This window comes from Kitasatospora griseola (assembly GCF_014648555.1).
GTDB lineage: Bacteria > Actinomycetota > Actinomycetes > Streptomycetales > Streptomycetaceae > Kitasatospora > Kitasatospora griseola.
Window position 1 is genome coordinate 1 of sequence record NZ_BMRI01000017.1, and the last position, 45,569, is coordinate 45,569.

Annotated in this window: 35 protein-coding genes; 22 read left to right on the forward strand and 13 right to left on the reverse strand. The window is 72.8% G+C overall.

What is annotated here, in order from left to right; genetic code table 11:
* Positions 1-141 precede the first annotated feature (141 nt).
* Positions 142-1,011, forward strand: coding sequence for a phosphatase PAP2 family protein (locus IEZ12_RS21590; protein WP_189273769.1), 870 nt, complete (start codon positions 142-144; stop codon positions 1,009-1,011).
* A gap of 31 nt (positions 1,012-1,042) precedes the next feature.
* On the opposite strand, the gene IEZ12_RS21595 is transcribed toward IEZ12_RS21590, so the two are convergent.
* The 6 genes from IEZ12_RS21595 to IEZ12_RS21620 all read right to left on the reverse strand — a co-directional run bounded on the left by IEZ12_RS21595 (position 1,043) and on the right by IEZ12_RS21620 (position 7,870).
* Positions 1,043-1,906, reverse strand: a complete 864-nt coding sequence (locus tag IEZ12_RS21595; protein WP_189273771.1) for an ArsR family transcriptional regulator — start codon at positions 1,904-1,906, stop codon at positions 1,043-1,045.
* Positions 1,907-2,058: 152 nt separating this feature from the next.
* Positions 2,059-3,060, reverse strand: a complete 1,002-nt coding sequence (locus IEZ12_RS21600; protein ID WP_189273773.1) for an ABC-2 membrane transporter-related protein — start codon at positions 3,058-3,060, stop codon at positions 2,059-2,061.
* Positions 3,057-3,947, reverse strand: coding sequence for an ABC transporter ATP-binding protein (locus IEZ12_RS21605; protein ID WP_189273775.1), 891 nt, complete (start codon positions 3,945-3,947; stop codon positions 3,057-3,059). The genes IEZ12_RS21600 and IEZ12_RS21605 overlap by 4 nt, the downstream gene beginning before the upstream one ends.
* Positions 3,944-4,333, reverse strand: coding sequence for a GntR family transcriptional regulator (locus IEZ12_RS21610; RefSeq protein WP_043909742.1), 390 nt, complete (start codon positions 4,331-4,333; stop codon positions 3,944-3,946). Before IEZ12_RS21610 ends, IEZ12_RS21605 begins: the two co-directional genes overlap by 4 nt.
* Before the next feature lie 167 nt (positions 4,334-4,500).
* Positions 4,501-5,055 carry a GPR1/FUN34/YaaH family transporter gene (locus IEZ12_RS21615; RefSeq protein WP_189273777.1) on the reverse strand — a complete coding sequence of 185 codons (555 nt, stop codon included), beginning with the start codon at positions 5,053-5,055 and terminating at the stop codon, positions 4,501-4,503.
* Between the two features lie 256 nt (positions 5,056-5,311).
* Positions 5,312-7,870, reverse strand: a complete 2,559-nt coding sequence (locus IEZ12_RS21620) for a SpoIIE family protein phosphatase (RefSeq protein ID WP_189273779.1) — start codon at positions 7,868-7,870, stop codon at positions 5,312-5,314.
* 512 nt (positions 7,871-8,382) lie between these two features.
* Between IEZ12_RS21620 and IEZ12_RS21625 the strand changes: the two genes are divergently transcribed.
* From IEZ12_RS21625 to IEZ12_RS21665, 9 genes are all read left to right on the forward strand, one after another.
* Positions 8,383-12,858 carry a HAMP domain-containing hybrid sensor histidine kinase/response regulator gene (locus IEZ12_RS21625; RefSeq protein ID WP_043912220.1) on the forward strand — a complete coding sequence of 1,492 codons (4,476 nt, stop codon included), beginning with the start codon at positions 8,383-8,385 and terminating at the stop codon, positions 12,856-12,858.
* Between the two features lie 201 nt (positions 12,859-13,059).
* Positions 13,060-13,698: a response regulator gene (locus IEZ12_RS21630; protein ID WP_043912221.1), complete on the forward strand. Its 639-nt coding sequence runs from the start codon at positions 13,060-13,062 to the stop codon at positions 13,696-13,698.
* Between the two features lie 121 nt (positions 13,699-13,819).
* The gene (locus tag IEZ12_RS21635; protein ID WP_189273781.1) at positions 13,820-16,489 is read left to right on the forward strand and encodes a DNA translocase FtsK; all 2,670 of its coding nucleotides are present in this window, start codon (positions 13,820-13,822) and stop codon (positions 16,487-16,489) included.
* Positions 16,490-16,647: 158 nt separating this feature from the next.
* Complete coding sequence (locus tag IEZ12_RS21640) at positions 16,648-17,517, forward strand: helix-turn-helix domain-containing protein (RefSeq protein WP_229847752.1); 870 nt, start codon at positions 16,648-16,650, stop codon at positions 17,515-17,517.
* 72 nt (positions 17,518-17,589) lie between these two features.
* Positions 17,590-19,044 (forward strand): 30S ribosomal protein S12 methylthiotransferase RimO, encoded by a 1,455-nt coding sequence (rimO, locus tag IEZ12_RS21645; protein ID WP_043909747.1) that lies wholly within the window; start codon positions 17,590-17,592, stop codon positions 19,042-19,044.
* A complete protein-coding gene (pgsA, locus tag IEZ12_RS21650; RefSeq protein WP_100589761.1) occupies positions 19,041-19,673 on the forward strand; it encodes a CDP-diacylglycerol--glycerol-3-phosphate 3-phosphatidyltransferase in 633 nt (210 codons plus the stop codon). The genes rimO and pgsA overlap by 4 nt, the downstream gene beginning before the upstream one ends.
* Positions 19,666-20,151 (forward strand): CinA family protein, encoded by a 486-nt coding sequence (locus tag IEZ12_RS21655; RefSeq protein ID WP_189273785.1) that lies wholly within the window; start codon positions 19,666-19,668, stop codon positions 20,149-20,151. The genes pgsA and IEZ12_RS21655 overlap by 8 nt, the downstream gene beginning before the upstream one ends.
* 315 nt (positions 20,152-20,466) lie before the next feature.
* A complete protein-coding gene (locus IEZ12_RS21660; protein ID WP_030457965.1) occupies positions 20,467-20,835 on the forward strand; it encodes a helix-turn-helix domain-containing protein in 369 nt (122 codons plus the stop codon).
* A gap of 55 nt (positions 20,836-20,890) precedes the next feature.
* Complete coding sequence (locus tag IEZ12_RS21665; RefSeq protein ID WP_189273787.1) at positions 20,891-21,166, forward strand: hypothetical protein; 276 nt, start codon at positions 20,891-20,893, stop codon at positions 21,164-21,166.
* A gap of 120 nt (positions 21,167-21,286) precedes the next feature.
* Here the strand turns inward: IEZ12_RS21665 and IEZ12_RS21670 are convergent, their stop codons facing one another.
* On the reverse strand, positions 21,287-25,903 hold the full coding sequence (locus IEZ12_RS21670) for an ATP-dependent helicase (RefSeq protein WP_189273788.1): 4,617 nt from the start codon (positions 25,901-25,903) through the stop codon (positions 21,287-21,289).
* A gap of 151 nt (positions 25,904-26,054) precedes the next feature.
* On the opposite strand from IEZ12_RS21670, the gene IEZ12_RS21675 reads away from it, so the two are divergent.
* From IEZ12_RS21675 to rny, 8 genes are all read left to right on the forward strand, one after another.
* Positions 26,055-27,590, forward strand: a complete 1,536-nt coding sequence (locus IEZ12_RS21675) for a S8 family peptidase (RefSeq protein ID WP_189273791.1) — start codon at positions 26,055-26,057, stop codon at positions 27,588-27,590.
* A 25-nt stretch (positions 27,591-27,615) separates the two neighbouring features.
* Positions 27,616-27,810, forward strand: a complete 195-nt coding sequence (locus tag IEZ12_RS21680) for a DUF3046 domain-containing protein (RefSeq protein WP_189273793.1) — start codon at positions 27,616-27,618, stop codon at positions 27,808-27,810.
* Positions 27,811-27,844: 34 nt separating this feature from the next.
* Positions 27,845-29,158 carry an AI-2E family transporter gene (locus IEZ12_RS21685; RefSeq protein WP_083462144.1) on the forward strand — a complete coding sequence of 438 codons (1,314 nt, stop codon included), beginning with the start codon at positions 27,845-27,847 and terminating at the stop codon, positions 29,156-29,158.
* 86 nt (positions 29,159-29,244) lie between these two features.
* Entirely contained in the window at positions 29,245-29,778 is a 534-nt protein-coding gene (locus tag IEZ12_RS21690) for a SigE family RNA polymerase sigma factor (RefSeq protein ID WP_189273795.1), read from the forward strand.
* On the forward strand, positions 29,775-30,719 hold the full coding sequence (locus IEZ12_RS21695; RefSeq protein WP_189273797.1) for a hypothetical protein: 945 nt from the start codon (positions 29,775-29,777) through the stop codon (positions 30,717-30,719). The genes IEZ12_RS21690 and IEZ12_RS21695 overlap by 4 nt, the downstream gene beginning before the upstream one ends.
* 214 nt (positions 30,720-30,933) lie before the next feature.
* A complete protein-coding gene (gene recA / locus IEZ12_RS21700) occupies positions 30,934-32,031 on the forward strand; it encodes a recombinase RecA (RefSeq protein ID WP_189273798.1) in 1,098 nt (365 codons plus the stop codon).
* Between the two features lie 4 nt (positions 32,032-32,035).
* A complete protein-coding gene (locus IEZ12_RS21705) occupies positions 32,036-32,941 on the forward strand; it encodes a regulatory protein RecX (protein ID WP_229847753.1) in 906 nt (301 codons plus the stop codon).
* A gap of 159 nt (positions 32,942-33,100) precedes the next feature.
* Positions 33,101-34,504 (forward strand): ribonuclease Y, encoded by a 1,404-nt coding sequence (rny, locus tag IEZ12_RS21710; protein WP_189273801.1) that lies wholly within the window; start codon positions 33,101-33,103, stop codon positions 34,502-34,504.
* A 74-nt stretch (positions 34,505-34,578) separates the two neighbouring features.
* On the opposite strand, the gene IEZ12_RS21715 is transcribed toward rny, so the two are convergent.
* From IEZ12_RS21715 to IEZ12_RS21735, 5 genes are all read right to left on the reverse strand, one after another.
* The gene (locus IEZ12_RS21715; RefSeq protein ID WP_189273803.1) at positions 34,579-36,249 is read right to left on the reverse strand and encodes an FAD-dependent monooxygenase; all 1,671 of its coding nucleotides are present in this window, start codon (positions 36,247-36,249) and stop codon (positions 34,579-34,581) included.
* A gap of 104 nt (positions 36,250-36,353) precedes the next feature.
* On the reverse strand, positions 36,354-37,181 hold the full coding sequence (locus tag IEZ12_RS21720) for an amino acid ABC transporter permease (RefSeq protein WP_189273805.1): 828 nt from the start codon (positions 37,179-37,181) through the stop codon (positions 36,354-36,356).
* Entirely contained in the window at positions 37,178-37,828 is a 651-nt protein-coding gene (locus IEZ12_RS21725) for an amino acid ABC transporter permease (protein ID WP_043909777.1), read from the reverse strand. The genes IEZ12_RS21720 and IEZ12_RS21725 overlap by 4 nt, the downstream gene beginning before the upstream one ends.
* 41 nt (positions 37,829-37,869) lie before the next feature.
* Positions 37,870-38,784 carry a glutamate ABC transporter substrate-binding protein gene (locus IEZ12_RS21730; protein ID WP_043909779.1) on the reverse strand — a complete coding sequence of 305 codons (915 nt, stop codon included), beginning with the start codon at positions 38,782-38,784 and terminating at the stop codon, positions 37,870-37,872.
* A gap of 85 nt (positions 38,785-38,869) precedes the next feature.
* On the reverse strand, positions 38,870-39,598 hold the full coding sequence (locus tag IEZ12_RS21735) for an amino acid ABC transporter ATP-binding protein (protein WP_200895399.1): 729 nt from the start codon (positions 39,596-39,598) through the stop codon (positions 38,870-38,872).
* Positions 39,599-40,020: 422 nt separating this feature from the next.
* Here IEZ12_RS21735 and IEZ12_RS21740 point away from each other — a divergent pair, with 422 nt between their 5' ends.
* The gene (locus IEZ12_RS21740) at positions 40,021-40,746 is read left to right on the forward strand and encodes a response regulator transcription factor (protein WP_043909782.1); all 726 of its coding nucleotides are present in this window, start codon (positions 40,021-40,023) and stop codon (positions 40,744-40,746) included.
* Positions 40,747-40,752: 6 nt separating this feature from the next.
* Positions 40,753-42,183, forward strand: a complete 1,431-nt coding sequence (locus tag IEZ12_RS21745) for a sensor histidine kinase (protein WP_189273807.1) — start codon at positions 40,753-40,755, stop codon at positions 42,181-42,183.
* Between the two features lie 2 nt (positions 42,184-42,185).
* On the opposite strand, the gene IEZ12_RS21750 is transcribed toward IEZ12_RS21745, so the two are convergent.
* Positions 42,186-43,211 carry a TAXI family TRAP transporter solute-binding subunit gene (locus IEZ12_RS21750; protein WP_189273809.1) on the reverse strand — a complete coding sequence of 342 codons (1,026 nt, stop codon included), beginning with the start codon at positions 43,209-43,211 and terminating at the stop codon, positions 42,186-42,188.
* 74 nt (positions 43,212-43,285) lie between these two features.
* Here IEZ12_RS21750 and miaB point away from each other — a divergent pair, with 74 nt between their 5' ends.
* Positions 43,286-44,794, forward strand: coding sequence for a tRNA (N6-isopentenyl adenosine(37)-C2)-methylthiotransferase MiaB (gene miaB, locus IEZ12_RS21755; protein ID WP_189273811.1), 1,509 nt, complete (start codon positions 43,286-43,288; stop codon positions 44,792-44,794).
* Between the two features lie 122 nt (positions 44,795-44,916).
* A partial coding sequence (locus IEZ12_RS21760; protein ID WP_229847754.1) for a class III extradiol ring-cleavage dioxygenase family protein occupies positions 44,917-45,569 on the forward strand: 653 nt, incomplete at its 3' end.

Genomic DNA, 45,569 nt, shown 5'->3' on the forward strand with positions numbered 1-45,569 from the left:
CACAGCGCCGATGGTACTGCAGGGGGGACCCTGTGGGAGAGTAGGACGCCGCCGAACAATTCTTCAGAAGAAGCCCCCTGACGGGATGTCAGGGGGCTTCTTCGCTTTTCCGGACCGGAAATTTCCGGATACCCTTCGCCAATGCAGAACCTGACCTTGACCTGGCAAACCTCGGCCGCTGCCTCCGCGGCACTGTACGGGGCGGCGTTCGCCGCCGGGCGGGTTGCTGCGAGCCGGGCCGGCAGTGGGCAGCGGAGGGGGCGGGTCGCGGCGGACGTGCTGCGGGAGGCGGGGACGCTGCTGGCGCTGTTCGCGCTGTGGCAGGTGGTCGGGCACGTGTCGTTGATGGGGACGGACAACGCGTTGGACCGGGCGGCGTGGATCCACCGGACGGAGCTGGATCTGGGGTTGCCGGACGAGGCGTCCTGGCAGCAAGCCGTGGTGGGGCACCCGTGGCTGGTGCAGGCGGCGAACTACTACTACGCGACGATGCACTTCGGCGTGATGCTGGTCGTGCTGCTGTGGCTGTTCCTGCGGCACCGTGAGCGGTACGCGTGGGTGCGGACGACGGTGGTGGCGACCACGGCGGTGTGTCTGCTGGTCCAGTTCATTCCGGTGGCGCCGCCGCGGATGCTGCCGGGGAACGGGTTCGTGGATCTGGCGGCACAGTACGGGCAGTCGGTGTACGGCAACGCGGTCGCGGGGGTGGTGGCGGACCAGCTGTCGGCGATGCCCTCGGTGCACGTGGCGTGGTGCGTGATCACGGCGGTGGCGGTGATCGTCGTCGCACGCGGGCCGTGGCGGTGGCTGATGGTGCTGCATCCGCTGGTGACGGTGTGGGTGGTGGTGGTGACGGCCAACCACTTCTGGGCGGACGGGGTGGTGGCGCTGGCGATACTGCTGACGGTGTACCTGCTGCAGGCGGTGCTGACGGGGTGGCGTCGGCCGGAGCCTGGGGATGCCGCGGCAGCGCGTCCGGAGGAGCGGGAGCCCAGCGCCGTGCAGAGCTGAGGGCGGCGGGTTCCGGCGGGTTCCGGCGGGTTCAGCCGGGCTGGGCGGAGAGCAGGGCTTCGGCGAGGGCGGTGCGGTAGTAGCGGCCGGCGGCGCCGGAGCGGGCGTGGGAGACCAGGCGGGCGTCGAGCAGGACGGCGAGGTGGTCGCCGACGGCGGCGGGGCTGAGGCCGGTGAGGGTGGCGAGCTGGACGGTGTCGCGCGGGCGGTCCAGGCCGGCGAGCAGTTCGGCCCGGGCGCTGCCGAGCAGGCGGCCGAGGCTGGCGGGCGGGGTGCCCGGGGTGGGGACGGGCGCGGCGGAGATCGGGTAGATCACGGCGACGCGGGTGGTGTCCTGGGCGATCCAGCCGTGGCGGGCGCCGGTGGGGACGAAGAGCAGTTCGGCGTCCGCGGGCTCGTCGGGGACGGTGAGCTGGAGCCGGCCGGTGGACAGCCAGCGGTGCCGCGGGCCGAGCGCGGGGAGGGCGGCGGGCCAGCCGTGGTGGTCGGCGAGACGGCGGCGGGCGGTGGCGTCGGCGCGGAGGGTGCGCAGGCGGGCCGGCCACTCGGGGTGGACGACGTGCTGCCAGGTCCATTGGAGGAGTTCGGCGAGCGCGGGGGCCAGGTCGAGCCCGGTGAGGTCGAGTCCGTACGGGGCGGCGTCGGGGTCGGGCGGGGGCAGCCGGAACTCGGTGGGCCAGCGGGCGGCCGTACGGGCGCGCAGCCAGTCGTCGAGGTGGGGTGCGGTGGCGAGGTGCTGCTGGAGTGCGGGCCGGTGGGTGGCGAGCCAGGCGCGGCGCCAGGGTTCGGGCCGGATCTCGGTGAGGATGCCGAGGGTGGCGACGGTCTCGACCAGCGGCGAGAAGGCAAAACGGCATGCGACGAGCGCCTCCGTGCTGACCTGCCACTGACCCATGCGTCTCCTCCGATCGGAGACAGTAGCAATCGGCCGGTGGGACGGGAGGGGATTGCGGGATCACCCGCCATCCGACCGGGCGGTGTGGTGGCCGTAAGGTGACGGTGCGGCCGAAGCCAGTTGCGTTGGCTTCGGCCGCACCTGAATGTCGATCAGCCGAGGCGGCGGTGCAGGCCCCAGGTGGTGAGAGCGGTCAGGGCGGCGGTGAGGGCCAGGAAGATCGCGGTCTCGATCCACTGGAACGGCCAGTAGCGGTCGGCGGGTTGGTAGTCGATGGCGACGTGCAGGTTCGCGTGGGCGAGGCAGTCCTCGGACGGGACATCGTGGCTGTTGTTCGCGCACGGCTGGGTGCCGAAGGTGAGGACGCGTTCGGAGCTGTCGCGGATCGGCGAACTGTCGGAGAGCATCCACGCGTCGGGCACGGCGATGCCGGCGACGAAGGTGGCGGACGGCCCGTGGGAGCCGGTGAAGCCGAGCATCCTGGTGGACCTCAGGGTGGCGGCGTCCAGTGCGACCACGCTGTGCACGGGCTGTTCGAGGTGCGGGCGGACGGCGAGCGGGACGAGCACCTGGACGGCGGCGAAGACGGCCAGGGTGATGGCCATCGCGGCGACGGTGCGGCGCAGGAACAGGCCGAGGCAGGTGCCGAGGGCGACCGCGAACGCGGCGTAGCCGAGCGGGACGATGCCGCGGGAGGCGAACAGCAGCGGGGTGAAGCGGTCGTGGTTGAGGCGGTCCAGCGGGGAGGCGAACCAGGTCACCAGCAGGCTGAGCAGCCCGGTGACGGTCACTGCGGTGACGCCGACCAGCAGCAGTTTGACGGTCAGCCAGCGGCCGCGGCCGATGCCCTGGTTCCAGATCAGCCGGTAGGTGCCGGTCTCCAGTTCGCGGGCGATCAGCGGCGCGCCCCAGAACGCTCCGATCAGGGCGGGCACCAGCAGGACCAGGGCGCTGCCGGTCCAGTAGGGGAAGGCGTAGGCGTCGAGCAGCTGGCTGCCGTCGGCGCAGCCGCCGTCGGGGCAGCCGGCCGTCAGGTCGTGGTACTTGTCCCGCAGGTCCAGGCCGGAGATCAGCAGGTAGGCGGTGGCGGCGACGAGTACGGCCGCGGCCACCAGGAACTGGGCGCGGAACTGACGCCAGGTCAGCCAGGTCATCGCTGGGGCTCCAGGGCGGGTCGGGAGTCGGCGGAGGATTCGAGATGGGCGAGGACGAGGTCCTCCAGACCGATCGGGTCCATCACCCAGGACGGGTCGTCGACGGCGGCGTCGGCGCGGACCACGAAGGTGCTCTGGCGTTCGGTGTGCTCGGCGTGCACCACCCGCATGCCGGCCGGCAGGGTGTCGGCGTCGCGGCGGGCGGTGGTGAGCCGGAAGTGGGTGGCGAGCAGATCGTCGATCTCGCCGTCGGCCCGGACGCGGGAGTCGGCCAGCACGATCAGGTGGTCGCAGACCCGTTCCAGGTCGGAGACCAGGTGGGAGGAGAGCACCACGGTGGCCTGCGACTCGGATTCGGCGACGAACTCCATCAGGCTCTGCAGAAAGGCGCGTCGGGCCAGTGGGTCGAGGGCGGCCACCGGCTCGTCCAGCAGCAGCAGTTCGGGCCGTTTGGCGACGGCGAGGGTGAGGGCGAGCTGGGCGCGTTGGCCGCCGGAGAGGCGGCCGGCCCGCTGGGTGGGGTCGAGGCCGAGTTGCCGGATGCGGCGGTCGGCGAGTGCGGCGTCCCAGTGGGGGTTGAGGCGGGCGCCGAGGCGCAGGTGGTCGGCGACGGTCAGGGTGGCGTAGGTCGGGGTGTCCTGGGCGACGAAGCCGACCCGGGCGAGTTGGGCGCTGTCGGCGGCCGGGGGTCGGCCGAACACCTCGACGGCGCCGCTGGTGGGGGTGAGCAGGCCGCAGGCGAGCTGTAGCAGGGTGGACTTGCCGGCGCCGTTGGGGCCGACCAGCCCGACGACGCGTCCGGCGGGGACGGTCAGGGTGCAGTCGGCCAGCGCGGTGCGGCGGCCGTAGCGCTTGGTCAGCGCCCGGGTTTCGACGATCGCGGTCATCGCTCCTCTTCGACGGTGGTTCGGAAGGTCTGCTGGAAGAGGGCCTCGATGGACTCCTGGTCCAGTCCGGCGGCCCGCGCCGAGGCCAGCCAGCGGCGCAACTCCTGCCGCAGCGGCTCGTGTTCGGACGTGGCGGGGTCGCCGAGGGTGCCGGTGACGAAGGTGCCGACGCCGGGCTTGGGGGAGACCAGGCCCTCGTTCTCCAGCTGGCGGTAAGCCTTGAGCACGGTGTTGGGGTTGATCGCGACCTTCGCCGCGACGTCCTTGACCTTCGGCAGCCGGTCGCCCTGGTGCAGCAGGCCCAGTCGGAGGGCCTGCCGCACTTGGTGGACCAGTTGCAGGTAGGGGGCGACACCGGACCGGGGCTCGATGTGGAACTCGATCACCGCAACCTCATTTATCTAGCTTCCTAGCACTATAGAACTGACGATCCGACGGGCCGTCAAGTAAAGGATTGCGCAAGGGCGTTGACCAGCCAGAAGGCGAACGGGCGCAGACATGCCGAAGCCCGGGCGCCGTGGGGGTGGCGTCCGGGCCTCGGGGACTGCGGCGGTTACTTGACCGGGAGTGCCACCCGGCCCCAGCGTCCGCCGGTGAGGGTGGCGGTGGCCCAGTACCAGGCGGCCAGGCCGGCCAGGGCGGCGAACCAGCTGCCGACCTTGCCCCAGCCGCCGGAGCCGCTGAGGACGCCGACGGCGTTGAGCACCAGGGCGAGGGTCAGCAGGCCGTACACCGCGCGGGCGAGCAGGCCGGAGCCCCAGGCGGCGGCGGTCAGGGTGAGCGCAAGCAGCGCCCACAGCAGCAGGAACAGGCCCGCGGTGTGCCGGCCCGCCGGGCCGGCCGCCGCCCAGGTCGCCCAGAAGGCGCCGAGGGCGGTGAAAGCGGTGCCGCTGAAGCGGTCGCCGCCGCGGAACTGCCACAGGCCGGCGACGAACAGCGTCACCCCGCCGACCAGGTGGGCCAGCGTGGCGGCGCCGCCGGTGGTGGTGCCGCTGAGGACACCGGTGCCGAGCAGGCCGTACGCGAGGAGGGTGAGACCGAGGGCCAGGTAGCCGAGCGGACCCGCGTCAGCGGATCGGGCGTTCGCCCCGGAGGCGTCATTGCTCACCGGAGGCTCCTTTCACTCTGCGCCAGGGCATGGCGAGATCGCGGTGAAGGGTGAGGTGTGCGAGGTGGTGCCGGGTGCCGGGTCGTGGGCGCACCGAAGAAGGGTGCGGCGGCTGCGGCGAGATGAGAGAACCGGCGGCTCAGCCGCCGGTCGATGCCCTCCGGGGTGGAAGCCCCCGGCGCCTACGGTCTACCCGGCGCCCGGGACTTGTACCCTTGTGAACCGCCCTGAGCGAGCAAGCGTGAGCAAACCGTGACTAGTTGAGCCGCTGAGTCGGAATGCGCAGGGTCAGGATCGCCATGTCGTCGGACGGCGGCTCGGGTGCGAAGCGCTCCACCGCGCGGTGCACGCGGGCGGCGACGGCACCCGCGGTGAGGCCCGCGCAGCCGGTCAGCACCTCGATCAGGCCGTCGTCACCGAGCATCCGGCGGCCCTCCCGGCGTTCGGTGACGCCGTCCGTCACGCACAGCAGCACCTCGCCCGGGGCGAGCACCAACTCCTCGGCGGTCAGATCGAGTTCGTCCATCACGCCGAGCAGCGGCTGCGGCGAGGCGGCCTGGTCGACCTGCCCGTCGGTGCGCAGCCGCAGCGGCAGTGGGTGGCCGGCGCAGACCAGCGACAGCGCGGTCGAGCCGTCCTCGCGGGGCGTCAACTCGCCGTAGAGCAGGGTGAGGAAGCGGGCCCGGCTGCCCTCGTCGAGGATCGCCGCGTTCAGTCGGGTGAGGACCTGCGGGGCGCTCAGGCCCTCGCGGGCCAGCAGGCGCAGCGAGTTGCGGGCCAGGCCGGTGACCGAGGCGGCCTCGGGGCCGGTGCCGCAGACGTCGCCGATGGCGAAGCCGTAGGTGCCCTCGCGGATCGGGAACAGGTCGTAGAAGTCGCCGCCGACCTCGTTGCCCTCGCCGGCGGCCTGGTAGAACACCTCGACCTCGACGCCGGGGATCTTCGGCAGCTCCGGCGGCAGCAGGGCGCGTTGGAAGGCCTGCGAGGTGGCGGTGCGCTCCGAGTAGAGGCGGGAGTTGTCGAGCGCCAGGGCGGCCCGGCGGGACAGGTCCTCGCCGAGTTCCAGGATCTCCTGGCGGAACCGGACGCCGCGCCGGGTGCCGAGCACCAGCAGGCCGATCACCCGGTTGCGGGCGGACAGCGGCAGCACCACCGTCTCGCCGAGCAGGCCGGCCAGTTCGGGGCTGTCGGCCAGGCCCAGGGCGCGGGCGGTGTCGGCCGGCGCCGTCCACGGGCAGGCCCCGGGGCTGAACTCCGCCTCCGGGGCGGGGGACTTGTCGAGCAGGGCGCGCAGCGCGTCGATCCGGTCCTCGTCCTCGTGCAGCACGAAGGCGAGTTCGGCGCCCGCGGCGGCGTCCGCGGTGGTGTAGACGGCGCACCAGGACGCCAGGGTGGGGATCGCCATCTGCGCCATCAGGGCGAGCGTCTGCTCGTGCTCCAGGGTGCCCGCGAGCAGGTCGGAGGCCTCGACCAGGAAGGACAGCGAGCCGCGCCGCAGCCGCTCCAACTCGCCGAGCCGGGCGCTCTCCAGGGCCAGCGCGATCCGGTCGGCGGCGAACTGCAGGCGCAGCGCGTCCTCGTTGTCGTAGCGGCCTGGTGGGGCGGCGGCCACCCCGAGCGAGCCGGTCAGCCGGCCCTCGACCTTCAGCGGGACGGTGATCAGCGAGCGCAGGTCGGTACCGGCCAGCAGCGGCGCGGCGCCGGGCCGCACGGCCAGGTCCTCGTGGACGGCCGGGAGCCGGGCCGAGTCGAAGCGCCCGCCGCCGCCGTCGATGGGCAGCCGGGCGAAGCGGCGGGCCGGGCCGGCCAGGCCGGTGGCGGCGCGCAGTTCGAACTCGGTCTCGTCCTCACTGGTGAGCATCAGGTAGGCGGCGTCCGCGTCGAGCAGGTCGCGGGCGCGTTCGACGATCCGCTGCAGCAGGCTGGACAGGTCGTCGGGGGAGACCGGGCCGACCAGCAGGTCGAGCGGTTCGACGGCGGTGGTGACGGCCTCGGTGGACGCGGTGGCGGTGCCCGGGGTGCGCAGCACCGCCCGGTCGGACTCGCGCACCAGCAGGCACAGCACGATCGGCGCGCCCTCGCTGTCGCGCAGCCGGACGTGGGTGCCGTACACCTCGCGGGCGGAGCCGTCGCCGCCGCGCACCGTGTAGCTGCCCTCCCAGCGGGCCAGCCGCAGGGTGTCGCCGAGCCCGAGGCCGGGGGTCTGCGGCCAGACGGCGAGTTCCGCCCAGGGGCGGCCGAACACGGCGTCGGCGGGGCGGTGGAAGAGCGATTCGGCGTCGGCGTTCCAGTGCCGGATCCGGCCGTGGTCGTCGAGCTGGACGACGGCGACCCGCACCGGCCCGTTCGCGGCGGGCAGTTCGCCGCCGGGCAGGCTGGGCAGCGCGTACCGCGTGCCGGGCTGCTGCTCGGGCAGGGTGAGGCGGAACCACACGGTCTTCCGGCCGGCCGCGTACTCGACGCCCCAGCTGCTGGACAGCGCCGAGCACATCAGCAGGCCGCGGCCGCCCTCGCCGTCAGGGTCGGCGTACCGGTCCGAGTTGAGCGTCACATTGGCGAAGGAGTCCTGGCCGCGCTCCGGGTGCCGGTCGCTGACCTCGATCCGGACGGTCTCCTCCTCGCGCAGGCAGGCCACCTCGGCGGCCGTCCCGGCGTGCACCACGGCGTTCGTGACGAGTTCGCTGACCAGCACCACGGCGTCGTCCACCACCTCGGGCAGGTCCCACCCGAGCAGGGCGTCCCGGACGAAGCCGCGGGCCGCGGCGGCCGACCGGTCGACCGGTTCGAAGGTGGCGGCTGCGCGCGCGGTGACCACGGCCACGTCTCCTCTGCTGCTGGTACGGCGGGTGGATGAGGTCCTGCGGCGGGCCGGGGCGGAGGTCGCCTCGGCACGGTGCGGCCCTCCACCCTACTTTCCGGTTGGTACCCCGCGGGGGCGGGGCGCTGAAACAAGCCCCTGGGGGTGATTTCCTTCACCACTTTCCCCGGTCGTTCCCCTGGTCGCCCGGGAAAACCCCCCGCAACCGGTCCGACACCGGGTGCCAGTGCTGTCACACTGGGGGGTCCGTGTGCCGTCGCCCACCGCAGTACGGTCGAGGGGACGGCGGGGAATCGACGGGCCGTTCGCCGGCCCTTCCGCCGCGGTGACAGTGAGGACCTGGGAGGGCCCCGTTGAGTTCGGCGACCAAGGACGTGTCCGGTACCACGACGGCCGCTGCGCGCGGCACGCGGTCGGCGCCCCCCTCGCGGGCCGGCGGCCGGCGCCAGGGCCCCGGGCGCGGCGCGGAGCCCGCGGAGCTGCGCAAGCTGCTGGCCGCGCTCACCGCGATGCGCGACGGCAACTTCCGCCGCCGGCTGACCTTTCCCGGCGACGGCCTGCTGGCCGAGATCGCCGCGGTGTTCAACGAGGTCGCCGAGCGCAACCAGCACCTGACCGGTGAACTGGCCCGGGTGCGGCGCGCGGTGGGCCGCGAGGGCCGGCTGTCGGAGCGGCTGGAGACCGGCGTCGGCGAAGGCGCCTGGATGGCGGCCGTCGACAACTGCAACGCGCTGATCGACGACCTGGCCCGGCCGATGGCCGAGGTCGGCCGGGTGCTGTCGTCGATCGCCGAGGGCGACCTGACGCAGACCATGGAGCTGCGCTCGGTGCACACCACCGGCGCGAGCTACCCGCTGCGCGGCGAGTTCCTGAAGGTCGGCCGGACCGTGAACGGACTGGTCGACCAGCTCAGCGAGTTCACCGAGCAGGTGACCCGGGTGGCGATCGAGGTCGGCACCGAGGGCAAGCTCGGCGGGCAGGCCCGGGTGCGCAGCGTCTCCGGCTCCTGGAAGGACCTCGCCGACTCCGTCAACACCATGGCCGGTCGGCTGACCGCGCAGGTCCGCAACATCGCCGAGGTGACCACCGCGGTGGCCCGCGGCGACCTGTCGCGCAAGGTCACCGTCGACGTCGACGGCGAGATGCTGGAGCTGAAGAACACCGTCAACACCATGGTGGACCAGCTCAACTCCTTCGCCGCGCAGGTCACCACGGTGGCCCGCGACGTGGGCACCGAGGGTCGGCTGGGCGGTCAGGCGCAGGTGTCGGGGGTCGCCGGCGTGTGGCGGGACCTGACCGACTCGGTGAACTTCATGGCCGCCAACCTGACCGCGCAGGTCCGCAACATCGCGGAAGTGACCACCGCGGTCGCCAAGGGCGACCTGTCGCGAAAGATCGAGGTCGACGCGCGCGGCGAGATCCTCGAACTCAAGAACACCATCAACACCATGGTCGACCAGCTGTCCGGCTTCGCCGAGCAGGTGACCAGGGTGGCGCGGGCGGTCGGCACCGAGGGCATCCTCGGCGGGCAGGCGCAGGTGCCGGGCGTGGCCGGCGTCTGGAAGGACCTGACCGAGAACGTCAACTCGATGGCGAACAACCTCACCTCGCAGGTCCGCGGCATCGCGCAGGTGACCACCGCGGTCGCCAAGGGCGACCTGTCGCAGAAGATCCAGGTGGACGCCCGCGGCGAGATCCTCGAACTCAAGAACACCATCAACACCATGGTCGACCAGCTCTCGGCGTTCGCCGACGAGGTCACCCGGGTCGCCCGGGACGTCGGCACCGAGGGCATCCTCGGCGGCCAGGCCAGCGTGCCCGGGGTCTCCGGCACCTGGAAGGACCTCACCAACTCGGTGAACCTGATGGCCAACAACCTGACCAGCCAGGTGCGTTCGATCGCCGAGGTGACCACCGCGGTGGCCCGCGGCGACGTCTCCAAGAAGATCACCGTCGACGCCAAGGGCGAGATCCGCGAGCTCGTCACCACCGTCAACACCATGGTCGAGCAGCTGTCCGCGTTCGCCGACGAAGTCACCCGCGTCGCGCGCGAGGTCGGCACCGACGGCATGCTGGGCGGCCAGGCCCGGGTCTCCGGCGTGTCCGGCATCTGGCGCGACCTGACCGACAACGTCAACCTGATGGCGTCCAACCTCACCTCCCAGGTGCGAAACATCGCCGAGGTGGCGTCCGCGGTGGCCCGCGGCGACCTGTCCAAGAAGATCGCCGTCGACGCGGCCGGCGAGGTCGCGGCGCTCGCCGACACCCTGAACACCATGGTCGACCAGCTCTCGGCGTTCGCCTTCGAGGTGACCCGCGTCGCCCGCGAGGTGGGCACCGACGGCATGCTGGGCGGCCAGGCCGGGGTGCCGGGCGTGGCCGGCATCTGGAAGGACCTGACCGAGAACGTCAACCTGATGGCCAACAACCTCACCGGCCAGGTCCGCAACATCGCGCTCGTCATCACCGCGGTGGCCCGCGGCGACCTCTCGCAGAAGATCGACGTGGACGCCCGGGGCGAGATCCTGGAGCTCAAGACCAGCATCAACACCATGGTCGACCAGCTCTCCGCGTTCGCCGACGAGGTCACCCGAGTCGCCCGCGAGGTCGGCACCGACGGCCGGCTCGGCGGCCAGGCCCGCGTCCCCGGCGTGGCCGGCACCTGGCAGGACCTCACCGAGTCGGTGAACGAACTCGCCAACAACCTGACCCGGCAGGTGCGCGCGATCGCCCAGGTCGCCACCGCCGTCACCAGGGGCGATCTGTCGCTGCGGATCAACGTGGACGCGTCCGGCGAGCTCGACGAGCTCAAGGACAACATCAACCAGATGATCGCCAACCTGCGCGAGACCACCCGGACCAACAAGGAACAGGACTGGCTGAAGTCCAACCTGGCCCGGATGTCCGGCCTGCTGCAGGGCCGCCGCGATCTGTCCGCCGTCGCCTCGCTGATCATGAGCGAGCTCACCCCGGTGGTCTCCGCCCAGCACGGCGCGTTCTTCCTCGCCCAGCCCGCCGGCCGCACCGCCGAACTCGTCACCGAGGACGACGACGAGAACGACATCGTGCTGCGCCTGATCGGCTCCTACGGCTACCACCGGCGCACCATGCCCACCACCTTCCGGCTCGGCGAGGGCCTGATCGGGCAGGCCGCGGTGGAGAAGCGGCCGATCGTGCTGAAGGAGACCCCGCCCGGGTACCTGAAGATCTCCTCCGGCCTCGGCGAGTCCTCCCCGGCGCACGTGGTGGTGATGCCGGTGCTGTTCGAGGACCGGCTGCTCGGCGTCATCGAACTCGCCACCTTCTCCAGCTTCACCGCCGTCGCGCTGGACTTCCTGAACCAGATCGCCGACCAGATCGGCGTCACCGTCAACACCATCTCGGTCAACACCAAGACCGAGGGCCTGCTGCTGGAATCCCAGCGGCTGACCGCCGAACTGTCGATGCGCTCCGCCGAACTGGAGGCCCGGCAGGAGGAACTGGAGCGCACCAACGAGGAGTTGCAGGAGAAGGCCGAGCAACTCGCCCAGCAGAACCGCGACATCGAGATCAAGAACGGCGAGATCGAGGAGGCCCGGCAGATCCTGGAGGAGCGCGCCGAACAGCTCGCGCTGGCCTCCCGCTACAAGAGCGAGTTCCTCGCCAACATGTCGCACGAGCTGCGCACCCCGCTCAACTCGCTGCTGATCCTGGCCAAGCTGCTCTCCGACAACAACGAGGGCAACCTGTCCGCCAAGCAGGTCGAGTTCGCCGAGACCATCCACGGCGCGGGCAGCGACCTGCTCCAGCTGATCAACGACATCCTCGACCTGTCCAAGGTCGAGGCCGGCAAGATGGACGTCCGCCCGGCCCGGATCGCCCTGGTCCAGCTGGTCGACTACGTGGAGGCCGCGTTCCGGCCGCTCACCGCCGAGAAGAACCTGGACTTCGCGGTCCGGGTCTCCCCGGACCTGCCGATCACCCTGCACACCGACGAGCAGCGCCTCCAGCAGGTGCTGCGCAACCTGCTGTCCAACGCGGTGAAGTTCACCGACGCCGGCGCGGTCGAGCTGATGATCCGCCCGGTGTCCGGCCCGGACACCCCCCAGCACGTGCGCGAGCAACTGCTGGAGACCGGCACCATCGGCGACCCCGACGAGCAGCTGATCGCCTTCTCGGTCTCCGACACCGGCATCGGCATCCCCGGCAACAAGCTGCGGGAGATCTTCGAGGCCTTCAAACAGGCCGACGGGGGCACCAGCCGCAAGTACGGGGGCACCGGCCTCGGCCTGTCCATCAGCCGGGAGATCGCCCGGCTGCTGGGCGGCGAGATCCACGTGGCCAGCGAACTCGGCGGCGGCTCCACCTTCACCCTCTACCTGCCGCTGCGCAGCGAGGGCCCGGAGCCGGTGGCCCTGGAGCGCGGCGCCGCGCCGCGCGCCCTGGAGCCCTCCCGCACGCCCGCCGAGCAGTGGACCCAGGAGGCCCGCGGGCTGGTCGAGGAGCGCCGCCGGTCCACCCTGGAGCGCCGCCGCGCCGCCCGCCCCGAGGAAGCCCCGCGCCCGGCCGAGGAGACCATCCCGCGCCAGGGCGAGCCGGTCCGCACCAACACCGGCGCCCCGGTCCGCTTCGACGGCGAGCGGGTGCTGATCGTCGACGACGACATCCGCAACGTGTTCGCCCTCACCAGCGTGCTGGAGCAGTACGGCCTGACCGTGCTGTACGCCGAGAACGGCCGGGAGGGCATCGAGATGCTCGAACAGCACGAGGACGTCGCCCTGGTGCTGATGGACATCATGATGCCGGAGCTGGACGGCTACGCGACCACCGAGCAGATCCGCCGGATGCCCCGGTTCGCCGGGCTGCCGATCATCGCGCTGACCGCCAAGGCGATGAAGGGCGACAAGGAGAAGAGCCTGCAGGCCGGTGCCACGGACCACATCACCAAACCCGTGGAGACCGACCACCTGCTGGCGGTGATGCGCCAGCACCTGCCCGTCAGGTAACCGCCGCCCGACGGGGCCGCCCGCGCTGGCGGCCCCGGCCGGGAACCCGGTAAGGTCACCCGTCGTTGCCAACAGTGACCGGACGGTGACGCCCGGCACCGGGCCTGTGGCGGGCAAGGGGGTACGGCTAGCATGACCGGGGCAGTGATGGGCGGCACGAAGGTGCCCGCTCTGGGGAAACAACCGGCAGGAGGGCGGGTCCTGGTGCAGAAGGCGAAGATCCTCCTGGTCGACGACCGTCCGGAGAACCTGCTCGCCCTGGAGGCGATCCTCTCCGCGCTCGACCAGACACTGGTGCGCGCCTCCTCCGGCGAGGAGGCGCTCAAGGCACTTCTCACCGACGATTTCGCGGTCATCCTGCTGGACGTCCAGATGCCGGGCATGGACGGCTTCGAGACCGCCGCGCACATCAAGCGTCGCGAGCGGACCAGGGATATCCCGATCATCTTCCTGACCGCGATCAACCACGGTCCGCACCACACCTTCCGCGGCTACGCGGCCGGTGCGGTCGACTACATCTCGAAGCCCTTCGACCCGTGGGTGCTGCGCGCCAAGGTCTCCGTCTTCGTCGACCTCTACCAGAAGAACACCCAGCTCAAGGAGCAGGCCGCGCTGCTGCGCCTGCAACTGGAGACGGACGAGGAACCGGCCATCGGCGGGGCGCTGCTCGGCGAACTGTCGGCCCGGCTGGCCGCCGTCGAGGAACAGGCCGAGGCGCTCACCAAGCAGCTCGACGCCACCGCCGACAGCGCCGGAGCCGCCGCGACCGCCGCCCACCTGGAGCGCAAACTGGTCGGCCTGCGCCGGGCCCTGGACGCACTGCGCCCCGGCGCGAACTGAGCGGCCGTCAGCGTCACTCGTCCGGGTGGTTCACGGGCCGCTGACGGCGCGTCGACGGCGCAACCCGCCGAAGTGCTCCCGCGCATGTCCGGGGCCGGGTCGCGCCGGTAGGCTGCCCTCCATGGCCACACGAACGCCCGGAAGCGCCGCCGCACGCACCAGCAAGCCCGGGCCGGCCAAGAAGACACCGGCGAAGAAGGCCGCCGCGGCCAAACCGGCCGCCAAGAAGGCCCCGGCGAAGAAGTCCCCGGCCAAGAAGGCGGCCGCGGCACCCGTGCCGCCGCCCCGGCCGATACTCTTCCGGGCCGTCCGCCGGATCTGGCTGGGCCTGGCCAACGCCATCGGCGCGGTCTTCCGCAGCTACGGGCACGGCGCCCGCAACCTGCACCCGGAGCACCGCAGGGACGGCGTGGCGCTGCTGCTGCTGGCGCTCACCCTGGTGACCGCCGCCGGCACCTGGTTCACCCCGCAGGGCTGGTTCGGCGAGGCCGCCACCGCCGTGGTCTCCGGCCTGTTCGGCCGCCTCGACGTGCTGGTGCCTTTCCTGCTGGGCGCCATGACGCTGCGGCTGATGCGCCACCCCGACATGCCCGAGGCCAACGGCCGGATAGTGATCGGCCTCACCGCGCTGGTGGTCGCCGTGCTCGGCCTGGTCCACATCGGCTGCGGCGCGCCCGCCATGGGCTCCGGCGCCACCCGGATCCGGCAGGCCGGCGGCCTGATCGGCTGGGCCGGATCCACCCCGATGATGGCCGCCGCCGGCCCGCTGCTGGCCGTTCCGCTGCTGCTGCTGCTCGCCGTCTTCGGCCTGCTGGTGGTCACCGCCACCCCCATCAACCGCATCCCGCAGCGCCTGCGCCTGCTGGGCGTCCGCCTGGGCGTCGCCGAACCGCTGCCCGGCGAGTTCGAGGACGCCGGGCCGGGCGCCGACGACCGGGAGTACTCCACCGCCCCGCCGGAGGACGCCGACCCGGACGCGCTGCCGATCACCATCGAGGACGACGACGCCCGCCCCAGGCGCCGCCGCCGCAAGCAGGCCGAGTCGGACGCGGCGGAGTCCGCGCCGGTCTCCTTCGAGAAGGACCCGTACCAGACCCGCGACCTGGCCGCCGGCGTCGCCGCCGACCTCGTGGACGGCGCACTGCTGTTCGGGGTGGCCGGCTCGCCGACGGTGGCCGGCGTGGTCGGGCAGGTCAAGGACGCTGAGCCGTATTCAACAACGGGTGCGCCACCCGAGGAGCCCTGGCCGTCCGAGGCGCCCGCCGCCCGGGCCCCCGACGGCCACGGCGAGGCCCCGGCCCGGATGGAACAGCTCCAGCTGTCCAGCGGTGCCGGCTACGCCCTGCCGTCGCTGGACCTGCTGGAGCGCGGCGCGCCCGCCAAGGCCCACACGCAGGTCAACGACGACATCCGCGCCCAGCTCACCGGCGTGTTCGCCGAGTTCAAGGTGGACGCCAAGGTCACCGGCTTCAGCCGCGGCCCGACGGTCACCCGCTACGAGGTCGAGCTCGGCCCCGCCGTCAAGGTCGAGCGGATCACCGCGCTGGCGAAGAACATCGCCTACGCGGTGGCCACCCCCGACGTGCGGATCATCTCGCCGATCCCCGGCAAGTCCGCGGTCGGCGTGGAGATCCCCAACCGGGACCGCGAGATGGTCACCCTCGGCGACCTGCTGCGCTCGCGCAGCGCCGCCGAGGACACCCACCCGATGGTGGTCGGCATGGGCAAGGACGTCGAGGGCCACACCGTGATGGCCAACCTGGCGAAGATGCCGCACGTGCTGGTGGCCGGCGCCACCGGCGCGGGCAAGTCGTCCTGCATCAACTGCCTGATCACCTCGGTGCTGGTGCGCGCCACCCCCGACGAGGTCCGGATGGTGCTGGTCGACCCCAAGCGGGTCGAGCTGACCGCCTACGAGGGCATCCCGCACCTGATCACGCCGATCATCACCAACCCGAAGAAGGCCGCCGAGGCCCTCCAGTGGGTGGTGCGCGAGATGGACATGCGCTACGACGACCTGGCGGCCTACGGCTTCCGACACGTCGACGACTTCAACGCTGCGGTGCGGGCCGGCACCGTGCAGCCGCCGCTGGGCAGCGAACGCGAGCTGACGCCCTACCCGTACCTGCTGGTGATCGTCGACGAGCTGGCCGACCTGATGATGGTCGCCCCGCGCGACGTCGAGGACTCGGTGGTCCGGATCACCCAGCTGGCCCGCGCCGCCGGAATCCACCTGGTGCTGGCCACCCAGCGCCCCTCGGTGGACGTGGTCACCGGCCTGATCAAGGCCAACGTGCCGTCCCGGCTGGCCTTCGCCACCTCGGCGATGGCCGACTCCCGGGTCATCCTCGACCAGCCCGGTGCGGAGAAGCTGATCGGCAAGGGCGACGCGCTGTTCCTGCCGATGGGCGCCTCCAAGCCGGTCCGCATGCAGGGCGCGTTCGTCACCGAGGCGGAGATCGCCAAGATCGTCCAGCACTGCAAGGACCAGCTGGCGGCCCGCTACCGGGACGACGTGGTGGTCGGGTCCGGCCCGAAGAAGGAGATCGACGAGGAGATCGGCGACGACCTCGACCTGCTGGTGCAGGCCGTCGAACTGGTCGTCACCACCCAGTTCGGCTCCACCTCGATGCTCCAGCGCAAACTCCGGGTCGGCTTCGCCAAGGCCGGCCGACTGATGGACCTGATGGAGTCGCGCGGCATCGTCGGCCCCAGCGAGGGCTCCAAGGCCCGCGACGTGCTGGTCAAACCGGACGAACTGGACGGCGTGCTGATCACCCTGCGGGGGTGAGCGACGGGTGGTCCCGATGGCCGGAAAGCGAGGTGACTACCCGTCAACTTCAGTAGCAGAACTGTGGCACGTTCGGGCCCCCTCCGGTTGAGAAACGTTACGGCACCACCCCTAGACTGGTTCCTCAGCAGGTGGCCTCCGCTCGAAAGGCGTGCCCAGTGACCATCGGCAAGTCCCCCCGCCGCTCCGCCTCCGGCTCCTCCGCGTCCGCCTCCGCCGGCCCGGAGCGCCCCGCGGAGCCGAGTCACGCCGCCGACGGGCCGAGCATCGGGCGGCTGCTCGCCAGGGCCCGGATCGACGCCGGCCTGACGGTCGACCAGGTCAGCACCCGCACCCGGATCCGGGTGCCGATCGTGCACGCCGTCGAGGCCGACGACTTCGACCGCTGCGGCGGCGCCTTCTACGCCCGCGGCCACCTGCGGCTGCTGGCCCGGGAGGTCGGCCTGGACGGCGAGGCGCTGGTCGCCCGCTACGACGCCGAGCACGGCGGGGGCGGCGCGTCCGCCACCCGGCTGTTCGACGTCGGGCCGGTCACGGTCAAAGACCACCGCCGCCCGAACTGGACCGGCGCGATGGTCGCCGCGATCGTCGCGGTGGTCGTGCTGATCGGCTACAACCTGGTCGGCTCCTCGTCCCCCGCCGGCAACGGGCCCGGCGCGGCCAGCGCCCCGCTGCCCTCCGGCGTCTCCGCCCCGGCCACCCTGGAGGCCTCCGCGCAGCCGCCCGCCCCCGAGGCGGGCGCCGGGGCGGTGGCCGGCGCCCCCGCCGACAAGGTCACCGTCAAGCTGGTCGCCGGGCAGGACAAGAGCTGGGTCACCGCCAAGGACGGCAGCGGGAAGTCGCTGTTCTCCAACAACCTGGAAGCCGGCCAGGACCAGACCTTCACCGACCCGAAGAAGATCACTCTGGTGATCGGCAACGCCGGGGCCGTGCACCTGTTCGTCAATGGCAAGGACCTCGGTCCGGCCGGTCAGGACGGCCAGGTGGTGCACCTCACCTACACCCCGGGCGACCCGCAGGCGGGCTGATCCGGCCGCTCGATCGAACCGCGCGCCCTCCGGGGGGAACTCCACCGGGGGGCGCGCGTTAATCTTGGCGTCATGCCTGAACCCCGCACTGTCGCCCTGGTCACGCTCGGATGCGCCCGCAACGAGGTCGACTCCGAGGAACTCGCCGGGCGACTGGAGGCCGATGGCTGGCGGCTGGTCGACGACGCCAGCGAAGCCGATGTCGCCGTCGTCAACACCTGCGGGTTCGTCGAGGCCGCCAAGAAGGACTCCGTCGACGCCCTGCTGGAGGCCAACGACCTCAAGGGCCACGGCCGTACCCAGGCCGTGGTCGCGGTCGGCTGCATGGCCGAGCGCTACGGCAAGGAACTCGCCGACGCCCTCCCCGAGGCCGACGGCGTCCTCGGTTTCGACGACTACGCCGACATCTCCACCCGCCTGAACACCATCCTCTCCGGCGGCCACGTCGAGGCCCACACGCCCCGCGACCGTCGCAAGCTGCTCCCGCTCACCCCCGTCGAACGGCAGGCCGCCGCGGCCGAGGTCGCCCTGCCCGGCCACGGCACCCCCGAGGACCTCCCCGAGGGCCTCGCCCCCGCCTCCGGCCCGCGCACCCTGCGCAAGCGTCTCGACGACGCCCCCGTCGCCTCGATCAAGCTGGCCTCCGGCTGCGACCGTCGCTGCTCGTTCTGCGCCATCCCCGCCTTCCGCGGCTCCTTCATCTCCCGCCGCCCCAGCGACGTGCTGAACGAGGCCGTCTGGCTGGCCGGCCAGGGCGTGCGCGAGGTCGTGCTGGTCTCCGAGAACAACACGTCCTACGGCAAGGACCTCGGCGACATCCGGCTGCTGGAGACCCTGCTCAGCGAGATCGCCGCCGTCGAGGGCATCGAGCGGGTCCGGGTCAGCTACCTGCAGCCCGCCGAGATGCGCCCCGGTCTGATCGACGTGATGACCGGCACCACGAAGGTCATGCCCTACTTCGACCTGTCCTTCCAGCACTCGGCGCCCGCCGTGCTGCGCCGGATGCGCCGCTTCGGCTCCACCGAGCAGTTCCTCGGCCTGCTGGAGTCGATCCGCGCCAAGGCCCCCGAGGCCGGCGCCCGCTCCAACTTCATCGTCGGCTTCCCCGGTGAGACCGAGGAGGACTTCGCGGAGCTGGAACGGTTCATCACGCACGCCGGCCTGGACGCCATCGGCGTCTTCGGCTACTCCGACGAGGACGGCACCGAGGCCGCCGGCTACGACGGCAAGCTCGACCAGGACGTGGTCGACGACCGCGTCACCCGGCTCTCCAAGCTCGCCGAGGAGCTCACCGCGCAGCGCGCCGAACAGCGCGTCGGCAGCGAGGTCACCGTGCTGGTCGAGTCGATCGAGGACGGCGTGATCGAGGGCCGCGCCGCCCACCAGGCCCCCGAGACCGACGGCCTGACCACCCTGCTCGGCGCGGACGACGCCGAGATCGGCCAGTTCTACCGGGCCACCGTGGTCGGCACCGAGGGCGTCGACCTGGTCGCCGAGGCGATCACGCTGCTCGGAGCCGACGTATGACCAAGGGGCCGGGGGCCCCGGCCGAGACCCGGCCGACCCCGGCCGCCGTCCCGCCGCAGCCCGGCCTGTGGAACATCGCCAACGTGCTGACGATGTTCCGGCTGCTGCTGGTGCCGGTCTTCGTCGCCCTGCTGTTCGCCGACGGCGGGCACGACCCCAAGTGGCGGGCGTTCGCCTGGGCGGCGTTCGCCGTCGCCATGATCACCGACGTCTTCGACGGGGCGCTGGCCCGCAGCAAGGGCCTGATCACCGACTTCGGCCGGATCGCCGACCCGATCGCCGACAAGGCGATCATGGGCGCCGGCCTGATCGGCCTGTCGATCCTCGGCGACCTGCCCTGGTGGGTCACCGCGGTCATCCTGGCCCGCGAACTCGGCATCACCCTGATGCGGTTCTGGGTGATCCGCTACGCCGTCATCCCGGCCAGCCGCGGCGGCAAGCTGAAGACCCTCACCCAGGGCATCGCGGTCGGCATGTACGTCCTGGTGCTCACCGGCCCGCTGGCCACCGGCCGCGCCGTGATGATGGCGATCGCCGTCGTCCTCACCGTCGCCACCGGCCTCGACTACGTGGTCCAGGCGATCCGGCTGCGCCGCGAGGGCATCGCCCGGGAGCGCCGCGGTGAGTGAGCTCGCCGCCCGCCTGCTCGCGGCGCTCAAGGCCGACGGCGCCACCCTGGCCGTCGCCGAGTCGCTCACCGGCGGCCTGCTGGCCGCCACCCTGGTCGACGTCCCCGGCGCCTCCGCGGTGTTCCGGGGCTCGGTCACCGCGTACGCCACCGACCTCAAGGCGTCCGTGCTCGGCGTCGACGAGGGCCTGCTGGACGTCCGCGGGCCGGTCCACCCCGTGGTGGCCCGGCAGATGGCCGAGGGCGTCCGGAACCTGCTCGGCGCCGACTGGGCGCTGGCCACCACCGGCGTCGCCGGGCCCGACCCGCAGGACGGACAGCCCGTCGGCACCGTGTACGTGGGCCTCGCCGGGGCGCGGGGAACAGAAGCCCTCCCGCTCCGGTTGTCCGGTGGGCGTGACAAGATCCGACACCAGTCCGTGGAAGCCGCGCTCGACCTGCTGCTGCGCCGGCTGACCGGACCGGACACCGACCGCTGAGCATCACCGAGCGCCGGCGGCCGCGGGCCGAAACCCGCGAACCCGCCGCACCCGATGGAGGAACGTGTTAGACCGGATGCTCCGGCCGGGACGACCCCGGTCGGACCGCCCCCGCGTCGACCGGGAGTCGACCGGGCGTCCGGAGCCGGACATCTGCCCGTCACGGGTGGTTCGACGGCCCGGAACGGGAAGAACAGGGGAGGGGACGCCTTGCAGCCCAGAGTGAACACGACCCCGGTCCCCGCACGGGACACGGACAAGGCGGTACGGTGGGGTCGTGACATCTCGATCCGCAGTCCGAGGAGGGAGGCACCGATGATTCTGCTCCGTCGCCTGCTGGGCGATGTGCTGCGTCGGCAGCGCCAGCGCCAGGGCCGCACACTCCGCGAGGTGTCGGCAGCCGCCAGGGTTTCGCTCGGGTACCTCTCCGAGGTCGAGCGGGGTCAGAAGGAGGCGTCCTCCGAGTTGCTCTCCGCCATCTGCGACGCGCTCGACGTGCGGATGTCCGAGGTCATGCGCGAGGTCAGCGACGAACTGTCGCTCGCCGAACTTGCGGCGATGGCCACCCTCTCCGAGGGTGATCTGCTGAGGCCGGTGCTCGAACCGGTTCCGCTGCCGGCTCCCGGTGTCGACCGGTCCGGATCCATCTCGCCCAAGGCGGCGATGGACGTGGTGGCGGCCTGACCGGACCTCGACCCGCCTCCCGTTCCCGGGAGGCGCCGGGCGAAGGAGGGTCGCAATGCGCACGATGCGCAGTGCGCTGCTGCTGGGCACGACGGCACTGGTCGGCCTGGGTCTGATACTGCTCCTCACGGGCGGCACCGCGATTTCCGGCGGTGCCGCCCTCGGCATGCTCGCGGCGGGCTGGTGGGGGATGGGCCTGATTCCCGTGCACGCACGTATCGAGGGGCGGACACGAGAACAGGGGCGCTGGGGGTCCCCCCAGCGAAGCGAGGGGGCGGAACTGCGCGCAGCGGAAGGCACCCCACCGCAAGATCGCGACGCAGGAGAATGACCTGCACTTGATCGCGACCTTGCGGACGTGCTTTGCGCTGGTCGCGCAGGTCTCCCCCAGCCCTGGCGGGCCGGGAGGTACCCCCACGCGCCCCTGTTCTCGTGCTCGCCTGCTCTCGTTCTACCTGATCCGGTAGCCCTTCGGGGTGGCGTGGAATCCGGCCGCTTCCAGGTGGGGGCCCAGGGGGCTGGTGAGGGCGGGGTGGCCGTTGATGCGTTCGATGGTGAGGGGTTGGGCCAGGGCGGCGAGGGCTGCGGTGACGGCGGGGCCCTCGGTGGACCAGGTGAGCAGGGACTTGCCGCCGCGTTCGAGGTAGAGGACCAGCTCGCCGTCGACCAGTGCGACCAGTGAGCCGGCCTTGCGGGCCGGGCGGTGGGCGGCGGTGGTGTCCTCCGAGGGCTCCGGCCAGGGCAGCGCCGCGCCGTACGCGTTGGCGGGATCGGCGGCGGCCAGTACGACGGCCTGCGGGCTCTCCGCCGGAGAGGTCGCCGACCAGTCGCCGTTCGCCCGCTCCAGGCGGGAGTTGACCGAGCGGAGGCGGTCCGCGGCGCCCTCCATGGCGAACTGGGCGCCGCCGAGGCCTTCCACGAAGTAGCCGCGGCGGGCCTTGCCGCGTTCCTCGAAGGCGGCCAGGACACGGTAGACGCCGGCGAAGCCGCCGGGGATCCGTTCGGCGGAGACGGTGCCGCGGGTGAGGATGCCGTGCCGGTCCAGCAGGGCCTGTGCCTGGGCGGCGGCGCGTACGGTCGGCTCGCCGCCGAAGGAGGGCAGCAGCGACCACCGGCCGGCCGCCGTCGGCGGGCCGGAGCGGGAGCTGGGGCGGGCCAGGCCGCGGGCTGCGCCGCCGTAGCGGCCGCGGGGGGTGGAGCGCGGCGCCCGGTGGGCGGTCGCGCCGGCGGTGCGGCCGGAGCCGAGGAGGTTGCGCAACGGGGCGAGGGTGTCGTTGGTGACGTAGCCCGCCCAGACCAAGTCCCACAGAGCTTCGACGATCTCGGCGTCCGGGGTGTCGGGGACGCGTTCGGCGAGCTGGCGGAAGAACGCGCCGTAGCCGCCGGTGAGGGCCTCCAGCAGGGCGGTGTGGATCGGGCCGGGGGTGAGCGGCAGCGGTTCGGGGCGCAGCAGGTGGGCGTTCTCCGGCAGGTGGAGGCTGATCCAGCCGTCCTTGCCCGGCAGTGCGCCCGCGCCGGACCAGCCGATCTCGCCGGCGGCCATCAGTTCGTCCAGCAGGCCGGGGGAGTAGTCGGTGAGCCGGGCCGGCAGGACCAGTTTTTCGAGGGCGGAGGCGGGCAGGGCGGTGCCCTGGAGCTGTTCGACCACCCGGTAGAGGCCGTCGGCGCCGCGCAGGCGGTGTCCGGCGAGGTGCTGCCACTGCGGGAGGAACGCGGCCAGGGCCTTCGGCGGGACGGCTTCGACCTCGTGGCGCAGGGCGGCGAGGGAGCGGCGGCGCAGGCGGCGCAGGACGTCGGCGTCGCACCATTCGGGGGTGGTGCCGGTGGCTTCGGGCCGGAACTCGCCCTGGACCAGGCGGCCGGCGGCGGTGAGGCGGTGCAGGGTGCCGGTGACCACGGCGGTGCCGAGGCCGAAGCGTTCGGCGGCGGCGTGGGCGGTGAACGGGCCGTGGGTGCGGGCGTAGCGGGCCAGCAGGTCGCCGAGTGGGTCCTTGACGGGTTCGGTGAAGGCTTCGGGGACGCCGACCGGCAGCGGGGTGCCGAGGGCGTCGCGGAGCCGGCCGGCGTCCTCGATGGCGGACCAGCGCAGTTCGCCGCCGATCCGGACCTGGATGATCCGGCGGGCCGCTTCGAGTTCCAGGGCCCACAGCGCTTCGGCGCCGCGGTCGGTGAGTTCGCCCTCGCTGAGCGGGCCGAGCAGGCGCAGCGCGTCGGCGACGCCCTCGGCGTCCTTGATGCGGCGCTCGGGGGTGCGGCGTTGGAGTTCGGCCTCCAGGCCGGCGAGCACCGTGGGGTCGAGCAGTTCGCGCAGTTCGGCCTGGCCGAGCAGCTCGGACAGCAGCCGGGAGTCCAGCGAGAGGGCGGCGGCGCGGCGTTCGGCGATCGGGGAGTCGCCCTCGTACAGGAACTGGGCGACGTAGCCGAACAGCAGGGAGCGGGCGAACGGGGACGGCTCGGGGGTGGTGACCTCGACCAGGCGGACGGCGCGGGTCTCCAGGTCGCGCATCAGCTCGACCAGGCCGGGCACGTCGAAGACGTCCTGCAGGCATTCGCGGACGGCTTCCAGCACGATCGGGAAGGAGCCGTACTCGGCGGCGACCTCCAGGAGTTGGGAGGCGCGCTGGCGCTGCTGCCAGAGCGGGGTGCGCCTGCCGGGGTTGCGGCGGGGCAGCAGCAGGGCGCGGCCGGCGCACTCGCGGAAGCGGGCGGCGAACAGGGCGGAGCCGCCGACCTGGTCGGTGACGAGCTGTTCGATGTCGCCGGAGTCGAAGACGGCGGCGTCGGCGCCGACCGGGGCCTCCTCCGGGGGCGGGGCGGTGATGCCGGAGGGGAAGTCGGCCAGCAGGTCGGCGTCGGGCAGGCGCAGCACGATGCCGTCGTCGGCGTGCATCACCTGCGGGTCGAGGCCGTGCTTCTCGCGCAGCCGGGCGCCGATGGCCAGTGCCCACGGGGCGTGCACCTGGGCGCCGAACGGCGAGTGGACGACGATCCGCCAGTCGCCGAGCTCGTCGCGGAAGCGTTCGACCACGATGGTGCGGTCGTCGGGCAGGTGGCCGCAGGCCTCGCGTTGCTCGGCGAGGTAGGCGAGCAGGTTGCCGGCGGCCCAGTCGTCCAGGCCGGCCTCGCGGAGTCGGGCGGTGGCGGCGGCGGGCTCCATCGCGCCGACCTCGCGGACGAACGCGCCGACCGCGCGGCCGAGTTCGAGCGGGCGGCCGAGCGAGTCGCCTTTCCAGAACGGCAGCCGGCCGGGGATGCCGGGGGCGGGGGTGACCAGCACCTTGTCGTGGGTGATCTCCTCGATCCGCCAGGAGGTGGTGCCGAGGGTGAACACGTCGCCGACCCGCGACTCGTAGACCATCTCCTCGTCCAGCTCGCCCACCCGGCCGCCGCCCTTCTTCGGGTCCGCGCCGACGATGAAGACGCCGAACAGGCCGCGGTCGGGGATGGTGCCGCCGGAGGTGACGGCGAGGCGCTGGGCGCCGGGGCGGCCGGTGACGGTGCCGGCGACGCGGTCCCAGACCACCCGGGGGCGCAGTTCGGCGAAGGCGTCGGACGGGTAGCGGCCGGCCAGCATGTCGAGCACGCCGTCGAACGCGGACTGCGGCAGGGTGGCGAACGGTGCGGCGCGGCGGCAGACGGCGAGCAGCTCGTCGACCTCCCAGGTGTCCAGGGCGGTCATCGCGACCAGCTGCTGGGCCAGGACGTCCAGCGGGTTGCGGGGGACGCGCAGGGCCTCGATGCCGCCGGTGCGCATCCGTTCGGTGACCACGGCGGACTGCACCAGGTCGCCCCGGTACTTGGGGAAGACCACGCCGGTGGAGACCGCGCCGACCTGGTGCCCGGCCCGGCCGACCCGCTGCAGGCCGGAGGCCACCGACGGCGGTGACTCGACCTGCACCACCAGGTCGACGGCGCCCATGTCGATGCCCAGTTCCAGGCTGGAGGTGGCGACCACGGCGGGCAGCCGGCCGGCCTTCAGCTCCTCCTCGACCAGGGAGCGCTGCTCCTTGGACACCGACCCGTGGTGCGCCCGGGCCAGCAGCGGCGGGGCGCCGGCGGCCGCGCCGGAGCCGCCCATCAGTTCGGCGGGGGCGTGCGACTCGGGCAGCGGGGCGCCGGTGGCCCGCTCGTAGGCGATCTCGTTCAGCCGGTTGCACAGCCGCTCGGCGAGGCGGCGGGAGTTGGCGAACACGATGGTCGAGCGGTGCGCCTGCACCAGGTCGACGATCCGCTCCTCGACGTGCGGCCAGATCGAGGACTGCCGCTGCGGGTCGCTCTCCTCGGCGGGGGTGGCGGGCAGGTCGGCGAGGTCGGGGACGGGCACCACCACGGACAGGTCGAAGCGCTTGTCGCTGCCGGGCTGGACGATCGCCGCGCCGCGCTGCGGGCTGAGGTAGCGGGCGACCTCCTCGACCGGGCGGACGGTGGCGGACAGGCCGATCCGGCGGGCCGGGCGGTCCAGCAGTTCGTCCAGCCGCTCCAGGCTGAGCGCCAGGTGCGCGCCGCGCTTGGTGCCGGCCACCGCGTGCACCTCGTCCAGGATCACCGTGTCGATGCCGCGCAGGGCCTCCCGGGAGGCGGAGGTGAGCAGCAGGAACAGCGACTCGGGGGTGGTGATCAGGATGTCCGGCGGGTGGGTGGCGAACTTGCGGCGGTCGGCGGCGGGGGTGTCGCCGGAGCGGATGCCGACCTGCACCTCGGGCTCGGGCAGGCCGAGCCGGACGCTGGCCTGCCGCAGGCCCGCGAGCGGGGCGCGCAGGTTGCGCTCGACGTCCACCGCGAGGGCCTTCAGCGGGGAGATGTAGAGCACCCGGCAGCGGCGCTTGGGGTCGGCCGGGGGCGGGGTGGAGCTCAGCCGGTCCAGGGCGGACAGGAAGGCCGCCAGGGTCTTGCCGGAGCCGGTCGGGGCGACCACCAGCACGTCGGTCTCCAGCCGGATCGCCGACCAGGCCCGGGACTGGGCCTCGGTGGGGGCGGCGAACGCGCCGGTGAACCAGGACCGGGTGGCCGGGGCGAAGCCGTCCAGCGGGTTCGGGCTGCCGGGCGCGTCGGGGGTGGAGGTGGCCATGCACCCATGGTGCCCCGACGGGCTGACAGGCCGGGGGACGGTCACCGTCTGCCGCAACCCGCACAGCAAATCGTACAAATCGCTCATATGGTGAGGAATCGGACCCACCCACCACGGGACTCCGGCCCGGCCGACGAGCGGAGAACACGCGATGGAGCAGGTGAGCCAGGCCCCCGACAGCGCCCCCCGGCGCCGCAGCGTCCGCGTGTTCGGCGCGACCCTGCTCTGCGGACTGCTGCTCGGCGGAGCCGTCCCCTACGTCACCGGCACCGACGGCACCTACCTCAGCTACCTGGTGCTGGACGAGCGCGCCGACGCCCAGGGCGCCGACCACGCCGCCGAGCAGGTCCGGGCGGCCGGCGGGCAGGTCGTCCAGGCCTATCCGCAGATCGGCGCCGTGCTCGCCTACGCCGGCGGCCGGTTCGCCGAGAAGCTGCGCGGCCGGCCCGGGACCGCCGCGGTCGGCGCCACCCGCACCGTCCCCGTGCCCTCCCCGCCCCGGCCGCTGGCCGGCGCGGCGTTCGGCCCCGGGGCCCCGGCCGCCGACGTCGCCGAGGGCCAGGAGGACAGCACCGCCACCGTCCCCGACCCCGGCGAGCACAACGACTGGAACCTCGCCATGATCGGCGCCGTCGAACGCCCGCCCGGCCGCGCCGCCCTGCTGCACCCGCCGCTGGACCGCCCGGCCGACCGCTCCGCCGACCGCACCGGCGCGCTGCCCACCGCCCAGCAGCTGTCCCAGGTCACCGTCGCGGTGCTCGACTCCGGCGTCGACGACACCCACCCCGACCTGCGCGCCGCCGTCGACCCCGCCGCCTCCGCCTCCTGCGCCGACGGCCGCCCCGACGCCCGCAGCGGCGCCTGGCGGCCCGACGAGGCCATCAACGAGAGCGGCCACGGCACCCACGTCGCCGGCATCGTCGGCGCCGCCCGCGACGGCCACGGCGTCACCGGCGTCGCCCCCGGCGTGCGGATCGCCGCCGTCCGGCTGCTCGGCCCGCTCGGCCAGTACTACGCGGAGAACATCGTCTGCGGCATGCTCTGGGCCGCCGACCACGGCGCCCGCGCCATCAACGACAGCTACTTCGCCGACCCGTGGAAGTACAACTGCCCCGAGGACGCCGACCAGGCCGCGCTGATCGCCGCCGTCGGCCGCGCCGTCGCCTACGCCCAGCGCAAGGGCGCCGTGGTGGTCGCCTCGGCCGGCAACGACGCCCAGGACCTCACCGGCGCCCGCCCCGACCACCGCAGCCCCAATGACCGCACCAGCGGCCCCCCGCAGGACCGCGAGCTCGGCACCGAGTGCATCCGACTGCCCGGCGAGCTGCCCGGCGTGGTCACCGTCGGCGCCGTCGACCGCAACGGCCTGCCCGCCTCCTACAGCAACTACGGCCGCGGCCGGATCTCCCTCAGCGCACCCGGCGGCGACCCCGACGGCGGCACCGACGGCGCCGTCGTCTCCGACTGGCCCGGCGGCAAGTACGCCGCCCTGGCCGGCACCTCGATGTCCGCCGCCCACGTCACCGGCGCCGTCGCCGTGGTCGCCGCCCAGCACCCCGACTGGGACCCGGACCGGATCGCCGCCGCCCTCGCCAAGGCCGCCGACGGCAACTGCGTCCAGACCCTCCCGATCGGCTGCCAGGACCGCGACTACTACGGCGCGGGCATCCTCGCGCTGCCGCGCTGACCCACCGGTGCCCGATACTGGGCGCATGAGGCTGACCGAGTTCTGGCGACGGATGTACCTGCACTTCGGCGAGACCTACGCGGAGTCCTTCGCCCAGGACCACGTGATGGCCGAACTCGGCGGCCGCACCGCCCGTCAGGCGCTGGACGCCGGCTGGGAGGCCAAGGACGTGTGGCGCGTGGTCTGCGTCACCCAGGGAGTGTCAGATCGGCTGAGGTGACCCGATTCGCCGGCCGGTGGGTGAGACTTGGCCGGTGTCCAGCAGTGCAGAAACCCCCGACCGACTGTCCGAAGAACACCTCGCCACGAGCCCCGAACCGGGCCGGCAGAGCGGCGGCGACACCGCCGACCCCGGCGCCCGCCAGCTGCGCCGCGGCGCCGCCGGCAGCGGCGCGATGCCGCGCTGGCTGCCCAAGGCGATGCTGCTCGCGCTGGTCGGCGTCGGTCTCTTCCAGCTCGCCGACTGGGCCTTCCACCAGCTGATCGACCTGTTCGTGATGCTGCTGGTCGCGTTCTTCCTGTCGCTCGCGATGGAACCCGCCGTCGACCGGATGGCCGCCCGCGGCGTGCGCCGCGGCCTCGGCACCTTCCTGGTGTTCATCGGCGTCGGCCTGGCGGTCGCCGCCTTCCTCACCGCGCTCGGCACCCTGATGGTCGACCAGGTCACCCAGGTCGCCGGGAAACTGCCGCAGATGCTCCACGACCTGATCGACTGGGTCAACCGCACCTTCCACACCGAGCTGTCGCTCGACCAGCTCCAGCACCAGGTGCTCAAGGACTCCGGCACCATCGAGAAGTACGCCCAGCAGGCCGCCGACAACGTCTGGGGCGTCACCGGCACCGTCGTCGGCGGGCTCTTCCAGGCCTTCACCGTCGGCCTGTTCACCTTCTACTTCACCGCTGAGGGCCCCCGGGTCCGGCGCACCGTCTGCTCGATGCTGCCGCCCTCCAAGCAGGCCGAGGTGCTGCGCGCCTGGGAGATCGCGCTCGCCAAGACCGGCGGCTACCTGTACTCGCGGGCCGTGCTGGCGCTGGTCTCCTCGCTCGGACACTGGGCGTTCTTCACGATCATCGGACTGCCGTACGCGGCCGCGCTCAGCGTCTGGGTCGGCGTCATGTCGCAGTTCGTGCCCACCATCGGCACCTACCTGGCGGGCGCGCTGCCCGTCCTGGTCGCGCTCACCGGCCGACCGGTGGACGCGGTGTGGGTGCTCGGCTTCGTGATCGTCTACCAGCAGATCGAGAACTACCTGCTGCACCCGAGGATCACCGCCAAGACCGTCGACGTGCACCCCGCCGTCGCCTTCGGCGCGGTGATCGCCGGCGCCGCGCTGCTCGGCGCGGTCGGCGCGCTGATCGCCATCCCGGCCGCCGCCACCCTGCAGGGCTTCGTCGGCACGTACGTGCGCCGCTACGAGGTCGAGGACGACCCGCGGATCGACCGCGGCGAGGAGCGCCGGGCCCGGCGGCGGGACGCCGTGCGGCGACTGCGCCGGATGGTGGCCGGCGGTTCGACCGACCCGGCCGGCGCGCCGGCCGGACGGGAGGAGCAGCGGGCCGAGGACTGACGGCCGCGACCCCGCCGCCGACCCTCCGGCGGCGGGAGTAAGCGGTTTGCCCCACCGCCGGGCTCTTGATGGGCGAGGAGGTGTTCATGGGCGACAAACAACTCGGCCCGGACGACGAGTTCCGGGCGTTCATCGTCGGCGCCTGGCCCTGGCTGCTGCGCACGGCGTACCTGCTGACCGGTGACCAGCACGCGGCCGAGGACCTGGCCCAATCGGCGGCGGAGCGGACCTGCGCGGCCTGGTCGAAGGTGCGCCGCGCCGACGACCCGCACAGCTACGTGCGCCGCATCATGATCAACCAGCACGCCCGCCGCTGGCGGCGCCGGGCCCCCGAGGTGCTGGTGGAGTCCGTGCCGGACACGGCCGGGCGGGAGGACGGGTACGCCCGCTCCGACCAGCGCCGGGTGCTGATGGCGGCGCTCGCGACACTGCCGCCCCGGCAGCGCCAGGCCGTGGTGCTGCGGCACTGGGAGGACCTGACCGACAGCCAGGCGGCCGCCGCGATGGGCTGCTCGACCGGGGCCGTGCGCAGCCACGCGGCCAAGGGGATAGCGAGACTGCGGCACACCGCAGGGCTGAAGGAACTGACGGACATGACACATGTGGGGGGTGCGGTATGACCGCGGGGAACAACGAGATGCCGGGCGGGGACATGGCGGTCGAGCTCGAGCTCGGGCTCGCGGCGGCGGCGGCGGACGTGCGGATCGGCTCGGTGCCGGTCGAAGGCATCCTGGCCGGCGGGCGGCGGATCCGGAACCGCCGCCGCACGGTGGTCGGCGCGCTCACGCTGGCCTCGGTGGTGGCCCTGGGCGGCGGCACCATGGCGGGCCTGAACGGCTTCGCCGGGAGCGGCTCGACCGCGCAGGCCCTGCAGGCCGGCGGCAGTGGCGGGGCCCTCCCGCTGGTGCCGGGCGCGGAGGCGTCGGCCGCCCCGAGCGCCGCGGCGACGACGACGGCGACCGGCGTGCGGGACCCGCTCAAGCCGGTCCGGGTGATGATCGGACAGGGCACCGTCGACGGCAAGGAGTGGCAGCTCTGGGAGGCGCTCTGGCCGGTCGCCCCGCAGGGGCAGGCGTACGCGCAGGCGGTGGCGGTCTGGGAGGAGCGCCACGCCGTCGACCCGTCGATCGAGAAGCCGACGGAGGCGTTCGTCCAGCAGTACTGGCAGCCCACCGAGGACGTCGTCAACACCTACGCCACCCTGGACGGGGCCCGGCAGAAGTACGACAGGCAGGGCAGCTACCCGGCGCCCGGGCACCTCGACCCGCGGATGGCGAACACCTTCAGCGGCGGCGTCCTCGGGCCCTCGGCCAAGTCCGGCACGCCCGGCCCGCTGCCGATCAGGCTCGCGGTGCTGGCCATCGGCCCGGACGTCGGCAAGGTGGTGGTGAGCTGGTCGGACGGCAGTGTCGCCGAGCCGAAGCCGGTCGTCGTCGAGGACTCCCCGTACCGCATGGTGGTGGTTCCGGAGCGGGCCGGCCTCAAGGTCGCCGCCTGGCACTTCTTCGACAAGAACGGCGTCGAGCTGCCGGACGCCGGCACCAGGCTGCTGAGCGAGTAGGCGCCCCGAGCGGTCCCCGCGGCCCCGTTCCCGGTCCTCCGGGGGCGGGGCCGCGGTGTGTCGGGTGGCCTTCGACTGGATTCGAACGTGTGTTCTTTGTACGCTTCGGCGCAGAGTTTTCCACAGGCTGAGCCCGTCCGGGGCCGATTGTCGGTGGGACGCGCTAGCGTCGATGACGATGAAGCGCAACGCACAGAACCCGAGGGTGGAAGCCATGGCAGGAACGGATCGCGAGAAGGCCCTGGAGGCCGCGCTCGCCCAGATCGAACGGCAGTTCGGCAAAGGCTCGGTGATGCGCCTCGGCGAGAAGGCGAACGAGCCGATCGAGGTGATCTCCACCGGGTCCACCGCCCTCGACGTGGCGCTGGGCGTGGGCGGCATCCCGCGCGGCCGAGTGATCGAGATCTACGGCCCCGAGTCCTCCGGCAAGACCACCCTGACCCTGCACCTCGCCGCCAACGCCCAGAAGGCCGGCGGCACCGTCGCCTTCGTCGACGCCGAGCACGCGCTCGACCCCGAGTACGCCAAGAAGCTCGGCGTGGACACCGACGCCCTGCTGGTCAGCCAGCCGGACACCGGTGAGCAGGCGCTGGAGATCACCGACATGCTGATCCGCTCCGGCGCGATCGACCTGGTGATCATCGACTCGGTGGCCGCGCTGGTGCCGCGCGCCGAGATCGAGGGCGAGATGGGCGACTCGCACGTCGGTCTGCAGGCCCGCCTGATGAGCCAGGCGCTGCGCAAGATCGCCGGTGCGCTGAACCAGTCGAACACCACCGCGATCTTCATCAACCAGCTGCGCGAGAAGATCGGTGTGATGTTCGGCTCCCCCGAGACCACCACCGGTGGTCGGGCGCTGAAGTTCTACGCCTCGGTCCGCCTCGACATCCGGCGCATCGAGACCCTGAAGGACGGCACCGAGGCGGTCGGCAACCGCACCCGCGTCAAGGTGGTCAAGAACAAGGTCGCCGCGCCGTTCAAGCAGGCCGAGTTCGACATCCTCTACGGCGTGGGCATCAGCCGCGAGGGCGGCCTGATCGACATGGGCGTGGAGCACGGCTTCATCCGCAAGTCCGGCGCCTGGTACACCTACGAGGGCGACCAGCTCGGCCAGGGCAAGGAGAACGCCCGCAACTTCCTGCGCGACAACCCGCAGCTGGCCGACGAGATCGAGGCCAAGATCAAGGGCAAGCTGGGCATCGGCCCGAAGCCGGCCGAGGCCGAGGGCGACGCCCCCGCGGTGGAGATCCCGGCCGCGGCCGCCCCCGCCAAGGCCGCCGCCAAGAAGACGGCGGCCGCCGCCAAGGGCTGATCCGTTGACTCATCGGCACCACATCGACCACCCGGCACCGGGTCCGTCCGAGGACGGGCCCGGTGCGGGCGTATCGGGAGAAGAACAGCACGACGCCTTCGGCCCGCCGGACTGGTTCGCGGCCGTCGCGGAGGAGGACGACGCACCGGGCCCGCCGGACTGGTTCGCGGCGGTGGCCGAGGAGCCGCCCGCGGAGCTCCCGGTGGAGGAGCTGCCCGGATTGATGCGGGCGTCCGAACTGGCCGGGGGGCGGCGCCGGCGGCGCAGCGCGCTCGGTGAACTTCCGGTCGCGGCACCGGCTGAGGAGAAGCCCCGGCCGAAGCGGCGGGCGAAGGCCGAGCGGCCGGAGGGCGAGCCGGAGCGGGCGGCCGAGCCCGGGGCGCGGGGCAAGCGGCGCGGGCCGGGGGCCGCCGCCGAGCAGGGGGACCCGGCGGACCGGGCCCGGGACATCTGCCTGCGGCTGCTCACCGGCGCTGCCAAGTCCCGCAAGCAGCTGGCCGATGCGCTGCGCCGCAAGGAGATTCCGGACGAGGTCGCCGAGCAGGTGCTGTCCCGGCTGGAGGAGGTCGGGCTGATCGACGACGCCGCCTTCGCCGAGGCGTGGGTGGAGTCCCGGCACGCGGTGCGCGGACTGTCCCGGCGGGCGCTGGCCCAGGAGCTGCGCACCAAGGGCGTCACCGGGGAGACCGCGGAACGCGCCCTGCTCCAGGTCGACGCCGACGACGAGACGGACGCCGCCCGGGCCCTGGTGGAACGGAAGTTGCGCTCCACCGCCGGGCTGGACCGGGACGTACGGATGCGCCGACTGGTCGGAGTGCTGGCCCGGCGCGGCTACTCGGAGGGCCTGGCGTTCCGGGTGGTCCGGGAGGCGCTGGACGCGGAACCGCAGGAGGAGGGCGACGACTGGTAGGTGAACTGACGGCGGGCGATGACTGCCGATCGGATCACCGGAGCCAATTCTCGATCGCATCTTGACCGTTTCGTAACCTCCGCCTAGCCTCGCACTCAGTGGCTGGACGATCGCGGAGGTCACCTCGGCGGCAGCGTGCGCAGGACGGGGAGTGCCCGGATGGGGATCGCTCAGAACACCGGAACGGGTTCCTCCCTGCTGCTGGCCGCCGGCATCCTGATCGCCGCCCTCGGCCTGGTGCTGGTCGCCGCGCTCCGGATGCTCCGTCAACGCCGCGCCGAACTCGACCGCCGCGAAGAGCGGTTGACCGCCGAACTCCAGCGCCTGCACCTGCACGAGGACGAACTCGCCGCCCGCGCCGCCGAATCCGAGCGGATCCGCGGCGAACTCGCCGAACAGAGCGCCGAGAGCCGGCTGCTGCTGGAACGCACCGCCGGGCTGACGTCCGCCCAGGCCCGGGACGAAGTGGTCCGTGCCGCGGAGGCCGAGGCCCGCCGCGAAGCCGCGCTGACCGTCCGGGAGATCGAACGGCGCGCGGTCGTCGAAGGCGAGGGCCGGGCCCGCGAGATCATCGCCTCGTCCGTCCAGCGACTGGCCGCCGAACACACCGCGGAGACCGTGGTCACCACGCTCCGGCTGCCCAGCGAGGACATGAAGGGCCGGGTGATCGGCCGGGAGGGCCGCAACATCCGCGCCTTCGAAGCCGTCACCGGCGTCAACCTGATCGTCGACGACACCCCCGGGCTGGTCCAACTCTCCTGCTTCGACCCCGTCCGGCGGGAGAGCGCCCGACTCACCCTCGAATCGCTGCTCACCGATGGGCGGATCCACCCCGCCCGGATCGAGGAGGCGCACGAGCGCAGCCGCAGCGAGGTCGAACGGCTCTGCGTCCGGGCCGGGGAGGACGCCCTGCTCACCGTCGGCATCGGCACCGCGGACGGGATGGCGCCCGAACTCGTCCGCACCCTCGGCACGTTGCGCTACCGCACCTCCTACGGGCAGAACGTGCTCGGACACCTGGTGGAGTCCGCGCACCTCGCCGGAATGATGGCCGCGGAACTGGGCGTCGACCCGGAGCCGGTGCGCCGCGCCGCGCTGCTGCACGACATCGGCAAGGCACTCAGCCACGAGGTGGCGGGCAGCCACGCCCTGACCGGCGCGGAGTTCGCCCGCCGGCACGGGGAGTCCGCAGAGGTCGTCCACGCGATAGCCGCCCACCACGGCGAGATCGAGGCGAAGACCGTCGAGGCCGTCCTCACCCAGGCCGCGGACGCCTGCTCGGCCGGCCGGCCCGGCGCACGCAAGGAATCCGTGGAGGCGTACGTCCGCCGGCTCGAACGCCTGGAGGAGATCGCCCGGGCCCACGACGGAGTCACCAAGGTCTACGCCATGCAGGCCGGACGCGAAGTCCGGGTGATGGTGCAGCCGGAGAAGGTCGACGACCTCCGCGCCCAGGAGATCGCCCGGGAGGTGGCCCGGCAGGTCCGCGAGGAACTGACGTACCCGGGGCAGATCCGGATCACCGTGGTGCGGGAGTCGCGCGCGACGGAGTTCGCGCGGTAGAAGGCGAGCGGGCCCGCGCCCCTGGTTGTGCTCTCCCCGCTCTCTTGTCGGCGCCCCTCCGCTCGTGCCTGATTTCAGCCTGCGGCTCCCTGTTCCAGGCCCGGTGCAGCCGACAGCGGGGCCGTCAGGGTGTGGAGGGTTTCCGGGTGGAGGCCCGGGGTGGTGCCGAGGAGGTGGCCGTCGGGGCGGATGAGCAGGACGGTGTGGGGGGTGGCGCCGGGGTAGGTGTCGGTGACCAGGACTTCGGTGGGGACGGGGAGGGCGTCGGCGAGTTCGGTGAGGCGGGGCATCAGGCCGGCGCCGAGCCAGTGTTCGGCGGACCAGACGGTGGTGCCGGGGGCGACCAGGACGAGCAGGAAGGCGGTGCCGAGGCGGGCGCGGAGGGTGTCGGCGGTGCCGTCGGCGGTGACCACCGGCAGGTCGGGGACCTGGACGCCGGGGGTGGTGGGGGTGAGCTGTTCGGTGAGTGAGGTGCCGCGGCCGGCGCCGCGTTGCTCGGGGACCCGGACTGCGACGCCGGCGGGCGTCGCCGGGTAGGCGGGGGCGCCGCCGAAGCGGCCGGTGCCGAGTTGGCCGTCGGCGAGCAGCGGGGCGTGCTTGCGGAAGGAGCCGGAGACGAGCGAGCGCCGGGTCTGGGCCCAGCCGCGCAGGGGGCGGAGCAGCGGCATGGTCTGGTCGACGGCGCGCAGTCGGGCGCCGACCGCGCCGCGGCGTTCGCTCTCGTAGCCGTCGAGCAGGGCGCTCTCGGCGGGGGCGCCGCCGGGCGGCAGGTGCCAGGCGAGGGCGAGCCGCCAGGCGAGGTTGTCGGCGTCGCGCAGGCCATCGGCGAGGTTCTGCATGCCGAGGGCGCCGTGCAGGTGGGCGGCGTCGCCGGCCAGGAAGCAGCGGCCGGTGCGGAAGCGTCCGGCGAGGCGCTGCTGGTAGGTGTGGTCGGCGGCGGCGAGCAGTTGGTGGGGCGGGAGTTCGCCGCACCAGCCGGTGAGCGCGGCGGTGACCCGGGTGAGCAGGGTGTCGCCGGTGACGATGCCGGGCCAGGTGGCGTGCGGGTCGACGGGCTCGGTGGGCTGGGGGCGGCCGGGGGGCAGCCGCCAGTCGAGTCGCCACAGGCCGTCGGGCAGCGGGCGGGCGGAGGCTTCGCGGTCGCCGCGCCACGGGGGTTCGCGGTGCAGCCGGGCCTCGCCGGGGAAGGGCAGGTCGACGCGGACGGTGGCGACGGCGTGCCGGTCGACGGCGGGCCGGCCGGGGAATCTGATCCTGAGGAGTTTGCGGACGGTGGAGCGGGCGCCGTCGCAGCCCACCAGGTGGCTGCCGTGCCAGCGGTTCTCGCCGTCGGGCGAGGTGGTGCGGACGGTCACGCCGTCGAGGTCCTGGGTGAGCTCGACCACCCGGTGCCGCGGAGTGAGGCGGATCAGCGGGGTGGCGGTGGCGGCGTCGCGCAGGCCGCGCTGGAGGCGGTGCTGGGCGAGGTGCAGGACCGGTTCGTCGTCCAGCGGCAGGCGCAGCACCTCGGCGCGGCGGCGCCAGATGGTGAAGGCGTCCCAGCGGGCGGCGTCGGAGCCGACCCGGGTGTAGCCGATGCGGGCGAGGAAGGCGGCGGTGTCGGCGCCGAGGACGACGGTGCGGGGGCTCTCGGGGCAGACGCCGGCGCCCTCGTCGAGGACCACGCTGGGGACTTCGTTGCGGGCCAGGGCGAGGGCGAGGGCGAGGCCGACCGGCCCGGCCCCGACGATGATCACTGGATCCATGTCGGGGCCTTCGAGCCGGGATCGTCGGCCGTTGCGTCAGCTGCCGGGTGGGAGCTCCCAGGTGGTGTCACGAAGAGCAATGCAACAGATCACCTGGGTGTCCGTCAAGCAGCGGTTGTGCTGCGCCGGGTCGTGCCGCGGCGGCCCCGGGACTCGATCCAGCGGGCGAGGCCGTCGAGGGCGAGGCACATCGCGATGTAGATCGGGGCGCCGACCAGGACCACCGGGATGTACGGGTAGCCGTCCGAGTTGGAGGCGATCAGCTTCATCTGCCACAGCAACTCGGGGTAGGTGATGATGTAGCCGAGCGAGGTGTCCTTGAGGGTGACCACCAGCTGGCCGATGATCGCCGGGAGCATCGAGCGGACCGCCTGCGGCACCAGCACGATGCCCATCACCTGGGTCTTGCGCAGGCCCAGGGCGTAGGCGGCCTCGGCCTGGCCGCGCGGGACGGCGTTGATGCCGGAGCGGATGATCTCGGCCTGCACGGCGCCGTTGTAGAGCGTCAGGCCGATCACCAGGGCCCACATCGGCTGGGCGCCGAACGCCGCGCGGTACAGCGCGAAGACCATGATCACCAGCGGCATGGCCCGGAAGAACTGGACCACCACGGTGGAGGTGACCCGCACCGCGAAGTGGTCGGAGAGCCGGCCGACGGCGAGCAGCGAGCCGAGCACCAGCGAGCCGACCGCGGCCAGGCCGAAGGCCTTCAGGGTGTCCAGCGCGCCGTCGACGAAACGCTGTTGGACGCCCGTGTACTCGAACGGCGACCACAGTGCGGCCTCGAACTGGCCGGCGTCGGCGAAGCTGCTGATGACGTACCAGAACAGACCGGCGATGCCGAGCAGGCCGGCGACGCCGAGGATCAGGTTGCGGGTCCGGGCCCGGGGGCCGGGGACGTCGTACAGGACGGAGGCGGTACGCATGCTCATCGGGCGACCGCCACGCGACGCTCCAGGGTGGAGAAGACGGCATTGATGGAGAAGCTGATCGCCAGGTAGGCGAGCGCGATCCAGAAGAAGATGGCGAAGATGTCGTAGGCCTCCTCGCTCAGGACCTTCTGGAAGCTGAACAGCTCGGGCACGTTGAAGGCGCCCGCGATGGCCGAGTTGCGGGGCAGGGCGATGAACACCGAGCCCATCGGGGAGATCACCGAGCGGGCCGCCTGCGGCAGCACCACAAGGCTCAGGGTCTGGCCGAAGCCCATGCCGAGCGAGCGGGCCGCCTCGGCCTGGCCGAGCGGCACGGTGTTGATGCCGGCCCGCAGCACCTCGCAGACGAAGCTGCCGGTGTAGGCGCTGAGCGCGATCACCGCGGCGGTGAAGCTGTCGAGGTGCACGTCGAGCGGCGGCAGCATGAACGTCACTGCGAAGAACAGCAGGAGCAGCGGGGTGTTGCGGAAGACCGTCACCCAGGCGGTGCCGAACCACCGCAGGACGGGGACGGGCGAGACCCGGAAGGCCGCCAGCACGAAGCCCAGCAGCAGCGCGAACAGGGCGCTGAGCGCACTCAGTTCGATCGTCCGCAGGAAACCTTCGACGAATGCCGAGAAGTTGCCGTTCTCGAATATGAGTCCCATGCAGGCGGCCCTCCTTTCTCAGTAGTGGGTCTGGCCGGGCGTCAGCCGGCGATCGGGTCCAGGGCCGGGACGCTCGGCGCGGCGGAGCCAGACAGGCCCAGGGTGGCGTCGTACGCCTTCTTCCAGTCGCCGTTGTCCTCGTGCGCCTTCAGCGCGTCGTTGATCGCCTTCTGCAGCGCCGCGTCGGTCTTGTTCAGGCCGACGCCGTAGCGCTCCTCGGAGAAGGGGTTGCCGACGACCTTGAGCTTGCCCTGGTTCTTCGCGGCGTAGCCCTTGAGGATCGAGTCGTCGGTGGTGACCGCGTCGACCTCCTTGGTCAGCAGCTTCTCCACGCAGAGCGAGTAGTTGTCGAACTGGGTGACCTTGGCGCCGTACTTCTGGATGTTGGCGATCGAGGTCGAGCCGGTGGCGGTGCAGACCGACTTGTCCTTGACGGTCTCGGGACCGGTGATGGCGGTGTTGTCCTTGTTCACCAGCAGCGACTGGCCGGCGATGTAGTACGGGCCGCCGAACGCGACGCCCTTGTCCTTGCGGGCCTGGGTGATCGAGTAGGTGCCGACGTAGTAGTCGACCTGGCCACCGGTGATGGAGGTCTCGCGGTTGGTGGAGGTGACGGTCTGCCACTCGATCTGGTCGGCGGAGAAGCCGAGGTCGGCGGCGATCATCTTGGCGATCTCGATGTCGAAGCCGCTGCGCTTGCCGGTCTGGACGTCCTCGAAGCCGAGGAACGGCTGGTCGGCCTTGGCGCCGATCTTGAGCTTGCCGCGCTTCTTGGCCTCGGTCCACACCGGGGAGGCGTCCAGCTTGGCGTCGGTCTTGACGGTGTAGGTCGGCAGCTGCGGGGCGGACGAGCCGCCGGGGGCGGCGTCGCTCGGGGAGCCGTCCTTGCCGCAGGCGGCGACGGCCGTCAGGGCGAGCACGGACAGGGCTGCGGCAACGGTGCGACGGGCCTTCATCGGTCGTTCTTCTCCTCGATAGGGGCCACGGCACGCTCCGGGCCACTGCGAATTGACGCTACTGACGCTTGATCGACTGGGGGAGTCAGTGCTGCAGGATCTTCGACAGGAAGTCCTTGGCGCGGTCGGTGCGCGGTGCGGTGAAGAAGGCGTCGGGAGTGCTCTCCTCGACGATCCGGCCGTCCGCCATGAACAGCACGCGGTTGGCGGCGGAGCGGGCGAAGCCCATCTCGTGGGTGACCACGACCATGGTCATGCCCCGCGCGGCGAGCGAACGCATCACCTCCAGCACCTCGTTGACCATCTCCGGGTCGAGGGCGGAGGTGGGCTCGTCGAAGAGCATCACCTTCGGGTTCATCGCCAGCGCACGGGCGATCGCCACGCGCTGCTGCTGGCCGCCGGACAGCTGCGACGGGTACTTGTCGGCCTGTGCGCCGACGCCCACCCGCTCCAGCAGCTCACGGGCCGTCCGCTCGGCCTCGGCCTTGGCGACCTTGCCCACCTTCACCTGGGCGAGCACCACGTTCTCCAGCACGGTCTTGTGCGAGAACAGGTTGAAGGACTGGAACACCATGCCCACCTGGGCGCGCAGCCGGGCCAGTTCGCGGCCCTCGGCCGGCAGCGGCCTGCCGTCCACCTCGATGGTCCCGGAGTCGATGGTCTCCAGCCGGTTGATGGTGCGGCACAGCGTCGACTTGCCGGAGCCGGACGGGCCGATCAGCACCACGACCTCACCCTGGGCGATCTCCAGGTCGATGTCCTGCAGCACGTGCAGGGCGCCGTAGTGCTTGTTCACCCCGCGCAGGGCCACCAGCGGCGCGGTGTCGCGCAGCTCGGCACTGTTCTCGGTCATCGCCGTCCGCTCCCTCGTCCTCCGAACCCGGGGCCAACTCACTTGGTCCGCAGAGCCGGTGATGGTCCGTCTCATGCTCGGGGGCCGGAGCCGGCGGAGCCCTCGGCCCCCGAACGGGGCGACTTTAGGCAGGTACACGCCGCCCCGTCAGCCGATCTGAGCTGAACTTGAGCATCACGGTTCGGCTACGCCGGGTAGTCGTGCACGGCGAATACCGGAGCGGTAACGGACCGGTCGATGCGGTTGACCTGGAGCCGTCGGATGGGAGTGGATGCCAGGATGGCCCGGTTCCGCGTCGGACCCGCGCCATGCCGACCACCCGCCGACGGCGACCGCGCCACCGGCCCGAACGCATCCCGACGAACACCACAGGAAGGAGCCCGATGCGCCTGCTCCTGGTCGAGGACGACGACCGCGTCGCCGCCGCCCTGGTCGCGGTGCTGGGCCGGCACGGCTTCCAGGTCCGGCACGCCCGCAGCGGCCACGAAGCCCTGGACGCGCTCGTTCCGGACGGCAGCGAGCCCTACCGGGTGGTGCTGCTCGACCTCGGACTGCCCGACCGCGACGGCTTCGAGGTGTGCAGCCGGATCCGGGCCGGCAGCGGCGTCCCGGTCATCATGGTGACCGCCCGCGCCGACATCCGCTCCCGGATCCACGGCCTCAACCTCGGCGCCGACGACTACGTGGTCAAGCCGTACGACATGGGCGAACTCCTGGCCCGCATCCACGCGGTGGCCCGCCGCGGCACCCCCAGGGCCGGCGAGGACGGCGGCAGCCCCGAGCCGGACGGCCCGCTCGCCTCCCGCGGCGTCGAGATCGACCGCGAACGCCGCCGGGTCAGCGTCAACGGACGCGATGTGCCGCTCACCCGGAAGGAGTTCGACCTGCTGGCGCTGCTCGCCCAGAGCCCCGGCGTGGTCTACCGCCGCGAGCAGATCTTCAGCGAGGTCTGGCGCTCCGGCTGGGAGGGCAACGGCCGCACCCTGGAGGTCCACATCGGCTCGCTGCGCACCAAGCTCGGCCTGCCCGGCCTGGTCGAGGCCGTCCGCGGCGTCGGCTACCGGCTCATCCCCGACAACCCGTCCGCCGACGACGCCGCGGAGCGCTGACCGCCCGTGCGCAACCGCCTGCTCGGCATCCTGATCGCCCTGATGGCATGCGTGCTCGCCGCCCTCGGAGTGCCGCTGGCCTACCTGATCGCCTCGTCCGAGCAGTCCAAGGTGGTCGTCGACCGGATCGACGACGCCGCCCGGTTCGCCCAGGACCTGCCCACCCAGGGCCGTGCCAGCGCCACCGCCGTCAAGGGCGAACCGGAGCCCGGCCCCGGCGACGGCGGCCGACTGCACGCCCTGTCCAGCGAGGCCGCCCGCTACCGCGAGCTGTACGGCGCCCGGATCGGCGTCTTCCAGCGCGACGGCAGCGCCGTCGCCGTCGCCCCCGACGACTGGCGCGCCCCCACCGAGGGCCCCGGCGGCCAGGCCTACCGGGAGGCGCTGGCCGGCCGCCGCAGCCACAACCCGCCCCAGGTGTGGCCGTGGACCTCCGACCGCACCCTCACCGTCGCCCTGCCCGTGGTCCGCGACGGCGACGTGGTCGCCGTGGTGCTCACCGAATCGCCCACCGGGCCGCTGCGCGCCCGGATCCTGCACCGCTGGCTGGTGCTGGCCGGCGGCGAGGCGCTCGCCATGATGGTCGCCATCCTGCTCGCCGTCCGCCTCACCGGCTGGGTGCTGCGCCCGGTCCGCACCCTCGACCGGGCCACCCACGACATCGCCACCGGCCGGCTCAACGCCCGGGTCGCCCCCAGCGGCGGACCGCCCGAACTGCGCCGCCTGGCCCGCTCGTTCAACGACATGGCCGACCACGTGGTGCTCGCCATCGACCAGCAGCGGGCCTTCGTCGCCGACGCCTCGCACCAGCTGCGCAACCCGCTGGCCGCGCTGCTGCTGCGGGTCGAGCTGATCGGGATGGCGCTCCCCGAGGGCAGCGAGGAGGAGATCGCCGCCGTCCGCGAGGAGGGCGCCCGGCTCGCCCGCGTCCTGGACGACCTGCTCGGCCTGGCCACCGCCGAAGGCTCCCGGCCCGAACCCGAACCCGTCGACCTGGCCGCGCTGGTCCGCACCCGGACCGACGCCTGGCAGCCGCTCGCCGACCGGCGCCAGGTCCGGCTCCACTGGCAGGGGCCGCCAATGGCGCACGCCTGGGCCGACCCGATCGGCTTCGGCAGCGCGCTGGACGCCGTCCTCGACAACGCCCTCAAGTTCTCACCGGCCGACAGCACCGTGCGGGTCGGCCTGACCATCACCAAGGACGAGGTCACCGCCATCGTCACCGACGCCGGACCGGGCCTCACCGAGGAGGAGCTCGCCCGGGTCGGCGACCGGTTCTGGCGCTCCTCCCGGCACCAGAACGTCGACGGCTCCGGCCTCGGCCTCTCCATCGCCCGCACCCTGCTGCTGGCCGGCGGCGGCGACCTCCGCTTCGCGCCCGCCGATCCGCACGGGCTGCGGGTGCTGCTCACGGTGCCCCGCCGGAAGCGGAGCTGACGTCAGGGCTTGACCGACTGGTAGTAGCGCTTCGCGCCCTCGTGCAGCGGCAGCGGATCGGTGTACACCGCGGTCCGCAGGTCCACCAGCTGCGCCGCGTGCACCTCGCCGCCGATCCGGTCCCGGCTGTCGATCACCACCCGGGTCAGCGCCTCCACCAGCGCCGGGTCCACGTTCGCCCGGGTCACCAGCAGGTTCGGCACCGCCACCGTCGCCACCGCCGTCCGCTCCGGCTCCACCAGCGGGTACGCGTCCGCCGGGATGGTCGCCGCCCGGTAGGCGTCCATCCCGCCGCCCTCCAACTGGTGCAGCGGGTCCGACAGGTCGCCCATCGGCACGATCCGGATCGGGGTGTGCTCCGACAGGTCGGTCAGCGCCGCCGTCGGCAGGCCGCCGGACCAGAAGAACGCGTCCAACTGCTTGTCGCGCAACCCGTTCGTCGCCTCCAGCACCCCCAGCGGCACCGGACGCACGTCCTTGTCCGGGTCCAGGCCGGCCGCCTCCAGCAGCCGCCGGGACACCAGGTTCACGCCCGACTTCCCCAGCCCCATCCCCACCCGCAGGCCGCGCAGGTCGGACACCTTGTGCACCGGCGAATCCGCGGGCACCACCAGCTGCATGTAGTCGTCGTACAGCCGGGCGATCGCCCGCAGCTCCGACTTCTGCGGATTCTTGAAGCTGGCCACCGAGTCCGCCGTCGCTATCGCGAAGTCGTCCCGGCCCGACAGCACCCGCTCCAGGTTGTCGAACGAACCCTCCGAGTTGTCCAGCCGGACCTTCACCCCGGGCATCGCCGACCGCATCGAGTCCTTCAGCAGCACCCCGTACCGGTCGTACACCCCGCGCGACACCCCCGTCGCGAACGCCGCCTCCCCGCGCAGCCCCGACCCGGCCCGCGCCGAGGACGCCCACCAGCCGCCCGTGCCCCCCGCCACCAGCAGCAGCACCACGGCCACCCGCACCAGCGGACTGCGCACCGCGGAACGCAGCACGGCACCGGCACGGGGCGGATCGGTCGAAGCAGCCATGGCAGGGATACTGCCAGCCCCGACCGCCCGGCGGGAGGCCCCTGCCGCTGCCCGTACCCTTGTGCACTGTGGGTATGGAGGAGAGCTTGCGAACTTACAAGGTCGTCACGTACGGCTGCCAGATGAACGTCCACGACTCCGAGCGCCTGTCCGGGCTGCTGGAGGAGGCCGGCTACACCAAGGCCGCCGCCGAGGCCGATCCCGACCTGGTGGTCTTCAACACCTGCGCGGTCCGCGAGAACGCCGACAACAAGCTGTACGGCAACCTCGGCCGGCTCGCCCCCGCCAAGCAGGCCAACAGCGGCATGCAGATCGCCGTCGGCGGCTGCCTCGCCCAGAAGGACCGCGAGACCATCGTCCGCAAGGCCCCCTGGGTCGACGTCGTCTTCGGCACCCACAACATCGGCCACCTGCCCGCGCTGCTGGAGCGCGCCGCGATCGAGCGGACCGCGCAGGTCGAGATCCTGGACTCGCTGGAGACCTTCCCCTCCACCCTGCCCACCCGGCGCGAGTCCGCCTACGCGGCCTGGGTCGCCATCTCGGTCGGCTGCAACAACACCTGCACCTTCTGCATCGTCCCCGCCCTGCGCGGCAAGGAGGAGGACCGCCGCCCCGGCGACATCCTCGCCGAGGTCGAGGCACTGGTCGCCGAGGGCGTCGTCGAGGTCACCCTGCTCGGCCAGAACGTCAACGCCTACGGCTCCGACCTGGGCGACCGGCAGGCGTTCTCCAAGCTGCTGCGGGCGTGCGGGGAGATCGAGGGGCTGGAGCGGGTCCGCTTCACCTCGCCGCACCCGAAGGACTTCACCGACGACGTGATCGCCGCGATGGCCGAGACGCCGAACGTGATGCACCAGCTGCACATGCCGCTGCAGTCCGGCTCCGACACCGTGCTGCGCGCGATGCGACGCTCCTACCGGCAGGAACGCTTCCTCGGGATCATCGAGAAGGTCCGCGCCGCGATGCCCGACGCCGCCATCTCCACCGACATCATCGTCGGCTTCCCCGGCGAGACCGACGAGGACTTCGAGCAGACCCTGCACGTCGTCCGGGAGGCCCGGTTCGCCAACGCGTTCACCTTCCAGTACTCGAAGCGGCCCGGGACGCCCGCCGCGGAGATGGACAACCAGATCCCCAAGGCCGTGGTGCAGGAGCGCTACGACCGGCTGATCGCCCTCCAGGAGGAGATCTCCTGGGAGGAGAACAAGAAGCAGGTCGGCCGCAGGCTGGAGATCCTCGTCGCCGAGGGCGAAGGCAAGAAGGACGACCGCACCGACCGCCTGTCCGGCCGTGCCCCCGACAACCGGCTCGTCCACTTCAGCCGCCCCGAGACGGGCGTGCGCCCCGGCGACGTGGTGACCGTCGAGATCACCTACGCCGCCCCGCACCACCTCCTCGCGGAGGGCCCCGCGCTCGGCGTCCGCCGCACCCGGGCGGGCGACGCCTGGGAGAAGCGGCAGGCCGCGCCCGCGGCGAAGCCGGCCGGCGTCCTGCTCGGGCTTCCGTCGATCGGCGTCCCGGCACCCCTGCCGAGCGCTGTGGGGTGCGAAACCGGGGGCGCGGGGAACTGCGCGAGCAACTAGTGAACGTCCGCAGGGTCGCGATCAAGTGCAAGTCATTGCCTTGGTCGCGACCTTGCTGTTAGGCCCTTCCGCTCCGCGCAGTTCCCCACGCCCCTGTTTTCGCACCGCGTAGAGTGATCGACATGCTTGTTGCCGCCGCCGTGTGCCCCTGTCCGCCGTTGCTCGTGCCCGAGGTCGCGGTGGGGGCCGCGGGGGAGGCGGAGGCGTTGCGGGGGGCGTGTCTGGACGCGGTGCGGGGGCTCGCGGACGTGGAGCTCGTCGTGGTGGTGGGGACGGGCGATCGCGCCGGGGTGTGGACGGAGGGCGGGGCGGGGTCGTTCCGCCGGTACGGGGTGCAGAAGGCGGTGAAGCTGCCGCTGGGCGGGGTGGACGGCCCGGAGCTGTCGCCGGCGTTGACGGTGGGGGCGTGGCTGCTGGAGGAGGCGGGCGTCCGGGTGCCGACGCACGCCGTCGCGGTGCGGCCGGACACGGCCGCCGAGCGGTTGCTGGGCCTGGGCCGGGGGTTGGCCGAACTCGCCGATCGGGTGGGCCTGCTGGTGATGGGCGACGGCAGTGCCCGGCGTTCGGTGAAGGCCCCCGGGTACCTGGACGGGCGGGCCGAGGGCTACGACCGCGCGGTGGCGGGGGCGCTGGCCGCCGCGGACGCGTCGGCGCTGGCCGCATTGGACGCGGACCTCTCGGCGGAGCTGCTGGTGGAGGGCCGGGCCCCCTGGCAGGTGCTCGCGGGTGCGGCGGAGGGCACGACGCTCGGTGGCGAGCTGCGGTACGAGGACGC

Excerpts from the sequence above, each read along its gene's own strand:
- IEZ12_RS21590 (WP_189273769.1), top strand. The coding sequence starts at position 142 with ATGCAGAACCTGACCTTGACCTGGCAAACCTCGGCCGCTGCCTCCGCG.
- IEZ12_RS21595 (WP_189273771.1), bottom strand. The coding sequence starts at position 1,906 with ATGGGTCAGTGGCAGGTCAGCACGGAGGCGCTCGTCGCATGCCGTTTT.
- IEZ12_RS21600 (WP_189273773.1), bottom strand. The coding sequence starts at position 3,060 with ATGACCTGGCTGACCTGGCGTCAGTTCCGCGCCCAGTTCCTGGTGGCC.
- IEZ12_RS21605 (WP_189273775.1), bottom strand. The coding sequence starts at position 3,947 with ATGACCGCGATCGTCGAAACCCGGGCGCTGACCAAGCGCTACGGCCGC.
- IEZ12_RS21625 (WP_043912220.1), top strand. The coding sequence starts at position 8,383 with ATGCGCGACGGCAACTTCCGCCGCCGGCTGACCTTTCCCGGCGACGGC.
- IEZ12_RS21635 (WP_189273781.1), top strand. The coding sequence starts at position 13,820 with ATGGCCACACGAACGCCCGGAAGCGCCGCCGCACGCACCAGCAAGCCC.
- rimO (WP_043909747.1), top strand. The coding sequence starts at position 17,590 with ATGCCTGAACCCCGCACTGTCGCCCTGGTCACGCTCGGATGCGCCCGC.
- pgsA (WP_100589761.1), top strand. The coding sequence starts at position 19,041 with ATGACCAAGGGGCCGGGGGCCCCGGCCGAGACCCGGCCGACCCCGGCC.
- IEZ12_RS21660 (WP_030457965.1), top strand. The coding sequence starts at position 20,467 with ATGATTCTGCTCCGTCGCCTGCTGGGCGATGTGCTGCGTCGGCAGCGC.
- IEZ12_RS21665 (WP_189273787.1), top strand. The coding sequence starts at position 20,891 with ATGCGCACGATGCGCAGTGCGCTGCTGCTGGGCACGACGGCACTGGTC.
- IEZ12_RS21670 (WP_189273788.1), bottom strand. The coding sequence starts at position 25,903 with ATGGCCACCTCCACCCCCGACGCGCCCGGCAGCCCGAACCCGCTGGAC.
- IEZ12_RS21675 (WP_189273791.1), top strand. The coding sequence starts at position 26,055 with ATGGAGCAGGTGAGCCAGGCCCCCGACAGCGCCCCCCGGCGCCGCAGC.
- IEZ12_RS21680 (WP_189273793.1), top strand. The coding sequence starts at position 27,616 with ATGAGGCTGACCGAGTTCTGGCGACGGATGTACCTGCACTTCGGCGAG.
- IEZ12_RS21690 (WP_189273795.1), top strand. The coding sequence starts at position 29,245 with ATGGGCGACAAACAACTCGGCCCGGACGACGAGTTCCGGGCGTTCATC.
- IEZ12_RS21695 (WP_189273797.1), top strand. The coding sequence starts at position 29,775 with ATGACCGCGGGGAACAACGAGATGCCGGGCGGGGACATGGCGGTCGAG.
- recA (WP_189273798.1), top strand. The coding sequence starts at position 30,934 with ATGGCAGGAACGGATCGCGAGAAGGCCCTGGAGGCCGCGCTCGCCCAG.
- rny (WP_189273801.1), top strand. The coding sequence starts at position 33,101 with ATGGGGATCGCTCAGAACACCGGAACGGGTTCCTCCCTGCTGCTGGCC.
- IEZ12_RS21715 (WP_189273803.1), bottom strand. The coding sequence starts at position 36,249 with ATGGATCCAGTGATCATCGTCGGGGCCGGGCCGGTCGGCCTCGCCCTC.
- IEZ12_RS21720 (WP_189273805.1), bottom strand. The coding sequence starts at position 37,181 with ATGAGCATGCGTACCGCCTCCGTCCTGTACGACGTCCCCGGCCCCCGG.
- IEZ12_RS21725 (WP_043909777.1), bottom strand. The coding sequence starts at position 37,828 with ATGGGACTCATATTCGAGAACGGCAACTTCTCGGCATTCGTCGAAGGT.
- IEZ12_RS21730 (WP_043909779.1), bottom strand. The coding sequence starts at position 38,784 with ATGAAGGCCCGTCGCACCGTTGCCGCAGCCCTGTCCGTGCTCGCCCTG.
- IEZ12_RS21740 (WP_043909782.1), top strand. The coding sequence starts at position 40,021 with ATGCGCCTGCTCCTGGTCGAGGACGACGACCGCGTCGCCGCCGCCCTG.
- IEZ12_RS21750 (WP_189273809.1), bottom strand. The coding sequence starts at position 43,211 with ATGGCTGCTTCGACCGATCCGCCCCGTGCCGGTGCCGTGCTGCGTTCC.
- miaB (WP_189273811.1), top strand. The coding sequence starts at position 43,286 with ATGGAGGAGAGCTTGCGAACTTACAAGGTCGTCACGTACGGCTGCCAG.